The 57,671-nt window shown below is 69.1% G+C and carries 49 protein-coding genes and 2 pseudogenes (1 of these 51 running past the window's edge); 31 read left to right on the top strand and 20 right to left on the bottom strand.

Going from position 1 to position 57,671, the window contains the following annotated elements; all coding sequences use genetic code 11:
• The 5 genes and pseudogenes from narH to ACFOWZ_RS02885 all read right to left on the bottom strand — a co-directional run.
• Positions 1–427: the beginning of a nitrate reductase subunit beta gene (narH, locus tag ACFOWZ_RS02905; protein ID WP_382368144.1), read on the bottom strand. Its footprint begins 1,196 nt before the window's first position; 427 of the gene's 1,623 nt are visible here — the first part of the coding sequence; its start codon is at positions 425–427; its stop codon lies beyond the left edge, outside the window.
• A 1-nt stretch (position 428) separates the two neighbouring features.
• Positions 429–4,142, bottom strand: a complete 3,714-nt coding sequence (locus tag ACFOWZ_RS02900; RefSeq protein WP_382368141.1) for a nitrate reductase subunit alpha — start codon at positions 4,140–4,142, stop codon at positions 429–431.
• Positions 4,143–4,559: 417 nt separating this feature from the next.
• Entirely contained in the window at positions 4,560–5,696 is a 1,137-nt protein-coding gene (locus ACFOWZ_RS02895) for a CU044_5270 family protein (RefSeq protein WP_382368138.1), read from the bottom strand.
• Positions 5,689–6,300 (bottom strand): RNA polymerase sigma factor, encoded by a 612-nt coding sequence (locus ACFOWZ_RS02890; protein ID WP_382368135.1) that lies wholly within the window; start codon positions 6,298–6,300, stop codon positions 5,689–5,691. The genes ACFOWZ_RS02895 and ACFOWZ_RS02890 overlap by 8 nt, the downstream gene beginning before the upstream one ends.
• Before the next feature lie 158 nt (positions 6,301–6,458).
• Positions 6,459–6,665 (bottom strand): annotated as a pseudogene (locus ACFOWZ_RS02885) (lysine 2,3-aminomutase); the annotation flags it as partial.
• A 114-nt stretch (positions 6,666–6,779) separates the two neighbouring features.
• On the opposite strand from ACFOWZ_RS02885, the gene ACFOWZ_RS02880 reads away from it, so the two are divergent.
• Complete coding sequence (locus ACFOWZ_RS02880; protein ID WP_382368132.1) at positions 6,780–7,286, top strand: DinB family protein; 507 nt, start codon at positions 6,780–6,782, stop codon at positions 7,284–7,286.
• Between the two features lie 7 nt (positions 7,287–7,293).
• Here ACFOWZ_RS02880 and ACFOWZ_RS02875 read toward each other — a convergent pair whose 3' ends face one another.
• Both ACFOWZ_RS02875 and ACFOWZ_RS02870 read right to left on the bottom strand, forming a co-directional pair.
• Entirely contained in the window at positions 7,294–8,310 is a 1,017-nt protein-coding gene (locus ACFOWZ_RS02875) for a flavin-containing monooxygenase (RefSeq protein ID WP_382368129.1), read from the bottom strand.
• 55 nt (positions 8,311–8,365) lie between these two features.
• Complete coding sequence (locus ACFOWZ_RS02870; protein WP_382368126.1) at positions 8,366–9,202, bottom strand: helix-turn-helix domain-containing GNAT family N-acetyltransferase; 837 nt, start codon at positions 9,200–9,202, stop codon at positions 8,366–8,368.
• Between the two features lie 99 nt (positions 9,203–9,301).
• On the opposite strand from ACFOWZ_RS02870, the gene ACFOWZ_RS02865 reads away from it, so the two are divergent.
• Positions 9,302–10,633, top strand: a complete 1,332-nt coding sequence (locus ACFOWZ_RS02865) for an FAD-dependent oxidoreductase (RefSeq protein WP_382368123.1) — start codon at positions 9,302–9,304, stop codon at positions 10,631–10,633.
• A 105-nt stretch (positions 10,634–10,738) separates the two neighbouring features.
• On the opposite strand, the gene ACFOWZ_RS02860 is transcribed toward ACFOWZ_RS02865, so the two are convergent.
• Positions 10,739–11,140: an arsenate reductase ArsC gene (locus ACFOWZ_RS02860; protein ID WP_382368120.1), complete on the bottom strand. Its 402-nt coding sequence runs from the start codon at positions 11,138–11,140 to the stop codon at positions 10,739–10,741.
• Between the two features lie 87 nt (positions 11,141–11,227).
• On the opposite strand from ACFOWZ_RS02860, the gene ACFOWZ_RS02855 reads away from it, so the two are divergent.
• From ACFOWZ_RS02855 to ACFOWZ_RS02845, 3 genes are all read left to right on the top strand, one after another.
• On the top strand, positions 11,228–11,557 hold the full coding sequence (locus ACFOWZ_RS02855) for an ArsR/SmtB family transcription factor (protein ID WP_382368117.1): 330 nt from the start codon (positions 11,228–11,230) through the stop codon (positions 11,555–11,557).
• Positions 11,558–11,623: 66 nt separating this feature from the next.
• Complete coding sequence (gene arsB / locus ACFOWZ_RS02850; protein WP_382368114.1) at positions 11,624–12,697, top strand: ACR3 family arsenite efflux transporter; 1,074 nt, start codon at positions 11,624–11,626, stop codon at positions 12,695–12,697.
• Entirely contained in the window at positions 12,684–13,658 is a 975-nt protein-coding gene (locus ACFOWZ_RS02845; RefSeq protein ID WP_382368111.1) for an ArsO family NAD(P)H-dependent flavin-containing monooxygenase, read from the top strand. Before arsB ends, ACFOWZ_RS02845 begins: the two co-directional genes overlap by 14 nt.
• Here ACFOWZ_RS02845 and ACFOWZ_RS02840 read toward each other — a convergent pair.
• Entirely contained in the window at positions 13,648–13,995 is a 348-nt protein-coding gene (locus tag ACFOWZ_RS02840; RefSeq protein ID WP_086666148.1) for an ArsR/SmtB family transcription factor, read from the bottom strand. The genes ACFOWZ_RS02845 and ACFOWZ_RS02840 overlap by 11 nt on opposite strands.
• A 79-nt stretch (positions 13,996–14,074) precedes the next feature.
• Between ACFOWZ_RS02840 and arsM the strand changes: the two genes are divergently transcribed.
• The gene (gene arsM / locus ACFOWZ_RS02835; protein ID WP_382368108.1) at positions 14,075–14,968 is read left to right on the top strand and encodes an arsenite methyltransferase; all 894 of its coding nucleotides are present in this window, start codon (positions 14,075–14,077) and stop codon (positions 14,966–14,968) included.
• A gap of 61 nt (positions 14,969–15,029) precedes the next feature.
• On the opposite strand, the gene ACFOWZ_RS02830 is transcribed toward arsM, so the two are convergent.
• Entirely contained in the window at positions 15,030–16,418 is a 1,389-nt protein-coding gene (locus ACFOWZ_RS02830) for a KamA family radical SAM protein (RefSeq protein WP_382368105.1), read from the bottom strand.
• Positions 16,419–16,548: 130 nt separating this feature from the next.
• On the opposite strand from ACFOWZ_RS02830, the gene ACFOWZ_RS02825 reads away from it, so the two are divergent.
• Both ACFOWZ_RS02825 and ACFOWZ_RS02820 read left to right on the top strand, forming a co-directional pair.
• A complete protein-coding gene (locus ACFOWZ_RS02825; RefSeq protein ID WP_030470215.1) occupies positions 16,549–17,013 on the top strand; it encodes an FxsA family protein in 465 nt (154 codons plus the stop codon).
• Positions 17,010–17,570 carry a GNAT family N-acetyltransferase gene (locus ACFOWZ_RS02820; RefSeq protein ID WP_382368101.1) on the top strand — a complete coding sequence of 187 codons (561 nt, stop codon included), beginning with the start codon at positions 17,010–17,012 and terminating at the stop codon, positions 17,568–17,570. The genes ACFOWZ_RS02825 and ACFOWZ_RS02820 overlap by 4 nt, the downstream gene beginning before the upstream one ends.
• On the opposite strand, the gene ACFOWZ_RS02815 is transcribed toward ACFOWZ_RS02820, so the two are convergent.
• Entirely contained in the window at positions 17,567–17,890 is a 324-nt protein-coding gene (locus tag ACFOWZ_RS02815) for an SsgA family sporulation/cell division regulator (RefSeq protein WP_382368298.1), read from the bottom strand. The genes ACFOWZ_RS02820 and ACFOWZ_RS02815 overlap by 4 nt on opposite strands.
• Positions 17,891–18,064: 174 nt before the next feature.
• On the opposite strand from ACFOWZ_RS02815, the gene ACFOWZ_RS02810 reads away from it, so the two are divergent.
• From ACFOWZ_RS02810 to ACFOWZ_RS02750, 13 genes are all read left to right on the top strand, one after another.
• Complete coding sequence (locus ACFOWZ_RS02810; protein ID WP_382368098.1) at positions 18,065–19,024, top strand: TIGR03885 family FMN-dependent LLM class oxidoreductase; 960 nt, start codon at positions 18,065–18,067, stop codon at positions 19,022–19,024.
• The gene (locus ACFOWZ_RS02805) at positions 19,021–20,523 is read left to right on the top strand and encodes an alpha-amylase family protein (protein WP_382368095.1); all 1,503 of its coding nucleotides are present in this window, start codon (positions 19,021–19,023) and stop codon (positions 20,521–20,523) included. Before ACFOWZ_RS02810 ends, ACFOWZ_RS02805 begins: the two co-directional genes overlap by 4 nt.
• A gap of 150 nt (positions 20,524–20,673) precedes the next feature.
• Positions 20,674–21,684 carry an L-erythro-3,5-diaminohexanoate dehydrogenase gene (kdd, locus tag ACFOWZ_RS02800; RefSeq protein ID WP_382368092.1) on the top strand — a complete coding sequence of 337 codons (1,011 nt, stop codon included), beginning with the start codon at positions 20,674–20,676 and terminating at the stop codon, positions 21,682–21,684.
• Positions 21,677–23,224, top strand: coding sequence for an amidohydrolase (locus ACFOWZ_RS02795; protein ID WP_382368295.1), 1,548 nt, complete (start codon positions 21,677–21,679; stop codon positions 23,222–23,224). Before kdd ends, ACFOWZ_RS02795 begins: the two co-directional genes overlap by 8 nt.
• Before the next feature lie 3 nt (positions 23,225–23,227).
• Positions 23,228–24,805, top strand: coding sequence for a lysine 5,6-aminomutase subunit alpha (gene kamD, locus ACFOWZ_RS02790; RefSeq protein WP_382368089.1), 1,578 nt, complete (start codon positions 23,228–23,230; stop codon positions 24,803–24,805).
• Complete coding sequence (gene kamE / locus ACFOWZ_RS02785; RefSeq protein ID WP_382368086.1) at positions 24,798–25,553, top strand: lysine 5,6-aminomutase subunit beta; 756 nt, start codon at positions 24,798–24,800, stop codon at positions 25,551–25,553. The genes kamD and kamE overlap by 8 nt, the downstream gene beginning before the upstream one ends.
• A 26-nt stretch (positions 25,554–25,579) precedes the next feature.
• Positions 25,580–25,948, top strand: a complete 369-nt coding sequence (gene kal / locus ACFOWZ_RS02780) for a 3-aminobutyryl-CoA ammonia lyase (protein ID WP_382368083.1) — start codon at positions 25,580–25,582, stop codon at positions 25,946–25,948.
• A 69-nt stretch (positions 25,949–26,017) separates the two neighbouring features.
• On the top strand, positions 26,018–27,427 hold the full coding sequence (locus ACFOWZ_RS02775; RefSeq protein WP_382368080.1) for a DUF4331 domain-containing protein: 1,410 nt from the start codon (positions 26,018–26,020) through the stop codon (positions 27,425–27,427).
• A 16-nt stretch (positions 27,428–27,443) separates the two neighbouring features.
• Positions 27,444–28,469, top strand: a complete 1,026-nt coding sequence (locus tag ACFOWZ_RS02770) for a tetratricopeptide repeat protein (RefSeq protein WP_382368077.1) — start codon at positions 27,444–27,446, stop codon at positions 28,467–28,469.
• A complete protein-coding gene (locus ACFOWZ_RS02765) occupies positions 28,466–29,782 on the top strand; it encodes a nickel/cobalt transporter (RefSeq protein ID WP_382368074.1) in 1,317 nt (438 codons plus the stop codon). Before ACFOWZ_RS02770 ends, ACFOWZ_RS02765 begins: the two co-directional genes overlap by 4 nt.
• A gap of 20 nt (positions 29,783–29,802) precedes the next feature.
• A complete protein-coding gene (locus ACFOWZ_RS02760) occupies positions 29,803–30,114 on the top strand; it encodes a hypothetical protein (protein ID WP_382368071.1) in 312 nt (103 codons plus the stop codon).
• A gap of 99 nt (positions 30,115–30,213) precedes the next feature.
• Positions 30,214–30,540, top strand: coding sequence for a GntR family transcriptional regulator (locus ACFOWZ_RS02755; RefSeq protein ID WP_030470201.1), 327 nt, complete (start codon positions 30,214–30,216; stop codon positions 30,538–30,540).
• 287 nt (positions 30,541–30,827) lie between these two features.
• A complete protein-coding gene (locus ACFOWZ_RS02750; RefSeq protein WP_382368068.1) occupies positions 30,828–31,088 on the top strand; it encodes a hypothetical protein in 261 nt (86 codons plus the stop codon).
• A 41-nt stretch (positions 31,089–31,129) separates the two neighbouring features.
• Here ACFOWZ_RS02750 and ACFOWZ_RS02745 read toward each other — a convergent pair whose 3' ends face one another.
• Positions 31,130–31,381 (bottom strand): hypothetical protein, encoded by a 252-nt coding sequence (locus ACFOWZ_RS02745; RefSeq protein WP_382368065.1) that lies wholly within the window; start codon positions 31,379–31,381, stop codon positions 31,130–31,132.
• Between the two features lie 111 nt (positions 31,382–31,492).
• Here ACFOWZ_RS02745 and ACFOWZ_RS02740 point away from each other — a divergent pair, with 111 nt between their 5' ends.
• From ACFOWZ_RS02740 to rho, 6 genes and pseudogenes are all read left to right on the top strand, one after another.
• Positions 31,493–32,659 (top strand): acyl-CoA dehydrogenase family protein, encoded by a 1,167-nt coding sequence (locus ACFOWZ_RS02740; protein ID WP_382368063.1) that lies wholly within the window; start codon positions 31,493–31,495, stop codon positions 32,657–32,659.
• Positions 32,656–34,626, top strand: coding sequence for an acetate--CoA ligase family protein (locus ACFOWZ_RS02735; RefSeq protein WP_382368060.1), 1,971 nt, complete (start codon positions 32,656–32,658; stop codon positions 34,624–34,626). The genes ACFOWZ_RS02740 and ACFOWZ_RS02735 overlap by 4 nt, the downstream gene beginning before the upstream one ends.
• A complete protein-coding gene (locus tag ACFOWZ_RS02730; protein WP_382368057.1) occupies positions 34,623–36,230 on the top strand; it encodes a 5-guanidino-2-oxopentanoate decarboxylase in 1,608 nt (535 codons plus the stop codon). Before ACFOWZ_RS02735 ends, ACFOWZ_RS02730 begins: the two co-directional genes overlap by 4 nt.
• 52 nt (positions 36,231–36,282) lie before the next feature.
• Positions 36,283–41,406 (top strand): NACHT domain-containing protein, encoded by a 5,124-nt coding sequence (locus tag ACFOWZ_RS02725; RefSeq protein ID WP_382368054.1) that lies wholly within the window; start codon positions 36,283–36,285, stop codon positions 41,404–41,406.
• A 59-nt stretch (positions 41,407–41,465) separates the two neighbouring features.
• Complete coding sequence (locus ACFOWZ_RS02720) at positions 41,466–42,029, top strand: DUF4360 domain-containing protein (protein WP_382368051.1); 564 nt, start codon at positions 41,466–41,468, stop codon at positions 42,027–42,029.
• A gap of 253 nt (positions 42,030–42,282) precedes the next feature.
• Positions 42,283–43,299, top strand: a pseudogene (gene rho / locus ACFOWZ_RS02715) (transcription termination factor Rho); the annotation flags it as partial.
• Here the strand turns inward: rho and ACFOWZ_RS02710 are convergent.
• The 4 genes from ACFOWZ_RS02710 to ACFOWZ_RS02695 are packed head-to-tail and all read right to left on the bottom strand — an operon-like array spanning position 43,280 to position 44,521.
• Positions 43,280–43,507: a hypothetical protein gene (locus ACFOWZ_RS02710; protein WP_382368048.1), complete on the bottom strand. Its 228-nt coding sequence runs from the start codon at positions 43,505–43,507 to the stop codon at positions 43,280–43,282. The pseudogene rho and the gene ACFOWZ_RS02710 sit on opposite strands and share 20 nt — an antisense overlap.
• Entirely contained in the window at positions 43,501–43,995 is a 495-nt protein-coding gene (locus tag ACFOWZ_RS02705) for an amino acid permease (protein WP_382368045.1), read from the bottom strand. The genes ACFOWZ_RS02710 and ACFOWZ_RS02705 overlap by 7 nt, the downstream gene beginning before the upstream one ends.
• Positions 43,935–44,360: an amino acid permease gene (locus ACFOWZ_RS02700; protein ID WP_382368042.1), complete on the bottom strand. Its 426-nt coding sequence runs from the start codon at positions 44,358–44,360 to the stop codon at positions 43,935–43,937. Before ACFOWZ_RS02700 ends, ACFOWZ_RS02705 begins: the two co-directional genes overlap by 61 nt.
• Positions 44,354–44,521 carry a hypothetical protein gene (locus ACFOWZ_RS02695; RefSeq protein ID WP_382368039.1) on the bottom strand — a complete coding sequence of 56 codons (168 nt, stop codon included), beginning with the start codon at positions 44,519–44,521 and terminating at the stop codon, positions 44,354–44,356. Before ACFOWZ_RS02695 ends, ACFOWZ_RS02700 begins: the two co-directional genes overlap by 7 nt.
• 92 nt (positions 44,522–44,613) lie before the next feature.
• Here ACFOWZ_RS02695 and ACFOWZ_RS02690 point away from each other — a divergent pair, with 92 nt between their 5' ends.
• Positions 44,614–45,744, top strand: coding sequence for a Glu/Leu/Phe/Val dehydrogenase dimerization domain-containing protein (locus tag ACFOWZ_RS02690; RefSeq protein ID WP_382368036.1), 1,131 nt, complete (start codon positions 44,614–44,616; stop codon positions 45,742–45,744).
• A 10-nt stretch (positions 45,745–45,754) separates the two neighbouring features.
• A complete protein-coding gene (locus ACFOWZ_RS02685; RefSeq protein WP_382368033.1) occupies positions 45,755–46,177 on the top strand; it encodes an SRPBCC family protein in 423 nt (140 codons plus the stop codon).
• A gap of 137 nt (positions 46,178–46,314) precedes the next feature.
• Here ACFOWZ_RS02685 and ACFOWZ_RS02680 read toward each other — a convergent pair whose 3' ends face one another.
• The 4 genes from ACFOWZ_RS02680 to ACFOWZ_RS02665 all read right to left on the bottom strand — a co-directional run bounded on the left by ACFOWZ_RS02680 (position 46,315) and on the right by ACFOWZ_RS02665 (position 52,118).
• Positions 46,315–46,872 carry an EF-hand domain-containing protein gene (locus tag ACFOWZ_RS02680; RefSeq protein ID WP_382368030.1) on the bottom strand — a complete coding sequence of 186 codons (558 nt, stop codon included), beginning with the start codon at positions 46,870–46,872 and terminating at the stop codon, positions 46,315–46,317.
• A gap of 17 nt (positions 46,873–46,889) precedes the next feature.
• Entirely contained in the window at positions 46,890–49,268 is a 2,379-nt protein-coding gene (locus ACFOWZ_RS02675) for an ATP-binding cassette domain-containing protein (protein WP_382368027.1), read from the bottom strand.
• Positions 49,269–49,321: 53 nt separating this feature from the next.
• Positions 49,322–50,038 carry a GNAT family N-acetyltransferase gene (locus tag ACFOWZ_RS02670; RefSeq protein ID WP_382368024.1) on the bottom strand — a complete coding sequence of 239 codons (717 nt, stop codon included), beginning with the start codon at positions 50,036–50,038 and terminating at the stop codon, positions 49,322–49,324.
• A gap of 64 nt (positions 50,039–50,102) precedes the next feature.
• Positions 50,103–52,118 (bottom strand): hypothetical protein, encoded by a 2,016-nt coding sequence (locus tag ACFOWZ_RS02665; RefSeq protein ID WP_382368021.1) that lies wholly within the window; start codon positions 52,116–52,118, stop codon positions 50,103–50,105.
• Positions 52,119–52,381: 263 nt separating this feature from the next.
• Here ACFOWZ_RS02665 and ACFOWZ_RS02660 point away from each other — a divergent pair, with 263 nt between their 5' ends.
• Together ACFOWZ_RS02660 and ACFOWZ_RS02655 are read left to right on the top strand one after the other, a co-directional pair.
• Positions 52,382–53,161: a bestrophin-like domain gene (locus ACFOWZ_RS02660; RefSeq protein ID WP_382368018.1), complete on the top strand. Its 780-nt coding sequence runs from the start codon at positions 52,382–52,384 to the stop codon at positions 53,159–53,161.
• Positions 53,162–53,226: 65 nt separating this feature from the next.
• Positions 53,227–57,498 carry a DUF4062 domain-containing protein gene (locus ACFOWZ_RS02655; protein ID WP_382368015.1) on the top strand — a complete coding sequence of 1,424 codons (4,272 nt, stop codon included), beginning with the start codon at positions 53,227–53,229 and terminating at the stop codon, positions 57,496–57,498.
• The last annotated feature ends 173 nt before the right edge of the window (positions 57,499–57,671 follow it).

Here is a 57,671-nt window from a genome sequence, read left to right as displayed (position 1 = left end):
AGTTGGCGCCCCACTCGAGGTTGATCGGCTCGCCGGTGAGAGCGGAACGGGGCTGTTTGACCGGGGTGTCGGTCAGTCCGGCGGGCGCGGACACGAGGACGTCCTTGTCGAACGTCGCCGGCTCGTAGTAGTCCTCGAGCGTCGGCAGGTCCGGGTTGGCGAAGATCCGGGACAGCCGCTTGACCCGGCCGCCGGAGCGCAACACCAGGCGCCCCTTGGCATCGAGCCGCCAGCCGCCCTTCCAGCGCTCCTGGTCCTCGTAGTGCTTGGGGTAGCCGATGCCGGGCTTCGTCTCGACGTTGTTGAACCAGACGTACTCGGTGCCCTCGCGGTTGGTCCAGGTCTGCTTGCAGGTCACCGAACAGGTGTGGCAGCCGATGCACTTGTCGAGGTTCATCACCATGGCAACCTGTGCGCGGAGGCGCATGTCAGTACTCCACTTCCTGGGCGCGGCGGCGGATGACCGTGATCTCGTCGCGCTGGCTGCCGATGGGGCCGTAGTAGTTGAAGGCGTAGGTCATCTGGGCGTGGCCGCCCGCGAGGTGCGTCGGCTTGACGAGCAGCCGGGTCATCGAGTTGTGGTATCCGCCGCGCTTTCCCTTGCCGCGGCCGGTTTTCTCGGTCTTGGGCACGTTCACGGTGCGTTCCGGCGAGTGGTACTGGAACACCGTGCCCTCGGGCATCCGGTGGCTGACCACCGCGCGGGCCACGATCACGCCGTTGCGGTTGACGGCCTCGACCCAGTCGTTGTCTGCGACCCCGATCTTGGCGGCGTCCTCGACGCTCATCCAGATCACCGGACCACCGCGGGAGAGCGCGAGCATCAGCTCGTTGTCGTGGTACATCGAGTGGATCGACCACTTCGCGTGCGGGGTGAGGAACCGGACCGTCACGCCGCCGTCGGCCAAGTCACCGGGCTTGCCGAAATGGCGCGCCATGTTGAGCGGCGGCCGGTAGCCGGGCAGGTGCTCGCCCAGTTCGGCGACCCAGTCGTGCTCGACGAAGAAGTGCTGCCGGCCGGTGAGCGTGTGCCACGGCTTGAGGCGTTCGACGTTGATCGTGAACGGCGAGTACCGGCGCCCGCCCTTCTCCGAACCGGACCACTCCGGGCTGGTGACCACCGGCTGCGGCGCCTCCTGCGTGGCCGCGTAGGTGACGTGGTCGGTCTCGTGACCCTCGACCAGATCGGTGAACTGCTGCCCGGTGCGCTTCTCCAGCTGCAGGAAGCCCTCGTGCGCCACGCGGCCGTTCGTCGTGCCGGACAACGCGAGGATCGCCTCGCACATCCGGTCCGCTGTGGACAGTGATGGCCTGCCCGCGAACGGGCCGTCGGTCACGACACCGTTCTGGTGGCGCAGGTACTCGAGCTCCGCGGTGACGTCGACCGTGATGCCCCTCGTCGTCGTGCCGAGCTTGTCCAGCAACGGGCCGACCGCACGCATCTTCGCGCCGATGAGGGTGTAGTCGCGTTCGACCTCGACCAGCTTCGGCATGGTCACACCCGGCACCGGTTCGCACTCGCCGCGCTTCCAGTCCCGCACCCGCCCCGACGGCGTCGCCAGCTCGTCCGGGGTGTCGTGCTGCAGCGGCGCGGCCAGCACGTCGCGGCGAGTTCCGAGGTGGATGACCGCCAGCTCGCTGACCTTGTCGGCGATCGAGAGGAAGGCGTCGTAGTCGGTGTGCACCTCGGCGGGCGGGGCGACCGCGGGGGAGAAGGCGTGCACGAACGGGTGCATGTCGGTGGTGGAGATGTCGTGCTTCTCGTACCAGGTGGCGGTGGGCAGCACGACGTCGGCGTGCAGGCCGGTGTTGGTCATCCGGAAGTCGATCGCGGTGAGCAGGTCGAGCTTCCCCGTCGGTGCCTCGTCCCGCCAGGTCACGTCCCGTGGCCGCTCGTCCGGGCCGCACTCGTCAGCCGAGGCGAGGGAGTCCACGCCGAGCAGGTGTTTCATGAAGAACTCGTTGCCCTTGCCGGACGAACCGAGCAGGTTGGCTCGCCACAACGTCAGGCAGCGGGGGAAGTTCGCGGGGTCGTCGGGGTCGTCCGCGACGGCCTTGAGACGTCCGGCGCGCAGTTCGGCGACGATGTGCTCGGCCGTGCTCACCCCCGCCGCGGCGGCCTCGTCGGTGAGGTCGAGGGGGTTGCGGTCGAACGCCGGGTGGCCCGGCGACCAGCCCATCCGCTGGGCGGCCGCGACGGTGTCGGCGAAGGTCATGCCCGCCAGCAGACCCCGTCCCAGCGGGGACGCCAGCTCGTCGGCGGGCACCTTCTCGTAGCGCCACTGGTCGGTGTGCAGGTACCAGAACGGCGTGCTGGCCTGGTGGCGCATCGGGCGCTGCCAGTCGAAGGCGAAGCTCATGTGCTGCTGCCCGGTGATCGGCCTGGCCTTCTCCTGACCGACGTAGTGCGCCCAGCCGCCGCCGTTGACGCCCTGGCAGCCGGTGAGGGTGACCAGCGCGATGAACGCGCGGTAGGTCATGTCCGAGTGGAACCACTGGTTCGCGCCGGCGCCCAGCGCGATCAGGGAACGGCCGCGGCTGCGTTCGGCGTTGCGGGCGAACTCACGCCCGATCTTGGCCGCCAGCGCCGCGGGCACACCGGTGATCCGCTCCTGCCAGGCCGGGGTGTGCGGAGACTCCGCGTCGTCGTAACCGGAAGGCCACTCGCCGGGAAGGTCGCCGCGCCGCACGCCGTACTGCGCCAGGACGAGGTCGAAGACACCGGTGACGAGCTGGTCACCGATGCGCGTGACGGGGACACCGCGCCGCATGGTGGCGCCGCCCTCGGTCTCGCCGACGTCGAACCGCGCGAGGTCGACCGCGACCTGCCCGGTGGCGTGACCGAGCACGCCGAGCGCGGGCACGACGCCGCCGAGGTCGAGGTTCCACCGGCCCTCCCCCTCGGGCCCGTAGCGGAACCCCAGCGACCCGCCAGGCACCACGGGTTCGCCGGACGCGTCGTCGAGCAGCACGGTCTTGTGCTCGGCGCCGGGACCGTCCTCGCCGAGGTCGGCGGCGGTGAGGAACCGGTCGGCGACGTACACGCCAGGCTCCCGCTCCCGCAACGTGACCAGGAACGGCAGGTCCGTGTAGGACCGCACGTAGTCGGTGAAGTACGGCACCTGCCGGTTCGCGAAGAACTCGGTGAGCACCACGTGCCCCATGGCCATCGCCAGCGCCCCGTCGGTGCCGGGGTGCGGGGCCAGCCAGTCGTCGGCGAACTTGACGTTGTCGGCGTAGTCGGGACTGACCGCGACGACCTTGGTGCCGCGGTAGCGCGCCTCGGCGAGGAAGTGCGCGTCAGGAGTTCGGGTGACCGGGATGTTCGAGCCCCACATGACGAGGTAGGTGGCGTTCCACCAGTCCGCGGCCTCGGGGACGTCGGTCTGGTCGCCCCACACCTGCGGCGAGGCGATCGGCAGGTCGGCGTACCAGTCGTAGAACGACAGCAACGTGCCGCCCAGCAGCGCGTGGTAGCGGGTGCCCGCCGCGAAGGAGGCCATCGACATCGCCGGGATGGGGGAGAACCCGACAACGCGATCAGGCCCGTAGGTCTTGGTCGTGTACACGTGCGCGGCGGCGACCATGGTGGTCACCTCGTCCCAGGAAGCGCGCACGAACCCGCCGCGACCCCGCTGTCCTTTGTAGACAGCCGCCTTGCGGGGGTCCTCGACGATGTCGGCCCACGCCGCGACGGGGTCGCCGAACCGGGCGAGACCGGCACGGAACATCGTGATCAGCGAGCCACGCACGTAGGGGTGCCGCACGCGCGAGGGCGAGTACTCGTACCAGGAGAACGACGCGCCACGGGGACAGCCCCGCGGCTCGTAGTCCGGGCTGTCCGGACCCGTGGTCGGGTAGTCCGTCGCCTGGTGCTCCCAGGTGATCAGGTCGTCCTTGACGAACACGTTCCAGGAACACGACCCGGTGCAGTTGACGCCGTGGGTGGATCGCACCACGCGGTCGTAGCTCCACCGGTCGCGGTAGAACGACTCCCAGGCCCCGGAGTCGATCTGATGCAGGGTCCGCCCGTGGTCGCCGACCGTCTCCTTGGTCAGGAACCGCCGGACGCCGAGCAGTGCACCGTGGCCGGGAACATGATCGTTCCCGAGCTCCGCAGATGGTTCAGGAAGGGAGGGCACGGGCACACAGCTCCTTCGGGTGGTCCTGGTTGAACCGCAGGCCAGCACCACGAAGGCGGGGGACCGGCCAGGCACCACCAAGGATCACGAAGCAGCGTCGTCACCCCATCAGGCGAACGTCCCGGATCCCGGATGACGAACGTCCCGGTGCCGGCGGGCCCACTTCACGCGGCGTCCGCGTCGGCTCACGGACGGACAACGGTGGTCCACCGCGGACTCTGTTGACCGCTCGGACACTGCCGTACCAACATCAGAACATGCCGATGGGGCCGTCTTCGGAAGATGTTCCGAAAACGGCCCCACCACCCCGATGCTGCCGGTGACCAGCCGCGCCCACACCTGGCTGTAGCCCAGCTCGGCGAACAGGCCGGCAGCGATGAGCAGATGGACGAGCGCCCTGACTTCCCGGCGTTGCGACTAACCCGCCGGGACCACGCCGATGGCGTCGGCGACCTTCGTCGTCACGGAAACGCTGCTGGTCACGGTGCCGGGCTTGATCCACGGGTAGTCCGCCTGCGCCTTCGCGACGGTCCGCTCGCCGATGATCTCACCCTTGTCCGGGTCCACGATCAGGTCGCGGCGCTCCTGGTCGCTCTCCAGGCCGAGTGCGAGACCCTTGCGCCCGTCCGGGGTGGTCGCCTCCTCGACGACCTTCACGCCGTCGATCTTCGACATCGCACGCAGGAGGGAGCTGCGCAGATCGGCCGGGATGATCCCGGAGTTCAGGAACTGGATGCCGAAGTGGAACATCGTGCTCGGGGACGAGCCGCGCTGGGAGGTGTAGTTCTTCAGCCACGCCAGCAGCTGGTCGGGGTCGCGCGGCAGGTTCGCGTAGAACGCGGGCTGCCCCGAGTCGGTGGCGTCGCCGCACACCTTCTTCGGCTGGGACTTGGGGAAGAAGTCGCCGCACGCGCCGCGCCGCTCGCCCGTGTCTGTGTCCTGCGGCTGGTACGCGGGCACCTCGGCCGCGGGCATGGAACTGCCGATCAGCTTCGCGGCACCGGCGATGCGCTTCTCCAGCCACTCCTGCGTCACGTCCGCCGGGATCCAGGTCTGGTAGGTGACGTCGGCGAGGTAGGTGTAGCCGGCCGGGGCGCTCACGACTCCCTGCGGGGTCCCCATCTGGAATCCGCGCAGGTAGGAGCCTTTGACCTCGATGAACCGGTACTGGCCCGGCTTCAGTTCCGGGTCCTTGGCGGCGATCTTGTCCGCCGCGTCGTTCAGGACCTGGGACGCCGAGAGGAGCGACACGTCGCGCTTGGTGGGCTGCGCGGTGGTCGACTGGGCCGCGGGCTGCGCCGGTGCTCCGCCGCCCCCGCCGAGGACAGCGACGCCTCCCACGACCGCGACCGCCGCCGCCGCTGCCACGCCGACGACCAGGCCACGACGGCGAAAGGGCGACTTCGCCGCCGGGGCACCCTCCGCGGACGCTTCCCGCATCAGCTTCTCGCGGGCGTGGTCGAGTGATCGGTTGGACATGCGTGCCTCCAGGTGCAACGAGGCGAGCGCCTCGTCGAGTTCACGATCGGGGTTGTGGTCGCCGCGCTCAGTCATCGCGGTTCTCCTCTTGAGCGGTGCGGAGGTGTGCTTGGAGCTTCTGGCGCACCCGGTGCAGACGTGACCGGACAGTGCTTGCCGGCACGCCGAGAGCGGCGGCCACCTCGATCGGCTCCAGCCCGGCCCACGACGTCAGCAGCAAGACGTCGCGTTCCTGCTCGGTGAGCGAGGCCAGGCCGTCGGCCAGGTGCCTGGACGACCGTTGGGCGTCCAGGCGGTCGACGATCTGCGCGTCGTGCTCGACGCCCGCTTCCTGAAGGGCGTGCACGCGAGCGGAAGCCCGGTAGCCGCGGATCTCCGTGCGGACGTGGTTGCGTGCCAGGTTGGTGGCGATTCCGTACAGCCAGCCGCGGATGGGGGACTGCTCGGGGTCGTAGCTCGCGCGCCTTCGGAGGGCCACCAGGAACGTCTCCGCGACCAGGTCGTCGGCGATGTCGACGCCGACCCGGCCCGCCAGGTAACCGTGCAGGGCACGGGCGTGCGTGTCGAACAGCCTGGCGAACGCGGCGGTCGGCTCCGCGTTGGCGAGGTCGGGACGCGTGTCGTCAACGTCCGGAGCGCGTTGCGCCTGTTGTGCTCTGCGTTCCTCGATCCGGTTCACGTTAGTTGTTGTCCGGGGACCCCGCTCGCGTCCCCGGACGACCGGGCGAAGTGACCGGCGTCACTCCCGCGAGCACCGTGCGCACCGCGGTGAGCAGATCTGTTCCTGCACGACGGGGCCCTCCTCGGAAGTTGCTCCGAGAACGGCCCCGTCGTGACGTAGTAGGGGTAGCGGCGGTCCAGCGCCTCCGGGTCCTCGAGTTCGATTCCGGTGCGGTAGTTCTTGGTCCAGTAGGAAATGCCCAGCTCACGGTCGTAGCCTTCGAGTTGGTGCACCCACCGCTTCCCGACGTACGGCACGTCGCAGACGATGCGCGGCGTCGCGTACCCGGGCAGGTAGCCCATGATCGCGTGCTGCAGCTCCTGCGTGGCGCGACGGGTGCACTGGGCGCGGGCCGGACGTGACGCCGGGGAACGTCAGCTGCGGAAGCAGGGGTGCTTGAGCGCATCGATTTCTGAGCGCACCATTGGCTTGTGGACATGCCGGCCGTTCATGACGAGTTCGAGCGCGTGAGGGCGACCTTTCGTGTGCTGCTCGACGGTGCTGCGGATGAGGAACTGCGGCGCCGCTCGGACGGCACGCGGTGGACCAACCGGCAGCTGCTGTTCCACATGTTGCTCGGCTTCCTGATCATGCGAGCGCTGCTGGCGCTGGCGAAGCTCGTTGCCCGGTTGCCGGCGTGGTTCGGTCGTGGCTGGGCGAAGCTGCTCAACGCGGGCACGAAGCCGTTCGACGTGGTCAACTTCGTCGGCTCGTGGCTCGGCGGAAGCGTGATGCCTCGCAGGGCGATGGTCGTCTTGTGCGACCGCACCATCGCGGCGTTGCACCGGCGGCTGGATCGGGAGAACGACAGCAGCCTCGCGAGGGGGATGCCGTACCCGACGCGGTGGGATCCGTTCTTCCGCGAGTTCATGACCGTTGAGGACCTGTACCGCTTCCCGGTGCAGCACTTCGACTTCCACCGCGAGCAGCTCTCGCTGATCTGAACCGAGTTCACCTGAGCAGTCTGTGCACCACGTGGACGGCATCCCGTCCGACGCCTCGCAAGGTCGCGGAGGAGAGGCTGCGTTGCCATTCCAGGCCGACGAAGCCGAGTCCGCGGTGGTGGCGCGAGACGCCGCGGTCGTGCTCGGTGCCCAGCGTGCCCAGGTAGGGCAGGTCCGGGCGGTACCCGGTGGCCAGGATGATCGCGTCGACGTGCTCGCGCTGCTCGTCCGGCCAGATCACCTTCGAGCCCTCCAGCGCGGTGAACATCGGCCGACGGTCCGGGCGCTTCTGATCGAGGGCGGTGCGGTAGCGGCCGGTGTCGAGGACCGGGGTGGTGAAGCCGTCGGGCAGCCACGGACCGATCGGGAGGTAGTCCAGGCCGGTGCGGTCGAGCCAGAAGTGCAGGTCGCGGCCGAACGGGCGTTGTGCGGAGAACTTCACCGGCTTGCGGGTCGCGAGCGTGACGCGGGCGTGCTCGGCGAGTTCGGCGGCGATCTGGACGGCGGAGTTGCCGGCGCCGACCACGATGACGCGCTGGCCGCGGAACGGCTCGGGCGAGCGGTATTCCGCGGCGTGCAGAACGGTGCCGGGGAAGTCGTCGAGGCCGGGCAGCGCGGGTCGGTGTGGGTTGCCGAAGCCTCCGGTGGCGGCGATGACGATCGGTGCGGTGTAGTTCGTGCCGTCCGCGGTTGTGACGCTGAAGTCGTTGTCGCGCGTGACTTCTAAGACGTGTTGACCGGTGCGGATGTCGGCGCCGAGGTGTGAGGCGTAGCTGCGGAGGTAGTCGACGACTTCGTCACGGTGCAAGTAGCGCTCGGGGTCTCCAGGGAACGGCAGGCCGGGCAGGGCACTGTAGCGGGCGGGGGAGAACAGCGTGAGGCTGTCGTAGTAGTGCGGCCAGGAGCCGACGGGCTCGTCTCCGGCTTCGAGCACGAGTGGGTGCAGGCCTCGGGTGATGAGGGCGTGGGCGGCGGCGAGGCCGGACTGGCCGGCGCCGATGACGATGGCGTCGTGGCTGTTCATGGGCACCTCGAAGTAGCCGTCGCCGTGTCCGGCGACGGTTTGGGCGTGGTGGGGTCTAGTTGGTTGCTCGGCGTTCGAGGAAGACGGTGTCGCGCCACACGCCGTGGTGTTGCGCGATGCGTTCGCGGACGCCGAGGGTGCGGAAGCCCGCGGAGTGGTGCAGGGCGAGGCTCGCGCGGTTCTCGGGGAAGATCGAGGTCTGCAACGTCCACAGACCTGCGGCGTCGGCCTCGGTGACCAGCTTGCGCAGCAAGGCTTTGCCGACACCTCGGCCGCGGAAGTCGGCGGCGACGTAGACGGAGTGCTCGGCCACGCCCGCGTAGCAGTCCCGTGTGGACACCGGCGTGGCCGCCGCCCAGCCCGCGACCGTGCCGTCGATCTCGGCGATCCAGCGGTGATCGCGCAGCCACTTGGCGTCGAGCGCCCTGCGTTGGGGGACTTCGGTTTCGAACGTCGCGTCACCAGTGGCGATGCCCTCGGCGTAGATGCGACGCACGGCGGTCCAGTCCTCGTCGCGCATCGCGCGGACGGTCACGTCGGGCGGCAGGTTCTCCGGGCAGCACGGGCGTGGCGCGAGCACGCCCATGACGACGTCGGCGGCATGGGGCAGGCCGGTGCAGCACGAGGGGTTCACGCTGACGTGGGTGGCGGTGCCTTCTTTGTGCACGCGCACGAAGCCGACCTCGGCCAGCTTGCGCACGTGGTGTGAGCAGGTGGACTGGCTGATGCCGAGCAGTTCGGTCAGCTCGCCCACGGTCATCGTGCGGCCCGAGATGGCGACGGCGTGCAGCAGCCGCACTCGGGTCGGCTCGGCCAGGCACGCGAACCACTCCGCGTAGGTCGCGGCGTCGTCGGTGGGCAGCACGGCGGGGGAGGCCGCTGTGGTCGTCATGTCGTGAAGTATCGACGCAAATCGATGGTTGCGTCAATCGATCCCGGTCGATACAGTCCCTGGCATTGATTCGAGAAACTTCGATACAAGGGGTGTGCGGTGAGCGAGTTGCCAGTCGTCGTTGTTGGTGCCGGACCTGCGGGTTTGTCGGCGGCGGCCCACCTGGTCGAACGGGGCGAGCAGGTGCTCGTGCTGGAAGCAGGTGACCGCGCTGGTGCAGCCGTGTCGCAGTGGAACCACGTTCGGCTGTTCTCGCGGTGGAGCGAGCTGGTCGACCCGGCGGCCCAGCGACTGCTGGTGCCGGCTGGCTGGATGCGCCCGGACGGCGACCTCTACCCGACCGGCGCGGAGTGGGCCGACCTCTACCTGAGGCCGCTGGCCGAGGCGCTCGGTGACCGGGTGCGGTTCGGGGCACGCGTGGTCGGTGTCGCGCGGCGCGGCCGAGACCGGGTTGTCGACGCGGGCCGTGAGGAGGAGCCGCTCACCGTGCACGTACACACCGCGGCTGGTGAGGAGCGCATCGTCGCCCGCGCGGTGATCGACGCTTCTGGGACCTGGGGATCACCCAATCCGCTCGGCGGAGACGGGCTGCCCGCGGCAGGGGAGAAGGCTGCGGCCGCGCAGATCAGCTACCGGGTGCCGGACCTGGCGACCGAGCGCGCTCGCTACGCGGGCAAGCGGATCGCCGTTGCGGGCAGCGGGCATTCGGCGCTCACCGCGCTGGTCGCGCTCGCGGACCTGGCCGAGCAGGAGCCCGGCACGAAGATCGTGTGGCTGCTGCGGCGTGGTGCCGTGGGCAACGTGTTCGGTGGCGGCGAGGCCGACCAGCTGCCCGCACGTGGCGCGCTGGGGCTGCGGGCGAAGAAGGCGGCCGAGGCCGGGCACATCGAGACCGTCACCGGCTTCCGCACAGCCGCGGTCGAGCGTGGCGAGGACGGCACGCTCACGCTGGAGTCATTCGACGGCCATCGCGTTGACGGCATCGACGAAGTCGTTGTGCTGACCGGGTTCCGGCCGGACCTGTCGTGGCTGTCGGAGATCCGCCTGGACCTGGACCCGGTGCTGCAGGCGCCGACGAAGCTCGCACCGTTGATCGACCCGAACGTCCACTCCTGCGGCACCGTCTACCCGCACGGGGAGAACGAGCTGCGGCACCCCGAGCCGGGTGTTTACCTGGTGGGTATGAAGAGCTACGGCCGCGCACCGACGTTCCTCGCACTCACCGGCTACGAGCAGGTCCGTTCCGTCGTCGCGGCCATTGCAGGTGATCACGAGTCGGCGGGGCGGGTGGAGCTCGTGCTGCCCGAAACCGGAGTCTGCGGCGGTGCGGGCGTGTTCGACGCTCCCGAGGAGCAGAAGAACAGCGGCGGATGCTGCAGTGCGCCCGAGACGGTCAACGTGACGATCGGCCTCGCGTCCAGTGCACGCTGAAACAACGGTGCAGTCCGGCGTTGACGCCGGACTGCCCCGCGTGCTGATCGTCCTGCGCACATCGAGATCATCAGCTGGGGCGTTGTCGACCGCCAGCGCGCCGCGTCAGCCGAGCAGTTCGGTGACCAGGCCGCGCACCCGCCGGTCGATCTCGTCGCGGATCGGCCGCACGGCGTCGATGCCCTGGCCGGCCGGGTCGTCGAGCTGCCAGTCCAGGTAGCGCTTGCCGGGGAACACCGGGCAGGTGTCACCGCAGCCCATCGTGATCACCACGTCGGATGCCTCGACGTCCTCCGTCGTGAGCTTCGAGGGCACCTCGGCGGTGATGTCGAGACCCCACTCGGCCAGCGCCTCCGCGGCGGCCGGGTTCACCTTCTCCGCAGGCGCGGACCCGGCTGAGCGGACGGCGATGCGGCCCATGCCGTAGTGCTGCAGCAGTGCGGCGGCAATCTGGGAACGGCCCGCGTTGTGCACGCAGACGAACAGCACCTCGGGGGTCTTGGACACAGCGGTTCTCCTCGGATCGAAGTTCGTCGATGCAGATCACACCGTCTGTATCGACTTTTGTCAATCCAAGCGGCTATGGTCATCACCATGACGAGCCCGGACCAGACGCTGCTCGACTCGGTGACCGCCGCCCGCCTGTTCAAGGCGCTCGGCGATCCGATCCGCGTCGAGCTGGTCGGCCTGGTGCGTCGGACCGAGGGGCAGGAGGCGTGCTTCTGCGACCTCGCCGACCAGTTCGACATGCCGCAGTCCTCGCTGAGCCACCACCTCAAGATCCTCGTCAACGCCGGCGTGCTCGGTCGCGAACGGCGCGGCACCTGGAGCTGGTACCGCATCGACAACGCCGCCATCGACGCCCTCGCCGCGGTGCTGGCGCCCGGAGGACCGCTGCGCGACACCAGTGCCTGCTGCGACTGATCTGAGAACACCTCACGCCGGTGATCGTCATCGGATGACGACGCCTGCCACACCCAGGAGAACCCGTTGAGCACCACGGAAACCGCGGCACCGGACGTGCTGCACCGACTGTCCTTCCTGGACAGGCTGCTGCCGGTGTGGATCGGCGTCGCCATGGTCGCCGGCCTGCTGCTCGGCCGGTTCGTCCCCGGCCTGCAGGGCGTGCTGGACGCGGTCAAGATCGGCGAGGTGTCACTGCCCATCGCGCTGGGCCTGCTGCTGATGATGTACCCGGTGCTCGCGAAGGTCCGCTACGACAGGCTCGACACCGTCACCCGCGACCGCCGCACGATGCTGCTCTCCTTGGTGTTGAACTGGATCCTCGGTCCGGCCCTGATGTTCGCGCTGGCCTGGATCTTCCTGGCGGACCTGCCCGAGTACCGCACCGGTCTGATCATCGTCGGCCTCGCGCGCTGCATCGCCATGGTCATCATCTGGAACGACCTCGCCTGCGGCGACCGCGAAGCCGCCGCGGTGCTGGTCGCGCTCAACTCGGTGTTCCAGGTCGTCATGTTCGGCGTGCTCGGCTGGTTCTACCTCGATCTGCTGCCCGGCTGGCTCGGCCTGGACACCGCGTCCGTCGACTTCTCAGCCTGGGAGATCGCCAAGTCCGTGCTCATCTTCCTCGGCATCCCGCTGCTGGCCGGCTACCTCAGTCGCAAGCTGGGGGAGCGATCGCGCGGTCGGGACTGGTACGAGTCGAAGTTCCTGCCGCGCGTCGGCCCGATCGCCTTGTACGGCTTGCTCTTCACGATCGTCATCCTCTTCGCCCTGCAGGGTGAGACCATCACCAACCGGCCGCTCGACGTCGCCCGGATCGCCCTGCCGCTGCTGGTCTACTTCGCCATCATGTGGGCCGGCTCCTACGCGCTCGGCAAGGCATCCGGACTCTCCTATGAGCGCACCACCACGCTGGCGTTCACCGCGGCGGGCAACAACTTCGAGCTCGCCATCGCCGTCGCGATCGGCGTGTTCGGCGTGACCTCCGGCCAAGCGCTCGCCGGTGTCGTCGGACCGTTGATCGAAGTCCCGGTGCTCGTCGCACTCGTCTACGTCAGCCTGTGGCTCCGCCGCCGATGGGCAGCACGTGCTCAGCTCTGACGTCGTCGTGATCGGCGGTGGCCAGGCAGGGCTGGCCGCCGCCTTCTACCTGCGCCGCGCAGGCATCGACCACGTGGTGCTCGACGCGCAGCCAGTGCCGGGCGGCGCGTGGCCGCTCACGTGGACCTCGCTGCGCCTGTTCTCCGTCGCCCGCCACAGCTCGCTGCCCGGCTGGCCCATGCCGTCCTTTGCGGACGGATACCCGACGGCGCAGCATGTGGTCGACTACCTAACCGCCTACGAGAAGCGCTACGACATCCCCGTCCAACGGCCCGTCCACGTGGCCTCGGTGACCCGCGACGGTGACCGGCTGCTGGTGCACACCGACTCCGGAACCTGGACGGCGCGACACGTCATCAGCGCGACCGGCACCTGGTGGCGACCGTTCCGGCCGTTGCTGGACCTGCCGAGCCGCCAACTGCACACCGTCGACTACCGCGACCCGCTCCAGTTCGCCGGCCAGAAGGTCGTCGTGGTCGGCGGCGGCAACTCCGGCGCCCAGATCGCCGCAGACCTCGTGCCGCACACCGACCTGACCTGGATGACCCGACGGCCACCGCGCTACATGCCGGACGAGATCGACGGCAAGGCGCTGTTCGACATCGCCACCCGGCACGGCAGCGTCAGCGAGCTCGGCGACATCGTGGCCGTCCCGACCGTCCGCGAAGCCCGTGACAACGGCCTGCTCGGGGCCGTACCAATGGATCTTGCAGCCTTGTCCAGGGCCGACGCCGTGGTGTGGTGCACTGGATTCCGGCCAGCGCTGAGCCACCTGGCTCCGCTGCGACTCCGTGACACCGAAGGCCGCGTCGCCGTCGACGGCACGACCGCCGTGGACGAGCCGCGCCTGCACCTGCTCGGCTACGGCGGGTGGACCGGCCCTGCCTCCGCGACCCTGATCGGCGTTGGGCCGACCGCGAAAGCGACGGTCGCGAAGATCACCGCGTCGATCAGGCCGTGACGGGCTGGCGCACGCTGCTCAGCATCGCGGCCATGCGGTCAGTGGTCTCCGGGCGCACCCAGTAGTAGACCCACGTGCCCCGGCGCTCGCAGTCGACCAGACCCGCCTGACGCAGCAGCTTCAGGTGGTGCGAGATCGTCGGCTGCGACAGCTCGAACGCAGGCGTCAGCTCGCAGACGCAGACCCCGCCCTCGGTACGTGACGCGATCATCGACAGCAGCCGCAAGCGCACCGGGTCGCCGAGCGCCTTGAACATCGCCGACAGCTCAGCCGCCTGTTCCGCGGCCAACGGCTCTTCCGACAGCGGCTCGCAGCAGCCCGACTCTTGCTTCGACATATTTCAATATTGACGGCACTTCGGGCTCTGCGCAACACTGCATAGACAGACTTCAATACAGCCTGGAGGTAGACCTCTCATGAGTGAGCAGACCGACCTGCGCGAGACCGTCCGCGCCCGCTACGCCGCAGCCGCGACCGCCGTCACCCAGGGCGGAGGCGGCTGCTGCGGACCGCAGGCAGCGGAGGTCGACGAGACCTTCGGCGCCACGCTCTACCCGGCGGCCCAGCGCGACGAACTGCCCGCCGAAGCGGTGGCGGCATCGCTCGGCTGCGGCAACCCCATCGCCGTCGCCGAACTGCGCGAGGGCGAGCGAGTGCTGGACCTGGGCTCCGGCGGCGGCATCGACGTCCTGCTCTCCGCCCGCCGTGTCGGCCCCACCGGCAAGGCCTACGGCCTGGACATGACCGACGAGATGCTCGCGCTCGCCCTGTCCAACGCGGCCAAGGCCGGCGCCACCAACGTCGAGTTCCTCAAGGGCAACATCGAAGCCATCCCGTTGCCCGGCAACACCATCGACGTCGTGATCTCCAACTGCGTCATCAACCTCTCCGTCGACAAGCCCGCCGTGTTCGCCGAAACGTTCCGCGTCCTGCGTCCCGGTGGTCGGCTCGGCATCTCCGACGTCGTCGCCGACGACCACCTCACGCCCGCCGAGCGAGCCGAACGCGGCTCCTACGTCAGCTGCATCGCCGGCGCGCTCACCTTCACCGAGTACCGGGAAGGCCTCGAAGCTGCCGGCTTCGCCAACATCGAGATCACCCCGACGTTCGAGGCAGCCGACGGTATGCACTCGGCGATCGTCCGCGCGGTGAAGCCGCTCGACATCGAGCTGGTCAGCGCAACTGGTTCGGCGCCGAGCGGAGACTCCTGCTGTGGCGTCAACGCCTGCTGCACGCCTGGTGAGCAGGCGGTCGACTCGAACCTCACGGTGGCTGAGGCGAAGTCGGAGGCCGGATGCGGTTGCCAGTGATCTTGCATGCCGTTGGGGCCGTCGTCGGAAGTTGTCCCGAAAACGGCCCCATCGTGACCCGTCAGGTCTGATCGGCCCACCACTTCTGGCCGGTCTCGCCGAGGATGGAGATCGGGTCGTAGTAGGGGTAGCGGCGGTCCAGCGCCTCCGGGTCCTCGAGTTCGATCCCGGTGCGGTAGTTCTTGGTCCAGTACGAAATGCCCAGCTCACGGTCATAGCCTTCGAGCTGGTGCACCCACCGCTTCCCGACGTACGGCACGTCGCACACGATCCGCGGCGTCGCGTACCCGGGCAGGTAGCCCATGATCGCGTGCTGCAGCTCCTGCGCTTCCCAGACGGACACCCTCCAGTGCTCCGCGTTGGGGATCATGTCGCACATGTAGAAGTAGTAGGGGAGGATGTTCGCTTCCCCTTGCAGCGCAAAGCAAAGATCGAGCAGGTCGTCCGGCGTCGCGTTGACGCCCTTCATCAGCACGCCCTGGTTGCGCACGTCCCGCACACCGACTTCCAGGGCGGTGCGCGCTGCCTCGGCCACGAGGGGCGTCACGGACTGTGCGTGGTTCACGTGCGTGTGGATCGCGAGGTTGACGCCACGGCGGGAGGCTGTGCGGGCGACGCGCTCCAGGCCCTCGACCACTCGGGGCTGGATCCAGTGCTGGGGGAGGCCGGCCAGGGCCTTGGTGGCCAGACGGATGTCGCGGACCGTTTCGATGTCCAGGAGTCGCATGAGGAACGACTCCAGCTGCGGCCAGGGCACGTTCGCGACGTCGCCGCCTGAGACGACCACGTCGCGGACGCCCGGGGTCTTCTTCAGGTACTCGATCATCTGGTCCTGGCGGTCGACCGGCTTGAGCGAGAGCTTGTGCTTGTCGATCAACGGCGTGGAGTTGCCGACGAGGTCCATGCGGGTGCAGTGGCCGCAGTACTGCGGGCAGGTCGAGACCATCTCGGCCAGGACCTTGGTCGGGTAGCGGTGGGTCAACCCCTCGACGACCCACATCTCGGCCTCGTGCAGCGAGTCGCGCTGGGAGTGCGGGTGCGACGGCCAGCGCGGGTCGCGGTCGGAGGAGACCGGCAGCATGTAGCGGCGCACCGGGTCGGCCAGGAAGGCCTCGGTGAACTCGTCGGGCGTCAGTGCCGCGTCGACCGCCATCGTGTTGAACATCTGCGGCGGGATCAGCATCGACATCGTCGCGAACTTCTCCTGGTCCGCGGCGAGGTCGTCGTAGAACTTGTCGGTCAGCAGGTCACCCGCGACCTTGCGGAGTTGCTTGACGTTCTTCACGCAGTTCACCCGCTGCCACTGGGCGTCGCGCCACTGCGCTTCGGTCACGTGCGCCCAGCCGGGGAAGCGTCGCCAGTCGGGTTCGACCAGCTCCCTGCGGACATACGTGTACGGCTGGCGGTCCAGCCGCTCCAGCGCCGTGGTGGCGTCGTGCAGCGCAGTCATCCGTACTCCTCAGCGTCGAGGTCGCGTAAAGATATCCTGTCATACCGCTAGCCCGCCGTAAATATTTCAGATCAACGCCTGGTGGAGGCCTGGTCGGGAGCATTTGGGGGCCGTCGTGCGTTCAACAGGCATGCCCCTCTTCGCGCTGCTGCTGCTCGGGATGTTCGCCGAGATCGCGGTCATGATCGCCGTCGGCAACGCCATCGGCGGCCTCTGGACGATCGCGTTGCTCCTGGCCGGCACCCTCGTCGGCCTGTCGCTGGTGCGCAGGCAGGGCGCGCAGACGATGGCCGCGTTCTCCGAGGCCGTGTGGAGGCGTCAGCAGCCGCACCAGGAGATGGCCGACGGCGTGCTCATCGCCGCGGCCGGTGCGTTGATCATGGTGCCGGGCTTCATCAGCGACGTGGCGGCGTTGTTCCTGCTCTTCCCGCCCACGCGCAAGCTCGTGAGCCGCCGGATCGCGCGCAAGGCCGAGGCGGCGGCGCTCAAGTTCGAGCACGAACGCCGCTTCGGGCGCGGCCAGGTCGTCGAGGGCGAAGTGATCGACGTCGACGCCGGTCCGGTGGTCGTCACCGAGCGGCGCGAACTGACGTGATCCGCGCGTACCGGCCCGCTGACCTGGACGCGCTCTACGACATCTGCCTCGACACCGGCAACGGTGGCCTCGGCGCGCGTCACCTGTTCGACGACCCGCGCGTGCTCGGGCACGTCCACGTCGGTCCGTACGTCGCGTTCGAGCCGGACCTGGCGTTCGTCGTGGAGGACGACCTCGGGATCTGCGGGTACGCGATCGCGGCGTCCGACACCGAGGCGTTCGAAGATCGCTGCGACCGCGACTGGTGGCCTGACCTGCGGGTTCGCTATCCGCTGACGTCGAAGGCGAACCGGGCCGTGCAGCTGATCCACCAGCCGTCGAAGGTCGACCTCATGCTCGCGCGCGACTACCCGGCGCACATGCACGCCAACTTGCTGCCACGCGCGAAGGGCAAGGGGTTCGGCGGTGCGCTCGTACGGACCGTGCTGGAACGTCTCGAGAAGGGCGTCCACGTGCACGTACGCCACCACAACACACACGCGATCGGCTTCTGGGAACACCTCGGTTTCCGCGTGGTCGACTCCGCGGAGAAGCTCGTCCTGGGACTGCGCCTCTAGGCGAGGAGGTCCTTCAGCAGCAGCTCGAAGTCGACGACCTCACGCCCGGCAGGCACCGCGGCGTACGTGGACTCCAGGAACCGGTCCAGATCCTCGGCCGACATGTGGAACACGGCGTGCGAGTCCTCGGTGAAGAGCTCCAGCACGAGCACGTCCCCGCCCTCCGGCCGCAGCCGCACGTCCCCGAGGCCGGTCGGCGCCAGCAGGCCGTCCGCGAGCAACTCCCGCCCGACCAGCCAGGTTGACTCCTGGTCACGTGCCTGAAAGCGCAACGTCACTGCGTGCGGATCGTCTGAGCGGTATTGGAGGTCGACGTTCATAGGCTCGAGGGAGCCGTCCGGCCGAACGAACTCAACGACGGTCACGGTGCCGACACGAGTCTCGTTGAACATCGTCGTTCCTCCTCCGCAGTGAGGGTGCTGCATTCCACACGGACGCTGTCTCGGATCGGTTCAAAGCTTTCTCGAACTTCTTCTTTGGGTACCTGAAGTCGCATGACGGTCTACGGCATCCACGCATCACACGAGCAGATACACCCCGCCGGCCTGCTCTCCGCCGTCCGCAGGGCCGAGGAGGCCGGGTTCGGCGCGGCGATGAGCTCCGACCACTTCTCACCGTGGAGTTCGCGTCAGGGCCACTCCGGGTTCGCCTGGTCGTGGCTGGGCGCTGCACTGCAGGCCACCGCGCTGCCGTTCGGCGTGGTCACGGCCCCCGGCCAGCGCTACCACCCGGCGATCAGCGCCCAGGCGATCGGCACCCTCGCCGCGATGTTCCCTGGCCGGTTCTGGGCCGCGCTCGGCACCGGTGAGGCGAGCAACGAGCACATCACCGGCGACGGCTGGCCGCGCAAGGACGTCCGCACGGCCCGGTTGCGCGAGTGCGTGGACGTCATCCGCGCGCTGCTCGCCGGCGAGGAGGTCAGCCACGACGGTCTGGTCACCGTCGACCGCGCCCGGCTCTGGACGTTGCCGGACGAGGTGCCGCTGCTGGTCGGCGCCGCCGTGAGCCCCCAGACCGCCAGGTGGTGCGCCGAGTGGGCCGACGGGCTGATCACCGTCAACGCGCCGCCCGCCCGGTTGCGCGAGGTCGCGGACGCCTACCGGGACGCCGGCGGCAGGGGCAAGCTCCATCTGCAGGTGCATCTGAGTTGGGCGGAAGACGACGACTCTGCTCTCGCGATCGCACACGAGCAGTGGCGCACCAACGTGTTCCGTCCACCAGTCTGCTGGGACCTGGAGCTGGCGGAGCACTTCGACGTCGTCGCCGAGCACGTCACGCCGTCGGAGGTCGCCGAGGTCGTCGACGTGTCCGCCGACCTGAAGTGGCACGCCGAGCAGCTGTTCCAGTACGCCTCGATGGGCTTCGAGGAGATCTACCTGCACCACGTGGGCCAAGACCTGATGCCGTTCATCGACGCGTTCGGCGAGCACGTCCTTCCGGAGGTGACGAAGTGATCCGCACGTCTGACGTCTGGTGGAAGAACGCCGTCCTCTACTGCCTGGACGTGGAAACGTTCTCCGACAACGGTTTCCGCGGCGCCACCGAACGCATCGACCACCTCCACTCGCTGGGCGTCACGTGTGTGTGGCTGATGCCGTTCTATCCGACGCCCGAACGCGACGACGGCTACGACATCACCGACTTCTACGCCGTCGACCCGCGCCTGGGCTCGCTCGGCGACTTCGTGGAGTTCGTGCGCGCGGCCCGCGACCGCGGCATGCGCGTCATCGCCGACCTCGTCGTGAACCACACGTCCGACCAGCACCCGTGGTTCCACGACCCGGACAAGCGCGACTGGTACGTCTGGGCCGACGAGCCGCAGACCGACGGCCCGCAGGGGGTCACCTTCCCGGACAAGGAGAACTCGCTCTGGGAGTACTCGGAGGAGGTCGGGAAGTACTACCTGCACCGCTTCTACAAGCACCAGCCCGACCTGAACGTGTCCAACCCCGAGGTCCGCGACGAGATCGCGCGCATCATGGGCTTCTGGATGGAGCTGGGGCTGAGCGGTTTCCGCGTCGACGCCGTCCCGTTCCTGCTGGAGCACAACGACGCCGCTGACGCGCTGTCGTTGCCCGACCCGCACGACTACCTCACCGACCTGCGGGCGTTCCTCAACCGCCGCAACGGCGAAGGCGTGCTGCTGGGCGAGGTGAACCTGCCGTACAAGGACACCATGGCCTACTACGGCCAGGGCGTGGGCGACGAGCTGACGATGTGCTTCGACTTCATCGGCATGCAGGCGATGTACCTGGCCCTGGCGCGGCAGTCGAGCGGCCCGCTGGCCAAGGCGCTGCAGGAACGCCCGCAACCGCCCCGCGACGGCCACTGGGCGACGTTCGTCCGCAACCACGACGAGCTGACGCTGGACAAGCTGCCGGAGGACGAGCGCCAGGAGGTCTTCGACGCGTTCGGCCCGGACCCGTCGATGCAGCTCTACGGCCGCGGCCTGCGCCGGCGGCTGCCGAGCATGCTCAAAGGCGACCAGCGCCGGATCCGCATGGTTTACAGCCTGCTCTTCACGCTCCCCGGCACGCCGGTGCTGTTCTACGGCGAGGAGCTGGGCCTGGTGGAGGACCTGTCGCTGGAAGGCCGGCTCGCGGTGCGCGTGCCGATGGACTGGGAAGCCGAGAAGGTGCAGCGCCACGACCCCGAGTCGCTGCTGGTGTACGTGCGCAGGCTCGTCCAGCTCTACCGCGAGTGCCCGGAGCTGGCGTGGGGCGACTTTCAGGTGCTCGACGTCGGCGACCCGAAGGTGTTCGCCCACCGCGCCGACTGCGACGGCGGCACGGTGATCGTCGTGCACAACTTCGCGAACCAGGACATCACCGTGCGGGTGCCGGGGGAGGGAGTGCTCACGGACCTGCTGACCGGCGGGAAGGTGCGGCCGGCGAAGTCCGGTGCCAAGATCGATCTCGCGCCGTACGACTGCCGGTGGTTCCGCCTGACGTAGCGAAAGCGTGCCGTTGGGCGACAAACGAACATGCCGGTTCCCGACACGCCCGCAGCGTCGTGACCAGGATCGTCAAGTGATGCTTGCGGTTTCTTAGCGCTTCACGTGAAGATATTGTCGAGACAGCGTCGTCGACCGAAGGATTTTCAGGTGAGCGCGTACGGACTGCACCGCGTCCTCGAGCCCAGGGGTGTGCTGCCCCAGCAGGCGTGGCGGCTGGACGCGGAACCCGTCCCCGCTGCCGACGAGGTGATCGTCGCGGTCGAGCGGCTCAACCTGGACGCGGCCTCGTTCCGGCAGCTCAGGGAGGCGCACGGCAGCGGGGACGCGGTGCGGCAGGCCGTGCTGGACATCGTCGGCGAGCGCGGGAAGATGCAGAATCCCGTCACAGGGTCGGGCGGCATGTTGCTCGGCACCGTGCTGGAGGTGGGGCCGGAGTCGCCGCTCGGGCTGAAGGCCGGCGACCGGATCGCGACGCTGGTCAGCCTCACGCTGACGCCGTTGAAGATCAACGACGGGCTGCAGGACTGGAGCGGCGAGGACGAGCAGGTGCCGTGCCGGGGGACGGCGGTGTTGTTCGGGCGGTCCATCGCGGCCGTGTTGCCTGATGACATGTCCAACGAGCTGGCGCTCTCTGTTCTGGACGTGTGTGGTGCACCGGCGCTGACTGACCGTGTCGTGCGCAAGCACCCTGGTGCTGATGTGCTCGTTCTTGGCGGTGGGGGTAAGTCTGGGTCGCTCTCTCTCGCGGCGGCACGTCAGGCGGGTGCGCAACGTCTTGTCGCTCTCGTGCCGACGGAGAAGGAGGCCGAGCAGGTCCGGAAGTCCGGTCTCGCGGACGAGGTCGTGATCGCGGACGCGCGCAACCCCGTCGCCGTTGCCGAGGCGGTGGGCAAGCAGGTCGATGTCACGGTCGTGTGTGTGGACGTGCCGGGGTGTGAGCACGGCGCCATCCTCGCTACGGCGGACGGTGGCACGGTGATCTTCTTCTCCATGGCCACGTCGTTCAGCGCCGCGGCACTCGGGGCCGAGGGGCTGGCCGCGGACGTGGAGATGCTGGTCGGCAACGGCTATGTGCCCGGTCACGCCCAGTTCGCGTTGGACCTGCTCCGGACGCAGGCGGGTGTGCGGGCGCTGTTCGAGCAACGGCAGACTGCGTGACGTGAGTACGCAACTTTTGGTCGGCGGCCGCATCTACGCACCGGATGCGACGGCCATGGCCGTCACGGACGGCGTCGTCGTCTGGATCGGACAGGACTCCGTAGGTCGTGCGCTGCACCCCGATGCGGAGGTCGTCGAGCTCAACGGGGCGTTTGTCGCGCCCGCGTTCGTCGACGCCCACGTGCACGCCACGAGCGCCGGGCTGCTCCTGACCGGCCTCGACCTGACGAAGACGTCCTCTGTGGACGAACTGCTCCAGCAGGTGCGCGAGGCGGAAGGCCCTCTGGTGTGGGGGCACGGCTGGGACGAGACGCGCTGGCCGGAGAACCGTCCTCCGACGCGTGCCGAGATCGACGCGGCCGCGCAGGGCAAGACGGTCTACCTGTCGCGCATCGACGTGCACTCCGCGCTCGTGTCGTCGGACCTGATCGCTGACGACGTCCGTGAGGCCGACGGGTTCTCGGACCAAGGCCCTCTCTCGCGTGCCGCCCACCACTACGTGCGCGGCACGGCGAAAGCGGCCATCACGCCCGAACAACGCCAAGCTGCCCAACGGGCGTTCTTGCGTCACGCCGCGTCGATGGGCATCGCGTCCGTGCACGAGTGCGCCGGACCGGACATCTCCGGCGAGGACGACCTGCGCGAGCTCCTCGCGTTGGACGAGGGCCCCGAGGTCGTCGCCTACTGGGGCGCCCACGAGCTGCCCGGCGTCGAGGTGCGCGGCCTCGCCGGCGACCACTTCGTCGACGGCGCGATCGGCTCCCGCACGGCCGCGCTGGTCGAGCCCTACGCCGACGCGGACACGTGCGGCGCGCTCTACCTGGACGGTCAGCAGATCGCGGACCACCTGGTCAAGTGCACCGAGCTGGGTGTGCAGGCGGGGTTCCACGTCATCGGCGACGCCGGCATGGCCGCGGTCGTCGACGGCTTCGAGCGGGCCGAGAAGGTGCTCGGCGCCCCGGCCCTCGCGAGCGCCCGACACCGCCTCGAACACGTCGAGATGGTGTCCGAGGACCAGGCCCGCAAACTCGCCGGGTGGGGCGTCATCGCCTCCGTCCAACCGTTGTTCGACGCGGAGTGGGGCGGCCCCACCGGCATGTACGTCCAGCGCCTCGGTGACGAACGCGGAGTGGGGCTGAACCCCTTTTCCCGTCTCGCGGCGGCGGGCGTGGTGCTGGCGTTCGGCTCGGACGCGCCGGTGACCGCGATCGACCCGTGGGCCGCGGTCAAGGCGGGTGTGCACCACAAGACCGAGGGCTTCGGGGTGTCACCTCGTGCCGCTTTCACCGCGCACACCCGTGGTGGCTGGCGTGCTGCAGGGGTGGACGACGGGCTGACCGGCACGCTTCAGCCGGGTGCGCCCGCGACGTACGCCGTGTGGGAGACCGGCGATCTGGTGGTGGCGGGCAGTGACTCGCGGGTGCAGCGATGGTCGCTCGACCCGCGTTCCGGTGTGCCCGGACTGCCTGATCTCACCGGTCCCGCGCCCGTCTGCGTGCGGACCGTGCTGAACGGCCGGACCATTTACGAGAGGAAGTGACTCATGGCGTTGCTCGACCTCGACCCGAAGGTGGTCGCCACCGCGCGGAAACTCGCCGCGCGGGCGGCCGAACCGGTGGTGTCCATCGCGAAGGCGCACACCACCGTTGCCGTCGAGCGCGCCACACTTCGCCTGGCTGGCATCACCGGTGCGGACTCCACGCACCGCGCCGGTGACGTGCCGTGGGTCAACCGCGTGATCGACACCGTCCGCGAGCAGTGCGGGCTGGAGCACGGGGTGGTGCTTCCGGCGTTCCACGCGCTCAAGGAGCACAACCTCGGCACGCTCACGGAGCTCGCGGAGGCCACGGCGGCCGGTCAGATCCAGTTCAGGATCCCCGAGAAGAAGGACCTCACGGCGGCCAAGAAAGCCGCCACGTCCGCCATCTCCAAGGGGCTCAAGACCGTCGACCGCAACCGGGTCCAGCGCGACAAGCTGGTCGCGAAGCTCGGTGACCCCGCGCAACGGCCGTGGATCTACCTCATCGTCGCGACCGGCGACATCGACGAGGACGTGGTCCAGGCCCAGAACGCGGCACGGGCGGGCGCGGACATCATCGCGGTGATCCGCTCGACCGGCCAGTCACTCCTCGACTACGTGCCCGAAGGCGCCACGCACCACGGGTTCGCGGGCACGTACGCCACGCAGGAGAACTTCCGGATCATGCGGGCGGCGCTCGACGACGTGTCGAAGGAGGTCGGCCGGTACGTGCGGCTGACCAACTACGCGTCCGGGCTGTGCATGCCGGAGATCGCGGTGCTGGCGGGCCTGCAGAGGCTCGACATGATGTTGAACGACTCGATGTACGGCATCCTGTTCCGCGACATCAACCCGATTCGCACGTTCGTCGACCAGCGGTTCTCCCGCCAGGTCCACGCGCGGGCCGGCATCATCATCAACACCGGCGAGGACAACTACCTCACCACCGCGGACGCCGTCGACGCCGCGCACACCGTCACGGTCTCCCAGCTCCTCAACGAGCACTTCGCCCACGAGGCGGGACTGCCCGACCACCTGCTGGGCCTCGGGCACGCCTTCGAGATCAACCCGAAGGTGCCGGACTCGTTCCGGCTGGAGCTCGCGCACGCGCTCCTCGCCCGCGAACTGTTCCCCGACGCGCCGCTCAAGTGGATGCCGCCGACCAAGCACATGACCGGCGACGTCTTCAACGGCTACCTGCTGGACGGGTTCTTCAACCTCGCGGGTGTCCTGACAGGACAGTCCATCCTGCTCGTCGGCATGATGACCGAGGCCGTCGTGACGCCGTTCCTGTCCGACCGCGACCTCGCCCTGCAGAACGTGCGGTACGTGCTCAACGCGGCGGGCAGCCTCGCGGAGGACTTCCGGCCCGCGCCGGACGGGCTCATCGTCAAGCGCGCGCACCAGGTGCTCGGTGAGGCGGTGGACCTGCTCGAGCGGATCGTGGACGACGGTCTGCTCAACGCGATCGCGGACGGCACGTTCGGCCTCATGAAACGCCCTGCGGACAAGGGCAAGGGCGCGGACGGAGTCATCGAGAAGGCAGAGGCGTACTTCAACCCGGCGAGCGAGATGCTGGAGGCCCAGAGCCGAAATGACTGAATCACAGAGCAGGTACGTGAGGCCGTACGGCGACACCACCGGTGACGGCATGATCCAGACGTCGTTCACCCTGCCGATTCCGCACGGCCCCAAGGCGGACGGCGCGGCGCAGCAGCTCGCGAACAAGATGGGCATGGACCCCGCGATGGTGGTCCACTCGAACCCCATCGGCGACGACTTCACGTTCTTCGTCGTCTACGGCTCGGTCAAGCACATCGTGGACCTGGACGAGGTCAAGGTCGTCGAGCGCGAGTACCCGCTGCTGTCACCGTCCGAAGTGAACACCACGCTCAAGAAGGTGTTGCGGCGCAAGCTTGTTGTCGTTGGCGGCTGCATCGGCACCGACGCTCACACCGTCGGCATCGACGCGATCCTCAACATCAAGGGCTTCGCGGGGGAGAAAGGTCTGGAGTACTACCGCGAGCTCAAGGTCGTGAACCTCGGTGCGCAGGTCTCCGTCCCCGAACTGGTCCGCAGCGCTCGCGCGGAGAAGGCCGACGCGGTGCTGATCTCCCAGGTCGTGACGCAGCGGGACGCGCACATCCTCAACACGCAGGAGATGTCCGCGGCGTTCCGCGAGGCGATGGGGGACAAGCGCCCGCTGCTGGTCGCGGGCGGGCCGCGGTTCGACCCGCTGATGGCCGCCGAACTGGGCGTTGATCGGGTTTTCTCCCGGGGTACCACGCCGGGTGAGGTCGCGAGCTACCTGGTGCACGCGATGCAGGAGAAGAAGGGGGTCGCCGCGTGAGCGGGGCTTTGGTCGAAGGTTTTTCCGTGACGCACCGGCGTTACGTGCCGCACTCGCACGCGCACTACGGAGGCAATCTGGTCGACGGCGCCTACGGGCTCGGCATGTTCGGTGACGTCGCCACCGAGATGCTCATCCACACGGACTCCGACGAAGGGCTGTTCGCGGGGTACAGCTCCGTCGAGTTCGCGGCGCCGATCCAGGCCGGTGACGTCGTCGAGGCGACGGCGACGCTGGTCCGCATCGGGAAGCGGTCGCGTGAGATCGAGTTCGAGGCACGTGTGGTGTGCCGTTCGGCGCCCGAACGCGGTCCTTCCGCGGCGGACGTGCTCGCTGAGCCGATCGTCGTAACGCGGGCCCGCGGCACCGTCGTCGCGCCGAAAGCCGCTGAGTAACAACAAAATCTCGACCGAACCGGCGGGCGTCCTGCTCCGAATCCCTGGCTGTTGGAAGGGAGCAGGACAATGCCAACTGGCAACAAACAGCGATTACGCCGGGGTGCGATCGCCGCGGCCGTCATCGCGACGGCGGCGGCGATACCGGCGGCGCAGGCGTCGAGCCACCGCGAGGCACCGCTGATCGCGGCGGACCCCGCCGTCGACAACACCGACGTGTACGCCTTCACCAGTCCCGACAGACCTGACACCGTCACGCTCGTCGCGAACTGGTTCGGGCTGCAGGAACCCAACGGTGGCCCCAACTTCTACCCGTGGGCCACGGACGCCCGCTACGACCTCAACATCGACGCCGACGGCGACGCGGTGCCGGACAAGACCTTCCGGTTCACGTTCAAGACCGACGACCGGCGCGGCACCAAGACCTTCCTCTACAACAACGGGCCCGTCACCTCGATCAACGACGACAACCTGTTGTTCCGCCAGAACTACGACCTCGAACTGGTCGAGGGCAACAAAACCACGCCGTTGGTGCGCAACGGACGTGCGGCGCCATCGAACACCGGACCCGCATCGTTCCCGAACTTCGCGGCGATCAGGGACCAGGCGACCGCGAAGATCCCCGGAGGCGGCCAGGTCTACGTCGGACCGTCGGAGGACTCGTTCTTCCTGGACCTGCGGGTGTTCGACCTCCTCTACGGCGGAAACCTCAAGGAGGTCAACCAGGACACGTTGACGGGCTACAACGTCAACACCATAGCCCTCCAGCTGCCGAAGACCGTGCTCGCGCTGAAGGGCGACCCGAAGCGCAACCCGGTGATCGGCGTGTGGAGCGACACCGAGAAGCGCACCCTGAAGCTCGACCCCGGCAAGGCGACCCCGCAGGGCAACTTCGTGCAGGTGTCGAGGCTGGGCAACCCGCTGGTCAACGAGGTGGTGTCCTCTGCGGCCGTCAAGGACGCGTTCAACGGGCTCGAACCCGTTGGTGACGCGAAGGTGCAGGCGTTGCTGGACCGGGTGAACGACCCGGAGCTGGCCCGGCTGATCCAGCAGATCTACGGCATCCCGGCGCCGAAGACGCCGCGAGCCGACCTGGTGGAGATCTTCCTGACCGGGATCACCACGAAGGCGGGCGGCCCGATCAAGGCCGATCTCAACTCGCAGCTGAACAACGCCGACGTGGATCCGAAGAGGTTCCAGCCGTCGGAGATGTTGCGGCTCAACATGTCCACGCCGGTCACGAAGGAACCGAACCGGCTCGGCGTGCTCGGCGGTGACCTGCAGGGCTTCCCGAACGGTCGCAGGCTCACCGACGACGTGGTCGACATCGAGATCCAGGCCGTGGAGGGCGCGGCGCTGACCGGCAAGCTCGTGCCGGCGCTCGCCAAGGGCGACAAGGTGGACAAGAACAACGTCCGCTTCGGAGACAAGTTCCCGTACGTCGGACTGCCGAGCAACAGAGCGGTCAACTCCAACTGAGTTGAGGGTGGCTGACATGTGGAAAACCATTCCGCTGCTGGCAGCCGTTCTGGCTGTTGCCGCCTGCGCCTGGCCGCAGGCGGCGACCCCCGCCGCCACGCAGACTTCTTCCCTGCAGCGCAACGCGGAGTCGTTGCAGGCCAAGCTCCGCCGGACCCCGAACGACGCCGCGGCCTGGGCTCAGCTCGGCGCCACGCACGTCGAGCTCGCCCGCGTCACGTTCGATCCCCAGCACTACACACGCGCCGAGCGCGCGCTCACCGAGTCGTTGCGGCTCAAGCCCGAGAGCAATGGTGAGGCGTTCATCGGCCGTGGTGCGCTCGCCAACGCCAAGCACGACTTCGCGGCCGCCCGTGACTGGGGTCAGCGCGCGGTGACCGCTTTGCCGGACTCGGCGCAGGCCCAGGGCGTCCTGGTCGACGCACTGACGCAGCTCGGTGACGACGCCGGTGCTTCCGTTGCGCTGCAACGCATGCTCGACCTGCGGCCCGGTGTCGCGTCGTTCACCCGCGCCGCCTACCACTTCGAGCTGCACGGCCGTCTGGACGAGGCGCGCGGGGCGATGCAGCGGGCGCTGGAGTCCGCCACCTCACCGGACGAGGCCGAGTTCTGCCGCCTCCACCTGGACGAGCTGGAGGGTCGGACCGGCACTCTGGAGACCTACCGCGCACTGGTGGCGAAGGCGCCTTCGCCGGAGCACCTCGTGAAGTACGGCAAGGCTCTGGACAAGGCGGGCAAGCCGCAGGAAGCGCGGGCGCAGTACGACCTCGCGTTGCAGCAGTTGCGCGCGTTGGGCGGTGACGACCTCACCGCCGCCCTGATCGCCGCCGATCACGGCGACCCCGCGGAGGCGTTGCGGTTCGCGGAGAAGGAGTGGGCGAAACGGCAGAGCGTCTTCACCGCCGACGCGATGGCGTGGGCGCTGCACGTCAACAAACGATCCGCGGAAGCGTTGCCGTACTCGGACAAGGCGGTCGCGCTCGGGTGGCGGGACCCGGAGGTCCTGCGGCACCGCGAGGCGATCCTGGGGAGCCTGCGATGAGGGTGTTCTTGCTGGTGGTGTTCGGAATGCTGCTGATGGGCGGTGTCGCGCAGGCGCACCCGTTGAGCAACCTCAGCGTCAACCACTACGACGGCCTGCGGGTGTTCCCCGAGCGGATCGAACTGCGGTCCGTCGTGGACAGCGCGGAGATCCCGACCCTGCAGGACCGGGACTTCGTCGACGCCCGCAAGCGGTGCACCGAACGTTCGAAGTCGTTGAACGCCATGGCCGACGAGCAGGCGCTGCGGTTCGAGGTGCGCGACGCCGACGTCGTGCGCCCGCCCGGTGAGGCCGGTCTGCCCACGATGCGGCTGACCTGCGAGTACACCGCCCTGCTGCCGGTGCGCGGCGAGGTCGAGGTGACGTTCAGCGACTCCTACCTCAAGGACAAGCCGGGCTGGCGGGAGATCACCGTCGTCGGCGTCGACATGACGGTGTCGGGCGCGCCGTCGGAGTCGGTCAGCAACGAGCTGCGCACCTACCCGGACGACCTGCTGTCGTCACCGCTCGACGTGCGGGCGGTCCGGTTCGTCGCTCAACCGGGTGAGGGCACCGTCGTGGTCCCGCCCGGCGCACTGGGAGAAGCCACGAAGGCGGCCGTCGGACTGGTGGGTGATCTCACCCCGGTGGTCGGAATCGGTGCGGTCCTGCTGTCTCTGGTGCTGGGCGCGTCTCATGCCGCGCTGCCCGGCCACGGCAAGACCGTGATGGCCGCCTACCTGGCGGGTTCGAGGGGTACCCGCCGCGACGCACTCCTCGTCGGAGCCACGGTCACCATCACCCACACGGCGGGTGTTCTGGTGCTGGGGCTGCTGCTCAGCGTGTCCAGCGTGATCGCCGGCGAGTCAGTTCTGCGCTGGCTCGGCGTGGCGAGCGGTCTGCTGGTCGCGGTGATCGGAGGAGTGCTGCTCCGCTCGGCGGTGCGTTCCCGTGGCCGGAAGCGGCACGACCACGGGCATGGTCATGGGCACGGTCATGGACACGGCCACGGTCATGGTCATGGGCACCGCCGGGCGGGGCTCGTCGGAATGGGAGTCGCGGGCGGCCTGGTGCCGTCGCCGTCCGCGCTGGTCGTCCTGCTGGGCGCGATCGCACTGGGCCGCACGTGGTTCGGCGTGGTGCTGGTGCTCGCCTACGGCCTGGGCATGGCGGCGACGCTGACCGCGGCCGGCCTGGTGCTGGTCTCGCTGCGGGACCGCTTCGGGCCACGTCTGGCCCGCTTCCGCAGGTTCGCGGACTTCTCGCCGCTGGGCACGGCGGCGCTGGTGATGCTCGTCGGAGTCGGTCTGGCCACGCGTGCGCTGGCCGGTTAGTGGAGAAGAAAGAGGGAACCATGAAGAAGCTGATCGTGTTCGTGTTCGCGGCACTCGCGTTGACCGCCTGCTCGTCGCAAAGCGGGGCTACCGCCCAGTTCGACGACGAACAGCAGGGCGACATCGCGTGCATGAGACACCAGGAGCAGACACCGGGGGAGGAGTACTTCGATGAAGGGAACTGGGACACCGTCGTCTCGTTGTCCATCCTCCGCTACTACACGACGAACGGCGCGAAGCCCTACTGTGACGGGAAAGCCGCCACCGAGGCTGACCAGGGCTGGCGCAAGCTCTACGTGCAGATGGGTGCGGACCAGACCAATCTCCGCTGATTCGACCGCAACCTCCGCCGCACTCCTCCGTTGGTCAATACAGAGGTAGTTACACGTCGGGGAGGACGGGACGCAGTGAAGATCGACCACCACGGGGACATGCCTCCGTACGAGCAGGTGCGGGTGCATTACGCGCACGCGATCTCGAACCGAGAACTGCCGGTGGGCGCCAAACTGCCTACCGTGCGCGCACTGGCGAAAGACCTGGGTCTGGCCGTCAACACGGTGGCGCGCGCCTACCGTGAGCTGGAGGAGGCCGGCCTCGTCGAAACGCGGGGCCGGGCGGGGACCGTGGTGAGCGCGAACGGGGACAACAACCGCGAGCGCGTTCGTGCGGCGGCGGCCCAGTACGCGGCGATGTCCGCGGAACTGGGTCTTTCGTCGCACGAGGCCATCGAGATCGTCCGCGCCGCGCTGCGCACCTGAGCCATTGGGGTGTTTCGCCCCCGAACCAGCGGTGCCACGACGCGTGGACGAACGGCTGATCGGCGCGGGCACCACCGTGCGGTTCGTGCTGCTGGTCGTGGCGAGCGGCTCGATGATGCGCGACGTCCTGGCCGGCATCTCGGGTTCGGACGGCATGGCGTGCCTGCTGGCCGGCGGCGCCGATCCGGACGGGAGCATCCTGCAGGTTCAGCTGGTGCTGCTCCAGCAGACACCCGCGTACGACGAGTGCGTGGCCCGTTTCCAGCCGCGGCACCGGCACGGTCGACGTGTCGCCGCTGCGGCCCACCTGCGCGGAGTTCGGGCAGATCGCGCGGGACGCGGAACGGTACTTCCGCATCCCCGACGCCGTCGCCCAGCAGCACTGGAGTCGTTACGTCGAACTCGGGAAACAGCGCAGCGCCCACTGTCTGGACGCTCTGGACCACGGCCAGGAGCAGCTGCTGGTCCGTTCGTCGGAGGAGCTGACGGACGCGGTGTCGGCGGCGAACTCCGCACTGAGCCGGCTGGAGCAGATCAAGGACGGCTGACCAGGCAAGCCGGATGTTCAGCTCCACCTGCCACTTCGTCTTCATCCGCTCGACCCGCGGGTCCGTGAGGAAGGCTTCGTAGCGGCACGCGAAGTGGTCACCGCCTGTCGCGCGTGGCTGACGTACGTGAGACAGGCGTAGCGGCCCGCTGGCAGGACACCGGGGCGCACGCGGTCGTCACCGTCGTGTGGCTCCGGGACGACGAGCATGCCGCGGAACGGGGTGGTCACCCGGATGCCGACGTAGTGGATCTCCGGCTTGGACACGATTCCCGGACCTTCGACGATCTCCACCCCTGGACGCTAACAGTCACCCGTTCGCGTACCTGCCCATTCGTCATGACAGAGCTAGGCTGCCCGGTAGATCGTGAATAACTGACTCGTCAGTCAATTTAGGAGTGCACGATGGGGCGGACCGTCAGAGACGGCCTGCGGCTCACGGCCGACCAGGAGCAGTTCGTCGAACTGGCGAGGGAGTTCGCCGCCAGGGAGATCCGCCCGCGGGCACGTGCCGTCGACGAGGCGGACACCGAGTCGCCGCTCGACCTCTGGAAGAGGGCCTCCGAGCTGGGGCTGACCTCGTTCATGATCCCCGAGAAGGTCGGCGGCGGTGGCGTCACCGACCTCCTCACGCAGGTGCTGATCCAGCAGGAGCTGTGCCACGGCGACATCGGCATCGGCAACCTGATCACGTCCAACGGCTTCTTCAGCGCGCCGGTCGAGCACCTCGGCACGCCCGAGCAGCAGGAGCGCTTCCTCGGTCCACTCGGGACGCCCGAACCGCCGCTCACCGCCGTCGCGGTCACCGAGCCGGGCAGCGGTTCGGACGCGGCGAGCATCCAGACGTCCGCCGTGCGCGACGGCGACTCGTACGTCCTCAACGGACAGAAGACCTGGATCTCCAACGCACCCTACGCGGAGATGTTCGTGATCTTCGCGACCGTCGACCCGGCGCTGCGATCCCGTGGTGTCACGGCTTTTGTGGTCCCCCGCGACACCCCTGGGCTCGCGGTGGGGCCGCCGTTCCAGAAGATGGGGCAGCGCGCGATCGTCAACGCCGAGGTGTTCCTCGACGACGTGCGCGTGCCCGTGGAGAACCGGCTCGGCGAGGAAGGTCAGGCGTTCGCGGGTCTGATGCGGACGTTCGACGCCTCGCGGATCCTCATCGGCGCGGCCACGACCGGACTCGCCCGTGCCGCACTGGACTTCGCGACCGCCTACGCCCGTGAACGGGAGCAGTTCGGCGTGCCGATCATCCGGCACCAGGCCGTGGCGTTCCGGCTCGCGGACATGGCCACGCGCGTCGACACCTCGCACCTGCTGACCGTGCGCGCGGCGACCCTCTACGACGCGGGGTGCTCGGTGACGCAGGAGTCGGCGATGGCCAAGCTCGTCGGCTCGGAGAACGCGATGTGGTGCACGCACGCGGCGGTGCAGACGCTGGGCGGGTACGGCTACTCCCGCGAGTACCCCGTCGAACGCTGGATGCGTGACGCGAAGCTCGAGGAGATCGAGGAAGGCACCTCGGACATCCAGCGCCTCGTCATCTCCCGCGGTCTCGGTGCGAGATGATCTTCTCCGATCCCGCGTCCGTCGCGGTCGTCGGCGCCAGTGACGATCCCTCCAAGTGGGGCCACTGGCTCGCGCGCGGAGCGTTGATCGGCCGCTCACGACGTGCGGTGCACCTGGTGAACCGCAGTGGTGGCCTGGTGCTCTCGGAACCGACCGTGCGGTCGCTGTCCGAACTGGCCGAGCCGCCGGAGCTCGTGGTCCTGGCCGTTCCCGCGGCGCACGTGCCGGCGGTGGTGGACGAGGCGCTGGCGGTCGGTGTCCGCGGGTTCGTCGGCATCCCGGCGGGAATCGACGATCGCGTGATCTGCCGGATCCGCGAGGCGGGTGCCCGCCTGCTCGGGCCGAACTGCCTGGGCGTGTTCGACGCGGCGACGTCGTTGCACCTGGCGTGGGGCCGGTTCCAGCCGGGTTCGCTGGGTGTCGTGTCGCAGAGCGGGCAGGTCGGGCTGGAGATCGCCGGGCTCGCGGCGGCGTCGGGGATCGGGGTCTCGCGGTTCGTCTCGGTGGGCAACCAGGCGGACGTGACGGCGGCGGAAGCGTTGCTGGACCTCGTTTCCCACGACCTGACCACGGTGGTGGGGGTCTACCTGGAGAGCTTCGGACCGGGGATCGTCGACGCCTTGGCGCAGCTGCGCGCCGCCGGGAAACCCGTGGTGCTGCTCACTGTCGGCGCGTCCGTCGCGGGACGGGAAGCCGCTCGCACGCACACCGGTTCGCTGACGTCCTCAGTGGACGTGGTGGACGCGGCGTGCCGAAGAGCCGGCGCGGTGCGGGTGACGACGCCGGCCGCGCTGGTCGACCTGGCGGCGGTGCTGTCCTCCGGTGCACCGCGCGGTGGCAGGGTCGGGGTGATCTCCGACTCCGGTGGTCAGGGTGCGATCGCGGCGGATCTCGTGGTGGCAGCGGGTTTGACGGTGCCGGGTCTGTCCGCTGTGGACGATCTGCCGGTCGGTGCGTCGAGGCGGAACCCGGTCGACCTCGCGGGGGCGGGGGAGCGGGACCTGATGAACTACGCCCGCGCGATCGAGGTCCTGGTGCGCGGCGGTGAGGTGGACGCGGTCGTGTTGTCCGGCTACTTCGGCAGCTACGGCTCGGACACACCGTCGCTGGAGGCCGCCGAGGTGGCCGTGGCGTCCCGGATCTGCGCGCTGGCAAGGGAAACCCCTGTGGTCGTGCACAGCATGTGCGCGGAGTCCGCGGCGGTGCGCGCGCTCAGGGCTGGTGGAGTGCCGGTGCAGCTCACGATCGAACGTGCGGTGGCCGCGTTGGGGCACGTGAAGCGGTTCGGTTCTCCTCCGGTGGTCGTACCGTCGGGTGCCACGCCGGTTGCGCCGTACCGGCCGGGTTACCTCGCCGCCCGCGACCTCCTGAGCTTCGTCCGGTTTCCCGAGGCCCGGGCCGTCGCGAGCCTCGCCGACATCGCGGCCACCACGCTCCGGCCCCCGTACGCGCTCAAGGCCGACTGGCTCGCCCACAAGACCGAGCACGGCGGCGTCGCGATCAACCTCTCCGACCCCGCCGCGGCGTTCGAGGACATGCGGGCCAGACTCGGCCCCGGCACGTACGTCCTGGAGGAGATGGACACGCGCGAGCACACCGTCGAGCTGATCATCGGCGCGAAGCGGGACCCCTCGTTCGGCCCGGTGGTCCTCGTCGGAGCGGGCGGCGTGCACGCGGAGTTGTTCAGGGACACCGCGATCGAGCTCGCGCCGGTGTCTTCCGCCACGGCGAGGGACATGCTGGCACGCCTCGTCTGCGCCCCGCTCCTGACCGGCTGGCGCGGTTCCCCTGCCGCGGACGTGGAAGCGTTGGCCGAGGTCGTCGCCCAGGTCTCCGAGACGCTCGCGGCCAGGCCGGACCTCGCCGAGATCGAGCTCAACCCGGTGCGCGTCGGCCCGGACGGCGTGCTGGCCGTGGACGCGCTGATCGTCCCGTTGAACGACACGAGCGGACAGCGCGTGGCATGAGCATGACCCAATCTCGCCTCAGCGGCGGCGAAGCGCTCGTGCGCGCCCTCGTCGCGCACGGCACCGAGCTGGTGTTCGGCATCCCCGGCACCCACAACCTCGGCATCTACCGCGCGCTGGCCGAACACGGCGTCAGGCACGTGACCCCGCGCCACGAACAGGGCGCGGGCTTCGCGGCCGACGGCTACGCCCGCGTCACCGGCAGACCGGGCGTCTGCCTCACCACGAGCGGCCCGGCCGTCCTCAACGCCATGACCGCCGTGACCCAGTCGTACTCGGACTCCGTGCCTATCCTGCTGATCTCGCCGGGCATGCCCCTGCGCCACCCGGGCCGGGGCAACGGCACCCTGCACGAGGTCCGTGACCAGAGCGCCGCTCTCGAAGCGGTGATCGGCTACTCGCACCGCGTCCAGAGCGTCGCCGAAATCCCGCTGGCCGTCGCACAAGCCTTCGCGCACATGACGTCCGGCCGCCCCCGCCCGGCCCACCTGGAGATCCCGCTGGACCTGGTCGACGCCCTCGACAAGGTCAGCGAGGTCGCCCCGCTCCTGGTGACCCACCCACCGGCCGACGCCGTCACGATCGCCGCAGCCGCCGGCCGCCTGACCACCGCCGCCAAGCCGGGCCTGATCATCGGCGGCGGCGCGAAGGGCGCGTCCGAGGAGATCACCGCTCTCGCCGAACGCCTGGGCGCCCCTGTCGTGGCCACCGCCAACGGCAAAGGCACGTTCTCCGAACACCACCCGCTCTCCATCGGCGCGGGCCTGCACCACAAAGCCGTGGCGGACTTCGTGGCCGACTGCGATTCCGTCCTCGCCATCGGCACCGAACTGGCCTCGACAGACCTGTGGAACGGCCCGCTGAAGTTCCCCGGCGACCTGATCCGCATCGACGTCGACCCGGCCCAGATGATCACCAACGCCCTCCCGGACCACCGCCTGGTGGGCGACGCCCGTGCCACCGTCGAAGCCCTGAACCAACGCCTCGGCAAGGGAAGCCTGAGCGAGGAGGCGGTGAAGCGCGCCGAACGCTGGCAAAAGCTCTTCCGCAAACACGCCCGCACCCAGGGCGCCGTCTGGCTCCCACTCGTCGAGGCCATGCGGGAAGTCCTGTCCCCTGGCGCGATCGTCGCCGGCGACAGCGCAATGGCCTGCTACTACGGCACTTTGTCGAACCTGCCCCTCGAAGGCCCCGCGAGCTTCCTGTACCCCACGGGTTTCGGCACCCTCGGCTACGGCCTGCCCGCCGCGATCGGCGCACAACTGGGAGCCCCGGACCGTCAGGTCGTGGCACTGCACGGCGACGGCGGCGCGATGTTCACGTTGCCCGAGCTCGCCACCGCGGCCCAGGAACGGCTGGCACTGCCCGTGATCATCTGCGACAACGGCGGGTACGGGGAGATCCGCCGCGAGATGGTGGAGCGCAGCGAGCCCGTGCACGGCGTGAACCTCCCAGGCGTCGACTTCGCCTTGGTGGCCAAGGGACTCAACTGCCACGGCGTGACGGTGGACGGCGAGGACAGGTTCGCCGCGGCGTTGCGCAAGGCGTTCGCGGCGGACCGGCCGACCGTGATCCACGTGGTGGGCGACCTGGCGGGTGCCTGACCGTCCTTGTTTTGTCCACAAATGAGCCGTCGTCGCGTGAGACCATCCCCCGATGGCGGATGACGACCTCGTCGGCAACTCCATCAGCGGTGACCCCGGCATCGCGTTCCAGGCGCACACCGTGAACGGCAACGTCTACTTCAACGGCGCGCCACCGGCCGACGACCTGCCGCAGTGCGAACCTCCGCTGTCCTGGGCCGAGACGACAGAGCTCCCCGCGGAGATCGCGCACCTGCTGTGGGCCCAGGACAAGGCGGCTGACCTGCTTCCGTACCAGCAGCTCCCCGGTGCCCGCACGCCGTCGCTCGGCACCGTGTACGTGCGGCAGGGCCTGGGCGGCGGAGTCGAGGACACGTCGCCGGACCACACCAGGCCGGCGCTGATCCCCGACGAGCACGGCAGGCTGGTCGAGATGCCCGCCGTGCCCTCGGTGCGGCTCACCGTTCGTCCCCCGGCCAAGTCGATGCGGACCGCGCTGGACGCCGACCCGCACCTGCTGGTCCTCGGAGGCCCCGGCCAGGGGAAGTCGACCCTGACTCTCCGCCTGACCGCCGACATCGTCCGCAGCTGGTCGGTCAGGTCGGATGACGACGCTCCGCTCGCGGAACCGGTGATCCCGCTTCGCATCACCGCCCGCACACTGGCGCAGCACCTCGGCAGCTCGTTCACCAGGGCGCTGGCGGACTGCGCGTTCGCCGAGTACGGCCGCTACCTCAACGGCCCGCTCGAACCGTCGTTCTTCGCCGAACGCGTGGCGGGGTGCCGCTGGCTGCTCCTCGTCGACGCGCTGGACGAGGTCGCCGACAGCACGCTGCGCGCGACACTCGTGCACACCTTGTCCGCGTGGGCATCCCGTCCGCAGTACCGGGTGCTGCTCACCACCAGGCCGACCGAGGGCGGCGCACTGGCCGCGCTGCAGCGCGCGGGCGCGAGCCGGTACGAGCTCCAGCCGTTCGACCAGGAGGCGTTGCGCCGCTTCGCACACAGCTGGTTCGAGGAGCTGGGTGGTGATCACGCGGACCGCTTCCTGCACCAGGTCCGCGAGGCCCACCTGGAAGAGCTGGCCGAGGTGCCGCTGCTGGCCACCATCGCCGCGATCGTGTTCGAGCAGTTCCGCGACCGTCCGTTGCCCGGCAACCAGTTCGAGCTCTACGAGTGCTACCTGGAGTACATCCGGCGGGATCACGAGACAGCGGAAGCGTTCGACCGCTACCGCGTGTCGCTGATCGAGCACCTGGGCCGCACGCGGCTGGCCACGGACGGCTCGCTGGCCCTCGCGGTGCACGAGTGGGCTCTGCGCCACGACGTCGGGCAGGTCGACGCGCTCATCGCCTACCTGGCGCACGTCGGGCCGTTCGTGCAACGCGGCAACGACATCTCGTTCCTGCACCACAGCTTCGCCGAGCACGTCGCCGCCACGTCCGAAGCCCGCGAGCTGCCGGCGGAGTTCGTCGCGGAACACGACGACTTCGCCGAGCTGCTGCACGCGGCCCGGCCGGACGAGAGCGGCCGGTTCGCCCGCGCGGTGCTGCTGCACTACACCCACCTGCACGTCGCCGAGGCGGATCGCCTGCTCGGCTGGCTGCACACGGGTGGTTCCGACGAACACCTGCTCGCCGCCCGTCTGCTCGCACAGCACGTCCCGACATCCGCCTCGGCCGTGCGCGAGTTCCTCGCCATCGCCCAGGCGTGGGCGATGACCACCAAGCACCCGGCCCTGCTGATCCTGCAACAGGTCAGCAGGGCCACCCGCCATCCCGGCCTGATCGAGTGGCTCGCGGAGCTGATGGAGACAGCCTCCGCTCCCTGGGAGTCCCGCGCGGAGGCCGCGATCGCACTGGCCGTCCGCCTGCGGTGTGCCCACACCGACGCCGCGGTCGCGTTCCTGCGTTCCGCGCTCGACGACGACTCGATCGGCGTGGACGACCGCCTCACCGCCGCGGACGCCTTGGCGCACAGCGGAAGCAGCGAGTCGGAGGCGGCGGAGCGCGGCCTTCGGGCAGTGCTGGACGATCCGTCGGCGTCCGGGGCCGACTGCCGCAGCGCCGCCGTCGTTCTCGCGGCCTTCGAAGGCGACGCCCGCGCCCATGCCGTCGCAGCGCTGAAACGACTCGTCGCGGACGAGGACACCCCGGCAGAGGACATGGTCGAGGCCGCCACGGGACTGCTGGAGATCGACGTCGAGTTCCACGACCTGGCCGCCGACGTGTTCCTCGCCGTGCTCCAGGACACCATGCACAGCGTTCAGGGCAAACGCGACGCGACGATCGGCCTGGCCTCCCTCGGCAGGCGTGATGCCGCGGCCGAGGCGTTGTCGGCCATGTTCGGGAACCGCCTGATGCCGGCGCGCTACCGGTCGGACGCGGCGTCGATGCTCGCCCTGCTGGGACCACAGCAGCGTGCTGTTGCCGGTGAACTGCTGAAGTCCGAGCTGGCGGCCTCGACGACCTCCACCACCGACAAGATCCTGTTCGCGACTGAGCTCGCACGCCTCGGCCACCGCGAGTTCGCCGTGGAGGTGCTGCGGGAGTTGCTCGCACGCCCGGCCACGTCCTGGGGCCAGCTCGGTTCGGCGGCGAGCTCTCTCGCCGCGCTCGGACCGGCGTTCCGGGAAGAAGCCTCGCGGCACTTCGAGGAGATCTTGGAGCACCTGTCGCCGAGTGGGTCTGACTACGCTCTCGCTCTCCGGGAACTGGCAGGACTGGGGGAGCCGCACCGCAGTCGCGCGGTGGCGATGATGTCCGCGTTCGTGGCCGATCCCACGGCTGACGCGGAAACCCGGTGCACCGTCGCGTCGAACCTGGTCCGGTCCGCACCGGAACTCCGCGCCGATGTCGTGCGCGACCTGCTGTCGATCACCAGGACGGAACAGGACAGGGCCGTGTTGTCCCAGGCCTGGCAGGAGTTGCGACGGCTGGGTCCCGATCTGCGTGGTCAGGCCAAGCAGGCGATGCTCGTGCTGGCCGCGCAGGACCGCGAGGGTGGTGACGTGCCGTGCGAACTCGGCACGGTGTTCAGGTGGTACAGCCCTGCCGACCAGGTGGAGGCAGCCGACGTCCTTCGTGTCGCGGCAGATGACGAGAGCAGGGGAGTTCGCACCCGTCTGGCGGCGGTGCACGGGTTGGTCCGGCTGGGCCACAGGTTCCACCGGCAGGCCGCAGACCTGCTCTGCGACCTGATCGCTGCCAACCCCAACATGGATCTGTTGTTCGCCGTGTGTCAGTTCGCTTTCTCGGGTGCGGGCCGCGGTGTGCGGGCGACCCTGGCGGCCGCACTGCGGGACGTGCTCCGGGACCACCGTCAGAGTTCCGGTGTCGCGTGCTCCGCGGTGGCAGGGCTGGACGAGCTCGGCCACCGGGCTGCGGATGAGGACCTGCGCCGCATCGTCGCCGACCACTCCGCCAAGACCGACCTCCGGGCGCACAGCGCGCTCACGTTGATGTCGAGGGGCGTCGACTGCAGTCCCAGCGCGACCAGTCTGGTGTTCCGCGCCGCCGACGAGATGTGGAACGAGGACTGGCACCCGCACGTGGCGCGGCTCGCGGCGAACGGGGTGGATGTCCGCGCGCAGTGCCTCGACGTGCTCGCCGGCCCGGACACACCTGTGGACGCGCGCCTGCTGGTGGCTTCGTTGCTCGGTGACGACGGACGTGCCGTCCTGCGGGAGTTCGCGGAAGATCCCTACCTGACCATCTCGAGCAGGCGGCTGGCGTACCGGTTGCTGGCCGACGTCGACCCGGCCGCTCTCACCGACGCCGTCGAGTTCCACCGCGAACTGATGGACGATCCGGACGAGCAACTGCACGATCGCCTCATGACCGCAGTTCTGCTGTTGAGAGTGGACCGTTCGTTCACCAAGAGCACGATGTCGATGCTCTGGCACGCCGTCGATGCGTTGTCGCTCAGAGAGAACTCGCGCGCCTCGGCGGCACGTCGGCTGAACGCCCTGGCTTCGTCGCCGTCACCGAGACTGGTGCAGGCCATGATCGGACTGATCCGCGCTCCCGGGCTCGGTGCGAGCTTGCGGCACGTCCTGACGGGTCTGCTCCCGCGTGCGTTGCGCACCGCAGCCGAACGTGTGTTGCTGGCCGACGCATCCAGCGCGTTGGACGTGCGGGTGCCCGATCGGGACGGTTGGGGCGACTTTCCTTTGGGCGCCGAAGCGGAGGCGGTTCTCCGCGATGTTCTGGCGGATATCACGAGTACTGCCGGCGATCGGCGGAAGGCGGCCGTCGTGCTCGCCGAGCTCTCCGCGGAGTTCGTCCCCGAGGCTGTCTGCGTTCTGCTCTCGGACGGTTCGCCGCGGGCGCTCGCCGAGGCGGCGAAACTGGGGGAGTGGCAACGGGTGAGGGACTTCGTGCTCGACGACACCCTTCCACCGCGCGAACGCAGGGCCACGGCTCTCCTCCTCCGCGGCCTGGCGGACGACCCCGCCGTGCGCGAGATGTTGGTCAGGCAGAAGGGTTTGTCGTGGCGCGATCGCGTCGAAGTGCTGGCCTATCTCAAGCACCACGACGAGTTGCGCGCTCTGCGGGACGACCGTGCGGGCATGCCTGTCCAACGGTGCTTCGCGGCGGTGGCCCTGTTCGACCTGACCTCCGCTGATCGCGCGGCCGGAGCCCGCCTGGCCCGCGAGATCGCCAGTGATGCGGCGATGCGGCCGATCCTCCGGCAGGTGGTGGCGGACGACCTGGCCGAGCTCGGTTCCCGCGGCCGTGCGGAGGCGGCCGTCCTGCTCCGGACGCTGGGCACCGACCGGCGGGTCTCGCCCCTGGCGAGGTCGTGGTCCCTGAACCAGGCACGCAACCACGCGCCCAGCTGCCAGTCGGAGCTGGTGGACGTGCAACGGGAGGTCGCAGCCGCGTCGCCCCCGCTGGTGAAGGCCACCCTGCTGAGCTCGATCAGCTGGGCGCCGTGCTGGGAGGCGATCGAGGAGCTGCTGCGGATGGCGGCGGACCGGCGGTTGACGCCACGGGTCCGGTTGTTGTCAGCGAAATTCGTGGTGGACCGGCGGAAGGATCTCAAGGGCCGGTGTGCCGTGGTGGCGCGGGAGATTGCTTTCGACGCGGATGCACCGCGGCACATCCGGCTGCAGGCGGCCAAACACCTGGCCCGGTGGAGCGAAGTGATGCGGGAGGACGCTCGTGCGTTGGTCCTGGAGTTGCGCGGGCTCTGAGCCGTTCGCGTGATTGCCAGGCTCGATAGGTTCTCCCACAGCGATGTGAGGAGGCCTCGATGTTCACCGTGGTGGCGCTGCTGGCTGCTTCACTCGTCCCGCCTCCCGGCCCCGTCACGATCACCGTGGAGAGCGTGGCGGGCTCGGGCTGCCCCGCCAACACGGCCACCGTGGCCATGTCGCCGGACAACGAGGCCTTCACGGTGACCTACAGCGACTTCCTGGTGCAGGGCAACGGGAGCGAGGCCAAGAAGAGCTGCACGATCGCTCTCCGGATCAACCACGCCGCCGGGTACACGTACGGGATCGCGGCCACGGACTACCGCGGGTTCGCCCACCTCACGGACAAGGCCAAGGGTGTCGTGCGCAACGACTACCACTTCCCGGGGTTTCCGACGCGGCACAGCTCGCGCACGTTCCAGGCGCCGATGAGCGACAACTGGCACGTCACCGACACGCCTGACGGGGTTGCGCACGGGCCGTGCAAGGATCGCAAGCCGTTGACCGTCGAGACCGAGCTGAAGGTCACGGGCAAGGGCGGCGGCAGTTTCATGACGATGGACTCGACGGACTCGAGCGTGAGCACCACGTACCGGCTCTCGTGGAAGAAGTGCGCGGAATAACACGCGCGGTCTTGGCGTTGTCTGCTACAGTCCGTTTGTAACCGGCGGTGCGCACCAGGCGCACGTAAGTTCCGATCAGCTGCTGGACCATCCCGGATTCGCAGCGAACACTCCCCAGCTTCTGACGCTGGTGGACCCACATCAGATGCCACCGAAGCATCTGCCCGCGCTCTCCTCCCGCACCGCCTGTGCGCGGAGTCGATGAAGCGCACCTGAAGACAACCCTCCTGAAAGGACAGACCCGATGCACATCGGTGTACTCGACATGCGCAACAACAAGGCATTTCTCGTCGACGGCCCGCAGGTGCCGCAGAGCCTCGTGAGGCAGCACGACCTGCGCCGCGGCGACCAGATCAGCGGCGAGGCCGACGGTGACAGGCTCGTCAGCGTCGACACGGTCAACGGGCGCAAGCCGCACCAGCGGCCCAGGTTCGAGGACCTCACGCCGCTCTACCCCAACGAACGCCTCCGGCTGGAGCACGACCCGGACGAGCTCACCAGCCGCACGATCGACCTGGTCATGCCCGTCGGCAAGGGCCAGCGCGCGCTGGTCGTCGCGCCGCCCAAGGCAGGCAAGACCATTGTGCTGCAACAGATCGCGCAGGCGATCGCGAAGAACGAACCCGACGTCCACCTGATCGTCACGCTCGTCGGCGAACGGCCAGAAGAGGTCACCGACATGCGGACCACGATCCCCGGCGAGATGTTCACGTCGACCTTCGACGAGCACCCCGGCGAGCACATCCGGGTCGCGGAGCTCGCCGTCGAACGAGCCAAGCGGCTCGTCGAGGACGGCAGGGACGTGGTGATCCTGCTCGACTCGCTCACCAGGCTCGGTAGGGCCTACAACCTGGCGCAGCCCAACGGCGGCCGCATCCTCAGCGGCGGTATCGACGCCAGGGCGCTGACGCCGCCGAAGCAGTTCCTGGGCGCGGCGCGCAACATCGAGAACGGCGGCAGCCTCACGATCTTCGCCACCGCGCTGGTGGAGACCGGTTCGCTGGCCGATACCGCGATCTTCGAAGAGCTCAAGAGCACCGGCAACGCCGAGCTCAAGCTCGACCGCAAGGCCGCACAACGCCGGATCTACCCGGCCATCGATCTCCACCAGTCCAGCACCCGCAAGGCGGAACTCCTGGTGGGTCAACAGGAACTCGCCATCACGGACGCGGTGCGCCGGGCGATGGCCGACCGCGACATCGACGTGCTGCTCGAAGGACTGCGCAAGACCAAGAGCAACGCCGAGTTCCTCATCCAGATGTCGAAGTGAGCTCCGGCACCTCACGATCCTGCTCCCGAGTAGGCGCACCCAGCGCGTAGAATGCGAAACCGATGCCGATCACGATCAGCAGCGGCACCACCTGCGACAACGTGTAGGCGGCCCGCGAGCCGGTGAAAGCGGCAGGCAGCTCCAGCGGCCAGACCAGCACGACCACGGTGAACGCCACCAGGCCGGTCGTCAGAACCGCTGTCAGCACCGGGAAAGGCGCGCGGAACGGCCGCGTCGCTCCGGCATCCGGCGGCGCAGCACCAACATCGACGGGAACGTCAGCAGGTAGCTGATGAACGTCGTCGAGATCACCAGCGCGAGCCCGGCGGTGAAGTACTTCTCGGAGTCGCCGCCGGTGAGGTTCAGCGCCGTCACCAGAACCACAGAAGCCAGCAGTCCGGAAAGGACGTTCACGTGCACCGGAGTGCCGTGACGAGAAGACAAACGTCCGAGGTAGGCAGGCCTGGCACCGTCCGCGCACGCGACGGCCTGCGCGCGATGTGCGCCGATCGCCCACGACACGCCGGAGGTCAGCACACCGACGATCAACCCGGCCGCGCACACGCTGCCGAGCACCGCGCCGACACCGGTCAGCGTCACGGTTCCGTCGTCGGCGACGGATCCGCCGTAGACGGTCAGCACCTGCTTGGCCGCGTCGATGAACCCGCCCAGACTCTGAATCCGCGAGGCCGGCACCACCAGCAGAATCCCGAGGATCGGCCCGCCGTAGCACCCGCGATCGGTACCCACTTGCCGATCCGCAACGACGCCGCGACCGCGAGAACGCCGAGCCAGATGAACGCGAGGCCCGCGACGTGCTTGCCCGCCAACCCCAGCGGCAGGAAGAACTTCTCGAACGTCGTCACCGCGATGATCGCCAGCGTTCCGCCCATCCACAACGGGTTGGACAGCCAGTAGAGGACCTGGTTCACGCCCGCCGCGAGACGTCCGAACGCGAGCTTCGTCCACACGCAAGGGCCGCCCTCGATCGGGAACGCCGTGCCCAGCTCGGCAGTCAGGAACCCGTACGGCAGGAAGAACACCACCGCCAGGATCACCATCCAGACGAGGCCTTGGGTCCGTTGGCGGCGACGCTGCCGATGGTGTCCAGGCCGACGAGGGTGCAGAGCAGGTAGAACGTTACGTCCACCCGTCGCAGCGACTCGCGCAGGTGGGTGCGTTCGCTGAGCCAGTTGCCGCTGAGAGGCTGTACTTCGCTCACGGTCCCTCCAGATGGTTGACTGATCCGTCAGTCAGTTATTTGGCCGGACCATGTGACCGCGGTCATACGCTGAAGTCAAGGGGGTGTTTTCGATGAGTTTTCTCCAGGTCACCTGGACCGACCCGGCCACGGCCGCACGTGGCTACCTCGTCATCGACCGGCTGGTGCGCGGGGTGAGCAGCGGCGGCCTGCGGATGCGCGCGGGCTGCACGCTCGACGAGGTCCGCGGGCTGGCCGAGGGGATGACCGCCAAGGAGGCCCTCAACTACGACCCCGGGGCGCGCTACGTGCCGCTCGGGGGCGCCAAGGGCGGCATCGACTTCGACCCGTGCGACCCCAGGGCGAAGGACGTGCTCACGGCGTACCTGTTCGCCATGTCGCCGTACATCGAACGGTTCTGGACGATGGGGGAGGACCTCGGGCTGCGGCAGTCGGCGATCGACGAGGCCATCGAGAACATCGGGCTCCAGTCGTCGATCCAGGCCGTGTACCCGTTGCTGGACGACGAGGACAAGGCCCGCCGACGCCTCGCGGACGCCTTCGCCGTCACGGTCGACGGGGTGAGCCTCGACGAACTGGTCGGCGGCTACGGCGTCGCGCAGGCCGCGCTCGCCGGCATCGACCACCTGAAGCTGTGCAACCCCAAGGCGTTCGTCCAGGGCTTCGGCTCGATGGGTGGCGCCACGGCCCGCTATCTCGCTCGTGCGGGCGTCAGGGTCGTCGGGCTCGCGGATGTCCACGGTGTCGTGTCGAACCCCGACGGACTCGACGTGGAAACCCTTCTGCTGTCCCGGGATTCGCACGGCGGCATCGATCGGACGAAACTTCGTCCAGTGGATCTCCAGCTCGACCGCGACGAGTGGCTCGACGTCGACGCGGACGTGCTGGTCCCCGCCGCCGCGAGCTACGCGATCGACGCCGGCAACGCGAAGTCCGTGCGCGCCAAGCTGATCGTCGAGGCCGCGAACATGCCGGTCACCGCGGAAGCAGAGGCCGAGATCGACGCGCTGGTCATCCCGGACGTCGTGGCGAACTCGGCCACGAACTCCTGGTGGTGGTGGACGTTGTTCGGCGACATCGAGCCCACCGCGGAGTCGGCGTTCGAGAAGATCGGCACGAACATGCGCCGGCTCGTGGCCCGGGTCGTCGCGGCACCGTCACCGCGGGCGGCAGCCGCGGACATCGCCGCCGCCGCGGTGAAGGAGATCGAGCAGCGGTTCTAGACTCGGGCGCATGCCCGGTTTGCAGCACGTCGTCACGATCGCGGCCCCACCCGAGCGCGTCTGGGAGGTCGTCGCCGACGTCGAACGCTGGCCGGAGCGGATCCCGACGGTCGACGAGGTGGAACGTCTCGACGCCGGACCGCTGGCCGTCGGTTCCCGGACCCGTCTGCGGCAACCCCGCCTCCCCGAGGCGGTGTGGACGGTCACCGAGCTGACCGACGGGCGGTCGTACACCTGGGAGTCGAAGTCGCGCGGCGTCACGGTCGTCGCCGCGCACCTCGTCGAGCCGCACCCGGAAGGCAGCCGGCTCACCCTCTCGCTGACGGTGTCCGGCGCGATGGCGGGGCTCGGCTGGTTGATGACGCGCAAGATGACCCAGCAGTACGTCGAGACCGAAGCGGCCTCGATCAAGAAGGCCGCCGAGGGGTCCTAGGACCTGTGTCGAAGTCGGCACCGAGCGCCTGCTGTTTGGCGCGAAAAGCACGTTCGGGCCGATAGATGGCCCGAACGTGCTTTTCGCGCCAAAGAGATGTGTCCGGTTTGACTGGTTGTTCGACTTTGGTGCGGGTCCTAGTCGAGCGGGCCGAGCAGCCACGCTCCCGGCCCCTCCGGATCCTCCGAGAAGTAGTACGCCCTGATCGCGGCCAGCAGGTCGTCGGTGCTGATCAGGCCGTCCCCGTCGTGGTCGAGCCTGGCGTGGACGCCCCGCGCGACGGACGGCGGCAGGTTCATCAGCGCCCCGGTCCAGCGCACGTACTCGTCGACGCCGAGATGGCCGTCGCCGTCGTGGTCGGCGACGGCCATCAGCGAGTCGAGGAACGGCAGGTACACGTCGTCGAACGACTCCGGGCGCTCCAGCAGGCCCTGGGCGAACGCCGCCTTGTACTCGCCGAGGCTGATCCGCTCGTCGTCGTTGGCGTCCGTCACGGCGTAGAGGTGGTCCCAGACGCCCAGCAGCTGCTCCTGGAACCGCTTCGCCCGCAGGTCGTCGTCGCTCAGGCCGAACGCCGCGGTCGTCCGCGCGCCTGCCTGCTCGAAGTCCGAGCGTTCGACGTACCCGTCCTGGTCGCTGTCGTAGGTCTCGAACCTGCGGGTGAGCCTGCGGTCCAGGAACGCCGTGATGTGCATGCGGCCTGTCTACCCCGTCAGCGCTTCTTCCGGCGGGCGGGCGCGCCCACGTAGTCCGCCAGGTGCTCGCCGGTCAGCGTGGAACGGTCGGCCACCAGGTCGGCGGGCGTGCCCTCGAAGACGACCTTGCCACCGTCGTGACCAGCGCCGGGACCGAGGTCGATGATCCAGTCGGCGTGCGCCATCACGGCCTGGTGGTGCTCGATCACGATGACCGACTTGCCGGAGTCGACGAGGCGGTCCAGCAGGCCCAGCAGCTGCTCGACGTCGGCCAGGTGCAGGCCGGTCGTGGGCTCGTCCAGGACGTAGATGCCGCCCTTGTCCGCCATGTGCGTGGCGAGCTTCAACCGCTGCCGCTCACCGCCGGACAGCGTCGTCAGCGGCTGCCCCAGCGACAGGTAGCCGAGGCCGACGTCGGCCAGTCGCGCCAGGATCGCGTGTGCGGCGGGAACCTTCGTCTCGCCCGCGCCGAAGAACTCGACGGCCTCCGCGACCGGCATCGCGAGCACTTCGGAGATGTCGCGACCGCCGAACTTGAACTCCAGCACGGCCTGGTCGAACCGCTTGCCCTCGCAGACGTCGCACGGGGACTCGATCGTCGCCATGATGCCGAGGTCGGTGAACACCACGCCCGCGCCGTTGCAGTTCGGGCACGCGCCTTCGGAGTTCGCGCTGAACAGGGCGGGCTTCACGCCGTTGGCCTTGGCGAACGCCTTGCGGATCGGCTCCAGCAGACCGGTGTAGGTCGCGGGGTTCGACCGCCGCGAGCCCTTGATCGGGGTCTGGTCGACGACGATCGCGCCGGAGTCCTTCGGCATGGACTGGTGGATCAGCGACGACTTGCCGGAACCCGCCACACCCGTGACGACCGTGAGCACCCCCAGCGGGATGTCGACGTCCACGTCGCGCAGGTTGTTCTTGGAGGCGCCGCGAATCTCCAGCACGCCGGTCTTCGAGCGCACCGACGACTTCAGCGAAGCCCGGTCGTCCAGGTGGCGCCCGGTCACCGTGTCGCTCTTGCGCAGCCCGGCCAAAGTACCTTCGAAGCAGATCGTGCCGCCGTTGCGGCCGGCACCGGGACCGAGGTCGACGACGTGGTCCGCGATCGCGATCGTCTCGGGCTTGTGCTCGACCACCAGGACCGTGTTCCCCTTGTCCCGCAGGCGGAGCAGCAGGTTGTTCATCCGCTCGATGTCGTGCGGGTGCAGGCCGATCGTCGGCTCGTCGAACACGTACGTGACGTCCGTGAGCGCCGATCCGAGGTGCCGGATCATCTTCACGCGCTGCGCCTCACCACCGGAGAGCGTCCCGGCCGGACGGTTCAGCGACAGGTAGCCGAGGCCGATCTCGACGAACGAGTCCAGCGTGTGCGCGAGTTTCTCGATCAGCGGCGCGACGGACTTGTCCTTCAGCCCGCGGATCCAGTCGGCGAGATCGGTGATCTGCATGTCGCACAGGTCCGCGATCGACACGCCCTTGATCTTGGACGAGCGGGCGGCCTCGGTGAGCCTGGTGCCGTCGCAGTCGGGGCAGGTGCCGAACGTCGCCGCGCGGTCGACGAACGCGCGGATGTGCGGCTGGAGCGCCTCGCGGTCCTTGGACAGCATGGACTTCTGCAGCTTCGGGATCAGGCCCTCGTAGGTCAGGTTGATGCCGTTGACCTTGATCTTGACCGGGTCCTTGTACAGGAAGTCGTGCAGTTCCCTCTTGGTGTACTTGCGGATCGGCTTGGCCGGGTCGAGGAAGCCCGACTGCGCGAACGTCTGCACGGTCCACTGGTTGTCGACGTTGTAGCCGGGCACCTTGATCGCGCCCTCGAGGATCGACTTGGACTCGTCGTAGACCTCGGTGAGGTCGATGTCGGAGACCTGGCCGCGGCCCTCGCAGCGCGGGCACATGCCGCCCGTGATCGAGAACTCCCGGCGCTCCTTGACCTTCTGGCCGCCCTTCTCGATCGTCACGGCACCCGCGCCGGAGATCGAGGCGACGTTGAACGAGAACGCCTGCGGGCCGCCGATGTGCGGCGCGCCGAGGCGGCTGAACAGGATCCGCAGCATCGCGTTCACGTCGGTCGCGGTGCCGACGGTCGAGCGCGGGTCGGCGCCCATCCGCTGCTGGTCGACGAGGATCGCCGTGGTGATGCCCTCCAGCAGGTACACCTCGGGACGCGGCAGCGTGGGCATGAAGCCCTGGATGAACGCCGAGTAGGTCTCGTTGATCAGGCGCTGCGACTCCGCGGCGATCGTGCCGAACACCAGCGAGCTCTTGCCGGAACCGGAGACTCCGGTGAAGACCGTCAGGCGTCGCTTCGGGATCTCGACGTCGACGTCGCGCAGGTTGTTCACGCGCGCACCCTGCACGCGGATCAGATCGTGGGTGTCGGCCTCATGCGTCATGGCGCAAAACCTAACTCCGCGACCCCGGTCCTGCCTTCTTGATTCCTGATCGGTTACACACGCATCCGGTAGTGGTACGTGCACACCTCACGGAACCCCGTCCGTTCGTACAGCCGGAACGCCCTGGTGTTCGCCTTTTCCATCTGCAGGTACATGTGGTTCGCCTCGCGCGCGGCCGCCCATGAGGCCAGTGCGGCGAGCACGGACCGTGCAGCGCCTTGACCCCGTGCGTGCGGCAACGTCGCCATCCCGAACACCCCGGCCCACCCCTGCTCGGCCACCGCACGGCCCACGGCCACGACCTGGCCGTCGACCTCGGCGTACGCGTACGCGCTGGGGTGCTCGACCCGGCTGAGCAGGTCGCGTTCGGCGCTGACGTCCCGCGTGGTCACCGCCTGCCACGCCGCCAGCCACTCGTCGGTGGGCCTGCCGGTCACCTCGCCGGCGTCGGCCTGGGCGTGCCGCAGCACCTCGGCGGTCGACGCGATCTGCAGGGACATGTCGTGCCCGCGCGTGTAGCCCCTGCTGTCGAGCACGCCGTCGAGGTCGTCCGCGCACACGCCGGGCGTGATCTGGAACCGCACACCGGACCCGCGTTCGGCGCAGAACTCCTCGGCCAGCGCGACCCGGTCCTCCCGGTCGTGCGGCAGGACGGCACTCACCCACCAGGCGTCGCCGGGGGAGTGCCGCAGCCACCAGCCGCCCGCCTCCTCGACGTGCGCGGCGGGCTGAGCCCGTGCCGCGTGCTCCTGCAGCGTCTTCAGCAGCACTTCGGTCCAGCGGTGATCTCCATGAAACCCTTCTACCGCATCCCGGTATGGAGGAGCACGCCCGTCAGCGCCTGCCCAGACCGGAGAACGTGCTCGCCACGATCACCATGCCGATCACGCCGAGCACCGCCGCGACCCCGCCGACGGCCGGTTTCGACACCTGCTGGACGTGGGCGACAGGGCGCGGAGGTGCTGGTTCGTCAGGTGCCTGAGCGGGTGGCGCGGACACCGACTCGATCCGCACGACGGCGCTCTCGCTGACGGTGTGGCCGGCACCCGCGCCGGAGATCGTCAACCGGGAGCTCACCGGTGCTTGGGCCTGGCAGGTGTAGGTCAGGCGCTCGCGGGGCTGGAGGGCGGGAAACGTCCGCCGGCACGCGGCGGGTTCGCCCTCGACCTCCACGTCGTCGATCGGCACGTCCGACGGGTTGCCGACCTTGATCGTGAGCGTGACGGGCTCGCCGTCCTCCGCCCGGTCCTTCGACCAGAGCGCCTCGATGGTCAGCCGGGGGTAGATGACCTCGACCTGCACGGACGCCGACGCCTCGACCCTGCCGCCGATCTTGTCGGCCGCCGCGACGGTGGCGGTCAGCGTGCCGCTCTCGTCGCTGGCGGGTGCCGTGCAGGTCAGGGTGGTGGCGGCGCCGGGGTCGAGCTGGCCCTGCACCGGGCCGCAGCTGTTCGCGCTGAACTTGGAGAGCGGGGTGTCTCCGGTGTTCGTGATGGTCGTCGTGAACCTGACGGCTTGGCCGGGCAGCGCGGTCAGGGGACTCGTGCTGGTGGTGGCGCGCAACGCGGGGTGCAGCACGTCGACGGTGGAGGCTTTGCTCGTCGTGAGCTGGTCGCCCGCGAGGCTGGTGCCGGTCACGGCGACGGTGGTCGGGTAGTCGTCGTCCGCCGCAGTGGACGAGCACGTGCGGGTGGCTTTGGCGTGCGGTGCGATGGTGCCGACCTGCTGGCCGCACACGGTGACGTCCGCGGCGGGAGCGTCTCCGGCGTTGGTGATCGTCGCGGTCTGCACGACGGTGTCCTTCGGATGCGCGGCGGGCTTCTCCGGGTCGACGGCCAGGGTGAGCTCGGGCAGCGGGAACGACCAGGCGATGCTCTGCACGAGGAAGGCGTCGTCGTCCCGCTTGAACGTGAGGTCGGCGGCCTTGGCGCCGGGCTTGAGGACGTCCTCGGCGAGGGTGAGCGTGCGGGCGTCGACGCTCATGTTGTTGGGGTGCGCTGCTCCTTGGGCGGACGCGACGAACGCGTTGCGACCGGCGACGGACGTGCCGTTGACCAGCACCTGGTCGCCGTCGGTCGCCCAGTCGCCCTCGTAGGCCGTGATGCCGAGCCGGATCGCGCCACCCGCGGCGTGGGTCGGCGCGATCGGAGTGTGCAGCGCCGGTTGTTCCGTGGTCAGACGGACGTGTCCGCCGTGCACCGTGACGTGACGTTTTGCGTGGGTCGCGGACTTCCACACGACGGTCAGCGACCAGCCGCCGAAGCAGTCGAACCCTTGCGGCGTCCAGACGTTGCCGACGGTCACCGTGCCGGGTTTCAGTGCTTTGGTGACATCGGCTTCGGCGCTGTAGAAGGTGTTGTCGGTGTGGGCGAGGCCGTCGGGCGAGTCGACCGCGAACTGGTCGGGGGCGATGCTCGTGCCGTTGAGGAGGACCGGGTCCTGGGGCTTGCCGGGTGGCGCGGTCCCGCCGTGACAGGTCGCGTTGCCGGCCCAGCCCAGTTTGGCGTAGGCGATGGTGGCTTGGGGCGGGAGGCTGAGCTCGACGCTGGAGGAGTTGAACGTCGCCGGGTTGCCGTCCGTGTCGACCCACGTCATGCGGTGGGCGTTGTTCTGCGCGGACGGCCCGTGCCCCTTGCGGTTGAGAGCGTCCACACAGGACTGTGCCGGGTACTTGGGGTCCGGCCCCGCCTGCTCGGGCGTCGGACAGGTCAGGACGGAGTTGCCGACGACCGTCACGTCTCCGTGCACCGCCTCGTCGAACTGGACGCGCCAGGTCTCGGCCGCGGCGACCGGAGTCGGCGTGAACAGCGGAACCAGCAGCACGACGGCGATGAGGATCGGTGCACGCATGCCACGCCTTCCGGTCGGGGTCGGCACAGGTTGGCACGCCTGGTCGTGGTTGTCACCGCGCGTTGATCAGACCCTCCTCACTCTCCGTTGAGGACTGTCGTCGTGCGGTTCTCCCATTAGTGTTCAACGGTTTTCTGTGAACGCTCTCATGTGGACCAGCGGTGGGCATGATCAACGGCTCGTTGCTCTTGACGGGCGGCTGAAAACGCCGAGAAGCGTGGAGTTGGTGGTGCACGGGCGCCGGCTGTGGGGAGATTGGAGCCATGTGGACAGCGGTCATCATCGTTCTGGCGTCAGTGGTCGTCACCGCCGTCGCGTGCGTGTTGTTCGGACGCTCACGTGCCCACGAGCAGGCCGACGACCGCGACGCGGACTCGCGCGGCTTCCTCGGCGCGGTGATCAGCGGCCTGTTCATCGTGGCGCTGGCGTTCTACATGGTGATCGTGTGGGAGGAGAGCGGCGCGGCCGAGGACAACGCGGCCCGGGAGGCGGCCGCCGTCGCCGACGTGTACTGGCAGACGTCGGTGATGCCGCAGCCGCAACGTGATCACATTCGGGGGCTGCTCGTTTCCTACCCCGACCTGGTGGCGGACAAGGAATGGCCGCGGTTGGCGGCGGGGGAGTCGGACGCCGGTACGACCTCGGTGCTCAACTCGTTGCACACCGAGATCCTGTCGCTGCCGTCCTCGCCGGATCAGGTGAAGAGCGCGCGGGAACGGGCGTTGGAGCGGTTGCGGGAGATCACTGATCTGCGGCGAGATCGGCTGGACTCCGCCGGTGGGTTGGACAACACCGGGAAGCTGATGCTGGTCGGGACCATCGTCGGGGCCGTGGGGATGGTGGTGTTTCCGATGTTGGTCGGGTTCACGGCGCGGCGGCGGCACGTCCTGCAGATGGGTGTCACTGCTGCTGTGCTGGCGTTCGTGTGTGTGTTGTGCGTGGGGATGCGGCAGCCGTTCAGCGGGTGGTTGCGGGTGGAGCCGGAGGCCTTCACCAGCCTCTCGGAGGAGCTCGCGGGGATTCCCGTCGGCCGAAGCGGATGAACTGACCATGAGTTGGCAATGATTTGTTGCTCCGTTCGGCCCAGTTCCGGTGCAAGATCGGGTGGGTGATCCCCAGCGTCTTCCTGAGCCACACCTCCGAGTTCACCGAGCACGGGTTCATCGACGCCGCGCAACGCGCGTTGCGGCGTGCGGGATGCCTCGGCGTCGAGATGGCCGAGTACCCGGCCGTGGACAAGGCGCCGGTGCACTACGACGCGGAACGGGTGACGGACGCAGACATCTACGTCGGGATCATCGGGTTCCGCTACGGCTCGCTGGTGACAGGTCGCGAGGTGTCCTACACCGAGCACGAGTTCGACACGGCCACCCGGCGCGAGAAGATCCGGCTGATGTTCCTGCTGGCACCGGACGCTGCGCTGCCGGCGAACTGCCTCACCGACCCCCAGCACGGGCACAAGCAGCAGGCCTTCCGCGACAAGATCGCGAAGGAACCGCTGATCTACCAGACGTTCCGGACGCCGGAGGACCTGGCGACGAAGCTGCTGCACTCCGTGCTGGACGCGAAGGAGGTCCTCGACGCGAACCGAGGCCGCGTGTTGCTGGGAACGACCTACGACGACGTCCTCGGCACGATGGCCACCTTCACCCCGCGCCCCTGGCTGACAGGGAAGATCGACCAGTTCCTGACGACGAAACCGAGCGGCTACTTCTTCGTCGAGGGCAAGTCCGGTGTCGGCAAGTCGACGCTGATCGCGCACCTCGCCACCACCCGCGGCTGGGCGTGCCACTTCACCTCCGGCGACAGGGCGCGCCGCACGACGGCGGCGACGTTGCAGAGCCTCGCGGACCAGCTCGTCGTCCACTACGAGCTGGACGAGCTGCGGGACCTGGAGGTGCACGGCACTCTGCAGTTCAGCGCGGTGCTCGCCCAGGCCGCCTCGGTCGCCAGGGCCAGGGAGGACCAGGTGGTGCTGCTCGTCGACGGTCTCGAGAAGGCCGACGACCCGCACCCCATGCCGTTCGGGCTTCCCGCGCGGCTCCCCGACGACGTCTACGTGATCACCACGATGCGCGAGGGCTTCGAGGTGACGGGTCGCGAGCTGCCGTACGAGTCGACGGTGATCGATCCGCACGGAGCGGACGCGATCGGTGACGTGCGAGCCCACGTGCAGTCGTTGCTGCGAACCGACGAGGTGCTGCGCGGCAGAGTCGAGGACGAGGCGTCTTTCACCGAGGCGGTGGTCCGGCACTGCGGTGGTATCTGGATCCACCTGCGCTTCGTGCTCGACGGCATCCGCGACGGCACGATCACGGTCGGCGAGCTGCCGAACCTGGCCAAGGGCCTGTGGCCGTACTACAGCCGGACGTTCGACGAGCTGGCCGAGTCCCACCCCGGCGCCGCACTGCCCGCGATCAGCACGCTCGCCTGCACGGCCGAGCCGGTCGGCCTCGACACGCTGGTCACGCTCGCCGGTGTCGAGGACAAGGAACGGGTGCGGACGCTGATGACGGGCCCGCTGCGCAACTTCGTGCACACGACCGCAGGGGACGATCCGCTGTACTCGGTCATGCACGACAGTCTTCGCGACTACTTCACCGGACAACGGCCTCCGGACGCCATGACGGGGGACGAGAGCCGCATCGACCGGCTGCGGCGGGCCGCCCACGACACCCACCAGCGGATCGTGCACCGCTACTGGCCCACCGACGACGCGCTGACCGCCGTCGGGTCGCTCGACGACGGCTACGGGCTGCGGAACCTGGTCGTGCACCTGGAGGAAGCGGGCAGGCAGGCCGACGTGCATCGGTTGCTGTCACTGGAAAACAGCGAGAGCAACGTCTGGTTCACGGTCCACGACCAGCACGGCGCGCTGGTCGAGTACCGCTACGACATCTCGCGGGCGTGGCGGCTCGCAGCCGACGTGGTGGATCGGGAGATTCACGAGGGCGGCACGTCGAAGGCGGTCGCCCGCGAGATCGCCTGCGCATTGATGAGCGCCAGCGTGGAGTCGCTCATCGCGAACATCACGCCGGCGTTGCTGCGTGCGCTGGTCGAGGGCCGGGTGTGGCGGCCGCGTCAGGCGATCGGCCGGATCCGCGCGGTGGGGAGCAGGCAGACCCGGCTCGACCTGCTCGGCGCGTTGCTGCAGGCGCGCTACCCGAGTGGTCGTCCGTGTCTGTCCGAAGAGGACGCGGCCGGGCTCTGGGACGTCGCCTTCCCGCTGAGGACGGGCCGTGCGCACGAGGTGGCCGGACAGTTGCTGCCGCGCTTGCCCGCTGACCGTCGCACGGCGATCGTGCGCGAACTGCTGCCGCTCGCACTCGATCCTGGATCTCCCGGGCAGTCGCTGATGTGCGCGGTGCTCGCGGGCGCGCTCGACGACGAGCAGCTCGACAGGTGCGTGACGGCGGCGCTGGCGATCGAGAACCCTCAGCAACGACTCGGCACGGCGTTGCCGGCCCTGATCCCGCACGTCTCCACCGCCACGCTCAGCAGACTGCTCGCCGTGCCGCTCAACGCTCCCGGTGCCGATCGCACGGGGGCGGCGCTCGCCGCACGACTGGCCGGAGAGGGTCTCGAACCGGAGTGGGTGGACCGGCACCTGGTCGACGTCCTTCACGGACTCGACGTCGCCGAACCAGATCGTGTTCCACTGTGGACGGTGATCGGCACGCTGGGTGACGACCGCCGCCAAGCGGTGCTGCGGACCGTGCTCGGCCACTTCGCGCGAGGCGAACACTGGAAGATCGCCCTGAAACTGGTGGGGCTGGCCGAGTTCCTCGACGGCGACTCGGTGGACGTCGCCCTGCGCGTCGCCAGGAGCATCGACGAACGCCGCTGGCCAGGTGCCCGCGCACTCGCGCTGGCCGCGCTGACGAAGGCACGTCCGCCGCTGGCTGCCGAGGCGTTGCGTGCTCTCCCTCGCCAGGGTTCGGCTGACGACCACGCCCGCGCCGCCACGCTGCGACTCCTTGCGCCGCACCTGCCCGGCGACCGCACGGTGGCCGCGTTCGTGGACGCACTGCCCCAGAAGGAACGAGCCCTGCACCTGCCCAGCGCAGAGGCGCTCGAGGTCGCGGCGCGCCACCACGGCTGGCAGCGCGCAGAGATCCTCACGGCCGTCGCGCCGCGGCTCAACCACGAGGAGCGGCTGGCAGCGCTGGCGCTCGCGATGGAGGTCTCGCAGCCAGGGCCTCGGTTGACGGCGCTCGACGCCCTCACCTCAGGATCGCTGGACCAGGAGGAGCTGGAACTGGTTCTGCGGACCATGCAACGCATCGGCGACGAGCAACCCCGCGCTGCCGCCATCGCCGCTCTGTCCGGCCAGGCGCTGCGCGGAGATCGTCCCGCCCTCCGCGCACGGGCTCGCGAACTGCTCAAGACCTGCACCGGAGCCGGCCGCGCGGACGTGCTGATCGCACTCGGCGACCCGGAGTCGTTGCGGGAGGCCGCTCTCCACGTCCCGCGCAGGCCGGAGTTCGGTGACCACGCGTTCGCGGCGAGGCTGGCGGCGGTGCGCCCGGTGCTGAGCCCGGACGAGGTGCTGCGCAGGCTGCTGGACACCCTCGAGGTGACGTATCCCGACGTGGTGTTCGACGTGTGGCCTGCACTCGCGCCCGTCGGAACGCTGTCCGACGAGCACTGGGACGTCATCGCCAAGGCGGCGACGAAGGGCAACGACCGCGGCTACGCCAGGTTCCTCACCGTGGGCGCGCCGCACCTGGAGGAGCAGAAGCAGGTCCGCAAGGCGCTTGCGGAAGCCGAAGGCCTGCATCCGATGATGCGCGCGCTGCCGATGGCGACGATCGCCGCCTACCTGGACGACCACACCCGGCGCCGCGTCGTGCGACTTCTGACCGAACGGGGCTTCCCGAGGCTGGACGCGCCGACGGCGGGTGCGCTGGCACGGGCGATGACCGAGGCCGAGCAGGAGCAGCTGCTCCAGCAGCCGCTGTCGGTGGAGGCGCTGGCCGCGGTGCTGCCCGCGCTGTCGCCTCGGTTGCGGGAGCGGGCACTGCGCCTGGCCCAGGATCTGTTGTGGCGGTTCGTCTACGAGAACGGCGCCGACTTCACCCCGATCGCCAGGCAGGCGGACGCGGCACTGCTGTACGCGCTCCTGTACAGCGTCACGAACCTGCCGGACGAGACCAAGTCACGGGCACGGGTCGCGGTGCTCGGCGTGACCGAGCCGGACGCCGAGTCGTGGTGGTGGTCCGAGATCGGGCCGTTGCGGGACCTCTTCGGCGATCTGGGGCGGCCGGGGTTGCTGGCCGTGCTGGCGGCGGGGGCGCGGCACGTCGCGCTCGCTGCCGGGATGGAGGCGGTGGCCGAATGTGCTGCTGCGGTTGACGATGTGGCCCGGTGGTGGCCTTAGCGATTTTCGTAGAAGCCTTCTAACAGTGCTACCTTCAGGTCATTTTGGACCCGAAATGATGGAGCACGGGCCGTCTGCGGCGCTGAACGGTCAGAGTCGCGCCTAGCCTCAGCCCGGATGAGCACGTCGTGTTGTTTGGCGCGAAAAGCACGTTCGGGCCGATAGATGGCCCG

This window comes from Lentzea rhizosphaerae, from assembly GCF_042649515.1.
Taxonomy (GTDB): Bacteria; Actinomycetota; Actinomycetes; order Mycobacteriales; family Pseudonocardiaceae; genus Lentzea; species Lentzea aerocolonigenes.
Note: the sequence above shows the minus strand (reverse complement) of the source record. Positions and strands in the feature narration are given on the sequence as shown.

Bases quoted from the DNA above. Each gene is read 5' to 3' on its own strand.
- ACFOWZ_RS02815 (WP_382368298.1), bottom strand. From the start codon at position 17,890: ATGAACGTCGACCTCCAATACCGCTCAGACGATCCGCACGCAGTGACG.
- ACFOWZ_RS02895 (WP_382368138.1), bottom strand. From the start codon at position 5,696: ATGACTGAGCGCGGCGACCACAACCCCGATCGTGAACTCGACGAGGCG.
- ACFOWZ_RS02665 (WP_382368021.1), bottom strand. From the start codon at position 52,118: ATGCGTGCACCGATCCTCATCGCCGTCGTGCTGCTGGTTCCGCTGTTC.
- ACFOWZ_RS02870 (WP_382368126.1), bottom strand. From the start codon at position 9,202: ATGACGACCACAGCGGCCTCCCCCGCCGTGCTGCCCACCGACGACGCC.
- ACFOWZ_RS02825 (WP_030470215.1), top strand. From the start codon at position 16,549: ATGCCCCTCTTCGCGCTGCTGCTGCTCGGGATGTTCGCCGAGATCGCG.
- ACFOWZ_RS02690 (WP_382368036.1), top strand. From the start codon at position 44,614: ATGAGTTTTCTCCAGGTCACCTGGACCGACCCGGCCACGGCCGCACGT.
- ACFOWZ_RS02730 (WP_382368057.1), top strand. From the start codon at position 34,623: ATGAGCATGACCCAATCTCGCCTCAGCGGCGGCGAAGCGCTCGTGCGC.
- kamE (WP_382368086.1), top strand. From the start codon at position 24,798: ATGACTGAATCACAGAGCAGGTACGTGAGGCCGTACGGCGACACCACC.
- arsM (WP_382368108.1), top strand. From the start codon at position 14,075: ATGAGTGAGCAGACCGACCTGCGCGAGACCGTCCGCGCCCGCTACGCC.
- ACFOWZ_RS02685 (WP_382368033.1), top strand. From the start codon at position 45,755: ATGCCCGGTTTGCAGCACGTCGTCACGATCGCGGCCCCACCCGAGCGC.
- ACFOWZ_RS02680 (WP_382368030.1), bottom strand. From the start codon at position 46,872: ATGCACATCACGGCGTTCCTGGACCGCAGGCTCACCCGCAGGTTCGAG.
- ACFOWZ_RS02875 (WP_382368129.1), bottom strand. From the start codon at position 8,310: ATGAACAGCCACGACGCCATCGTCATCGGCGCCGGCCAGTCCGGCCTC.
- ACFOWZ_RS02725 (WP_382368054.1), top strand. From the start codon at position 36,283: ATGGCGGATGACGACCTCGTCGGCAACTCCATCAGCGGTGACCCCGGC.
- ACFOWZ_RS02675 (WP_382368027.1), bottom strand. From the start codon at position 49,268: ATGACGCATGAGGCCGACACCCACGATCTGATCCGCGTGCAGGGTGCG.
- ACFOWZ_RS02840 (WP_086666148.1), bottom strand. From the start codon at position 13,995: ATGTCGAAGCAAGAGTCGGGCTGCTGCGAGCCGCTGTCGGAAGAGCCG.
- ACFOWZ_RS02765 (WP_382368074.1), top strand. From the start codon at position 28,466: ATGAGGGTGTTCTTGCTGGTGGTGTTCGGAATGCTGCTGATGGGCGGT.
- ACFOWZ_RS02720 (WP_382368051.1), top strand. From the start codon at position 41,466: ATGTTCACCGTGGTGGCGCTGCTGGCTGCTTCACTCGTCCCGCCTCCC.
- kamD (WP_382368089.1), top strand. From the start codon at position 23,228: ATGGCGTTGCTCGACCTCGACCCGAAGGTGGTCGCCACCGCGCGGAAA.
- ACFOWZ_RS02735 (WP_382368060.1), top strand. From the start codon at position 32,656: ATGATCTTCTCCGATCCCGCGTCCGTCGCGGTCGTCGGCGCCAGTGAC.
- ACFOWZ_RS02830 (WP_382368105.1), bottom strand. From the start codon at position 16,418: ATGACTGCGCTGCACGACGCCACCACGGCGCTGGAGCGGCTGGACCGC.
- ACFOWZ_RS02700 (WP_382368042.1), bottom strand. From the start codon at position 44,360: ATGGTGATCCTGGCGGTGGTGTTCTTCCTGCCGTACGGGTTCCTGACT.
- ACFOWZ_RS02775 (WP_382368080.1), top strand. From the start codon at position 26,018: ATGCCAACTGGCAACAAACAGCGATTACGCCGGGGTGCGATCGCCGCG.
- ACFOWZ_RS02755 (WP_030470201.1), top strand. From the start codon at position 30,214: ATGCCTCCGTACGAGCAGGTGCGGGTGCATTACGCGCACGCGATCTCG.
- ACFOWZ_RS02855 (WP_382368117.1), top strand. From the start codon at position 11,228: ATGACGAGCCCGGACCAGACGCTGCTCGACTCGGTGACCGCCGCCCGC.
- ACFOWZ_RS02660 (WP_382368018.1), top strand. From the start codon at position 52,382: ATGTGGACAGCGGTCATCATCGTTCTGGCGTCAGTGGTCGTCACCGCC.
- ACFOWZ_RS02880 (WP_382368132.1), top strand. From the start codon at position 6,780: ATGCCGGCCGTTCATGACGAGTTCGAGCGCGTGAGGGCGACCTTTCGT.
- ACFOWZ_RS02740 (WP_382368063.1), top strand. From the start codon at position 31,493: ATGGGGCGGACCGTCAGAGACGGCCTGCGGCTCACGGCCGACCAGGAG.
- ACFOWZ_RS02770 (WP_382368077.1), top strand. From the start codon at position 27,444: ATGTGGAAAACCATTCCGCTGCTGGCAGCCGTTCTGGCTGTTGCCGCC.
- ACFOWZ_RS02760 (WP_382368071.1), top strand. From the start codon at position 29,803: ATGAAGAAGCTGATCGTGTTCGTGTTCGCGGCACTCGCGTTGACCGCC.
- ACFOWZ_RS02810 (WP_382368098.1), top strand. From the start codon at position 18,065: ATGACGGTCTACGGCATCCACGCATCACACGAGCAGATACACCCCGCC.